The sequence below is a fragment of the Psychrobacter halodurans genome (assembly GCF_017498075.1).
Lineage (GTDB): Bacteria > Pseudomonadota > Gammaproteobacteria > Pseudomonadales > Moraxellaceae > Psychrobacter > Psychrobacter celer.
Genome location: NZ_JAGBKN010000009.1, coordinates 57672 through 111339 on the forward strand (window position 1 = coordinate 57672; position 53668 = coordinate 111339).

At 47.4% G+C, this 53668-nt stretch carries 46 protein-coding genes and 3 tRNA genes (1 of these 49 running past the window's edge); 18 read left to right on the top strand and 31 right to left on the bottom strand.

Going from position 1 to position 53668, the window contains the following annotated elements:
• Window positions 1–233, bottom strand: partial view of a DUF3360 family protein gene (locus J3491_RS05860; protein WP_207969497.1) — the 5' portion only. 1294 nt of this gene lie to the left of the window's left edge; only the first 233 of its 1527 coding nucleotides appear in the window; the start codon lies at window positions 231–233; its stop codon lies beyond the left edge, outside the window.
• A gap of 440 nt (window positions 234–673) precedes the next feature.
• On the opposite strand from J3491_RS05860, the gene J3491_RS05865 reads away from it, so the two are divergent.
• Entirely contained in the window at window positions 674–1234 is a 561-nt protein-coding gene (locus J3491_RS05865; RefSeq protein ID WP_207969498.1) for a DUF4442 domain-containing protein, read from the top strand.
• A gap of 290 nt (window positions 1235–1524) precedes the next feature.
• Here J3491_RS05865 and rplS read toward each other — a convergent pair whose 3' ends face one another.
• The 4 genes from rplS to rpsP form a co-directional block, all read right to left on the bottom strand.
• Entirely contained in the window at window positions 1525–1947 is a 423-nt protein-coding gene (gene rplS, locus J3491_RS05870) for a 50S ribosomal protein L19 (protein ID WP_075101890.1), read from the bottom strand.
• Between the two features lie 204 nt (window positions 1948–2151).
• The gene (gene trmD, locus J3491_RS05875; protein ID WP_207969499.1) at window positions 2152–2916 is read right to left on the bottom strand and encodes a tRNA (guanosine(37)-N1)-methyltransferase TrmD; all 765 of its coding nucleotides are present in this window, start codon (window positions 2914–2916) and stop codon (window positions 2152–2154) included.
• Between the two features lie 129 nt (window positions 2917–3045).
• Window positions 3046–3579 (bottom strand): ribosome maturation factor RimM, encoded by a 534-nt coding sequence (gene rimM, locus J3491_RS05880; protein WP_207969500.1) that lies wholly within the window; start codon window positions 3577–3579, stop codon window positions 3046–3048.
• Between the two features lie 190 nt (window positions 3580–3769).
• Window positions 3770–4039, bottom strand: coding sequence for a 30S ribosomal protein S16 (gene rpsP / locus J3491_RS05885; protein WP_075101887.1), 270 nt, complete (start codon window positions 4037–4039; stop codon window positions 3770–3772).
• 250 nt (window positions 4040–4289) lie between these two features.
• On the opposite strand from rpsP, the gene J3491_RS05890 reads away from it, so the two are divergent.
• The gene (locus J3491_RS05890; RefSeq protein ID WP_207969501.1) at window positions 4290–5780 is read left to right on the top strand and encodes an ATP-binding protein; all 1491 of its coding nucleotides are present in this window, start codon (window positions 4290–4292) and stop codon (window positions 5778–5780) included.
• 52 nt (window positions 5781–5832) lie between these two features.
• Here the strand turns inward: J3491_RS05890 and J3491_RS05895 are convergent, their stop codons facing one another.
• From J3491_RS05895 to J3491_RS05955, 13 genes are all read right to left on the bottom strand, one after another.
• Window positions 5833–6012 (bottom strand): hypothetical protein, encoded by a 180-nt coding sequence (locus J3491_RS05895; protein ID WP_075101885.1) that lies wholly within the window; start codon window positions 6010–6012, stop codon window positions 5833–5835.
• 51 nt (window positions 6013–6063) lie between these two features.
• Window positions 6064–7752 carry an ATP-binding protein gene (locus tag J3491_RS05900; RefSeq protein WP_207969502.1) on the bottom strand — a complete coding sequence of 563 codons (1689 nt, stop codon included), beginning with the start codon at window positions 7750–7752 and terminating at the stop codon, window positions 6064–6066.
• A 198-nt stretch (window positions 7753–7950) separates the two neighbouring features.
• Entirely contained in the window at window positions 7951–8667 is a 717-nt protein-coding gene (locus tag J3491_RS05905) for a response regulator (RefSeq protein WP_071002805.1), read from the bottom strand.
• A 598-nt stretch (window positions 8668–9265) separates the two neighbouring features.
• Window positions 9266–9682, bottom strand: a complete 417-nt coding sequence (locus J3491_RS05910; RefSeq protein WP_207969503.1) for a F0F1 ATP synthase subunit epsilon — start codon at window positions 9680–9682, stop codon at window positions 9266–9268.
• A 104-nt stretch (window positions 9683–9786) separates the two neighbouring features.
• Window positions 9787–11220 carry a F0F1 ATP synthase subunit beta gene (gene atpD / locus J3491_RS05915; protein ID WP_075101882.1) on the bottom strand — a complete coding sequence of 478 codons (1434 nt, stop codon included), beginning with the start codon at window positions 11218–11220 and terminating at the stop codon, window positions 9787–9789.
• A gap of 38 nt (window positions 11221–11258) precedes the next feature.
• Entirely contained in the window at window positions 11259–12140 is an 882-nt protein-coding gene (atpG, locus tag J3491_RS05920; RefSeq protein WP_075101881.1) for a F0F1 ATP synthase subunit gamma, read from the bottom strand.
• 210 nt (window positions 12141–12350) lie between these two features.
• Complete coding sequence (gene atpA / locus J3491_RS05925; protein WP_075101880.1) at window positions 12351–13895, bottom strand: F0F1 ATP synthase subunit alpha; 1545 nt, start codon at window positions 13893–13895, stop codon at window positions 12351–12353.
• A gap of 93 nt (window positions 13896–13988) precedes the next feature.
• Complete coding sequence (locus J3491_RS05930; RefSeq protein ID WP_192993456.1) at window positions 13989–14612, bottom strand: F0F1 ATP synthase subunit delta; 624 nt, start codon at window positions 14610–14612, stop codon at window positions 13989–13991.
• Window positions 14613–14625: 13 nt separating this feature from the next.
• The gene (locus tag J3491_RS05935; protein ID WP_075101878.1) at window positions 14626–15096 is read right to left on the bottom strand and encodes a F0F1 ATP synthase subunit B; all 471 of its coding nucleotides are present in this window, start codon (window positions 15094–15096) and stop codon (window positions 14626–14628) included.
• A gap of 117 nt (window positions 15097–15213) precedes the next feature.
• Window positions 15214–15462 carry a F0F1 ATP synthase subunit C gene (atpE, locus tag J3491_RS05940; RefSeq protein ID WP_010197960.1) on the bottom strand — a complete coding sequence of 83 codons (249 nt, stop codon included), beginning with the start codon at window positions 15460–15462 and terminating at the stop codon, window positions 15214–15216.
• Window positions 15463–15495: 33 nt separating this feature from the next.
• Window positions 15496–16362: a F0F1 ATP synthase subunit A gene (atpB, locus tag J3491_RS05945; protein WP_207969504.1), complete on the bottom strand. Its 867-nt coding sequence runs from the start codon at window positions 16360–16362 to the stop codon at window positions 15496–15498.
• 718 nt (window positions 16363–17080) lie between these two features.
• Window positions 17081–17479, bottom strand: a complete 399-nt coding sequence (locus tag J3491_RS05950; RefSeq protein WP_075101876.1) for an ATP synthase subunit I — start codon at window positions 17477–17479, stop codon at window positions 17081–17083.
• A gap of 412 nt (window positions 17480–17891) precedes the next feature.
• On the bottom strand, window positions 17892–18779 hold the full coding sequence (locus tag J3491_RS05955) for a metal ABC transporter solute-binding protein, Zn/Mn family (protein WP_207969505.1): 888 nt from the start codon (window positions 18777–18779) through the stop codon (window positions 17892–17894).
• A gap of 249 nt (window positions 18780–19028) precedes the next feature.
• Here J3491_RS05955 and J3491_RS05960 point away from each other — a divergent pair, with 249 nt between their 5' ends.
• The 6 genes from J3491_RS05960 to gluQRS all read left to right on the top strand — a co-directional run bounded on the left by J3491_RS05960 (window position 19029) and on the right by gluQRS (window position 24490).
• Window positions 19029–19565: a Fur family transcriptional regulator gene (locus J3491_RS05960; RefSeq protein WP_075101875.1), complete on the top strand. Its 537-nt coding sequence runs from the start codon at window positions 19029–19031 to the stop codon at window positions 19563–19565.
• Window positions 19566–19645: 80 nt separating this feature from the next.
• A complete protein-coding gene (locus J3491_RS05965; RefSeq protein WP_075101874.1) occupies window positions 19646–20419 on the top strand; it encodes a metal ABC transporter ATP-binding protein in 774 nt (257 codons plus the stop codon).
• A gap of 79 nt (window positions 20420–20498) precedes the next feature.
• On the top strand, window positions 20499–21323 hold the full coding sequence (locus tag J3491_RS05970; protein WP_207969506.1) for a metal ABC transporter permease: 825 nt from the start codon (window positions 20499–20501) through the stop codon (window positions 21321–21323).
• Window positions 21324–21518: 195 nt separating this feature from the next.
• Window positions 21519–22358, top strand: coding sequence for a metallophosphoesterase (locus J3491_RS05975; protein WP_207969507.1), 840 nt, complete (start codon window positions 21519–21521; stop codon window positions 22356–22358).
• Window positions 22359–22903: 545 nt separating this feature from the next.
• A complete protein-coding gene (gene dksA, locus J3491_RS05980; protein WP_105244323.1) occupies window positions 22904–23341 on the top strand; it encodes an RNA polymerase-binding protein DksA in 438 nt (145 codons plus the stop codon).
• A 195-nt stretch (window positions 23342–23536) separates the two neighbouring features.
• Entirely contained in the window at window positions 23537–24490 is a 954-nt protein-coding gene (gene gluQRS / locus J3491_RS05985; RefSeq protein WP_207969508.1) for a tRNA glutamyl-Q(34) synthetase GluQRS, read from the top strand.
• A 103-nt stretch (window positions 24491–24593) separates the two neighbouring features.
• Here the strand turns inward: gluQRS and ftsW are convergent, their stop codons facing one another.
• Entirely contained in the window at window positions 24594–25790 is a 1197-nt protein-coding gene (gene ftsW / locus J3491_RS05990; RefSeq protein WP_172953132.1) for a putative lipid II flippase FtsW, read from the bottom strand.
• A gap of 306 nt (window positions 25791–26096) precedes the next feature.
• Window positions 26097–27530: a UDP-N-acetylmuramoyl-L-alanine--D-glutamate ligase gene (gene murD / locus J3491_RS05995; RefSeq protein ID WP_207969509.1), complete on the bottom strand. Its 1434-nt coding sequence runs from the start codon at window positions 27528–27530 to the stop codon at window positions 26097–26099.
• Between the two features lie 764 nt (window positions 27531–28294).
• Between murD and J3491_RS06000 the strand changes: the two genes are divergently transcribed.
• The 4 genes from J3491_RS06000 (at window position 28295) to J3491_RS06015 (ending at window position 32951) form a co-directional block, all read left to right on the top strand.
• A complete protein-coding gene (locus tag J3491_RS06000) occupies window positions 28295–29794 on the top strand; it encodes a SulP family inorganic anion transporter (protein WP_207969510.1) in 1500 nt (499 codons plus the stop codon).
• A 134-nt stretch (window positions 29795–29928) separates the two neighbouring features.
• The gene (locus J3491_RS06005) at window positions 29929–30783 is read left to right on the top strand and encodes a universal stress protein (protein WP_075101867.1); all 855 of its coding nucleotides are present in this window, start codon (window positions 29929–29931) and stop codon (window positions 30781–30783) included.
• A 486-nt stretch (window positions 30784–31269) separates the two neighbouring features.
• Window positions 31270–31608: a P-II family nitrogen regulator gene (locus tag J3491_RS06010; RefSeq protein WP_010197981.1), complete on the top strand. Its 339-nt coding sequence runs from the start codon at window positions 31270–31272 to the stop codon at window positions 31606–31608.
• Between the two features lie 80 nt (window positions 31609–31688).
• Window positions 31689–32951, top strand: coding sequence for an ammonium transporter (locus J3491_RS06015; RefSeq protein ID WP_207969511.1), 1263 nt, complete (start codon window positions 31689–31691; stop codon window positions 32949–32951).
• A 163-nt stretch (window positions 32952–33114) separates the two neighbouring features.
• Here the strand turns inward: J3491_RS06015 and J3491_RS06020 are convergent, their stop codons facing one another.
• The 3 genes from J3491_RS06020 to J3491_RS06030 all read right to left on the bottom strand — a co-directional run bounded on the left by J3491_RS06020 (window position 33115) and on the right by J3491_RS06030 (window position 34995).
• Window positions 33115–33498, bottom strand: a complete 384-nt coding sequence (locus tag J3491_RS06020; RefSeq protein ID WP_075101865.1) for a DUF2147 domain-containing protein — start codon at window positions 33496–33498, stop codon at window positions 33115–33117.
• A 306-nt stretch (window positions 33499–33804) separates the two neighbouring features.
• A complete protein-coding gene (locus J3491_RS06025) occupies window positions 33805–34068 on the bottom strand; it encodes a hypothetical protein (protein WP_207969512.1) in 264 nt (87 codons plus the stop codon).
• Between the two features lie 66 nt (window positions 34069–34134).
• Entirely contained in the window at window positions 34135–34995 is an 861-nt protein-coding gene (locus tag J3491_RS06030; RefSeq protein ID WP_243456168.1) for a DNA/RNA non-specific endonuclease, read from the bottom strand.
• Between the two features lie 187 nt (window positions 34996–35182).
• On the opposite strand from J3491_RS06030, the gene J3491_RS06035 reads away from it, so the two are divergent.
• Together J3491_RS06035 and cls are read left to right on the top strand one after the other, a co-directional pair.
• Window positions 35183–35273: transfer RNA gene (locus tag J3491_RS06035), tRNA-Ser, on the top strand.
• A 692-nt stretch (window positions 35274–35965) separates the two neighbouring features.
• The gene (gene cls / locus J3491_RS06040; protein ID WP_207969514.1) at window positions 35966–37450 is read left to right on the top strand and encodes a cardiolipin synthase; all 1485 of its coding nucleotides are present in this window, start codon (window positions 35966–35968) and stop codon (window positions 37448–37450) included.
• A gap of 106 nt (window positions 37451–37556) precedes the next feature.
• Here the strand turns inward: cls and J3491_RS06045 are convergent, their stop codons facing one another.
• The 7 genes from J3491_RS06045 to rsmH all read right to left on the bottom strand — a co-directional run bounded on the left by J3491_RS06045 (window position 37557) and on the right by rsmH (window position 47062).
• Window positions 37557–38492, bottom strand: coding sequence for a putative RNA methyltransferase (locus tag J3491_RS06045; protein ID WP_341534380.1), 936 nt, complete (start codon window positions 38490–38492; stop codon window positions 37557–37559).
• Between the two features lie 183 nt (window positions 38493–38675).
• Entirely contained in the window at window positions 38676–39794 is a 1119-nt protein-coding gene (gene mraY / locus J3491_RS06050; RefSeq protein WP_075102493.1) for a phospho-N-acetylmuramoyl-pentapeptide-transferase, read from the bottom strand.
• A 3-nt stretch (window positions 39795–39797) separates the two neighbouring features.
• Window positions 39798–41267: a UDP-N-acetylmuramoyl-tripeptide--D-alanyl-D-alanine ligase gene (locus J3491_RS06055; RefSeq protein WP_207969515.1), complete on the bottom strand. Its 1470-nt coding sequence runs from the start codon at window positions 41265–41267 to the stop codon at window positions 39798–39800.
• Window positions 41268–41393: 126 nt separating this feature from the next.
• The gene (locus J3491_RS06060) at window positions 41394–43073 is read right to left on the bottom strand and encodes a UDP-N-acetylmuramoyl-L-alanyl-D-glutamate--2,6-diaminopimelate ligase (RefSeq protein WP_207969516.1); all 1680 of its coding nucleotides are present in this window, start codon (window positions 43071–43073) and stop codon (window positions 41394–41396) included.
• An 86-nt stretch (window positions 43074–43159) separates the two neighbouring features.
• Window positions 43160–45262 (bottom strand): peptidoglycan D,D-transpeptidase FtsI family protein, encoded by a 2103-nt coding sequence (locus J3491_RS06065; RefSeq protein WP_075102490.1) that lies wholly within the window; start codon window positions 45260–45262, stop codon window positions 43160–43162.
• Window positions 45259–45771 (bottom strand): cell division protein FtsL, encoded by a 513-nt coding sequence (gene ftsL / locus J3491_RS06070; protein ID WP_075102489.1) that lies wholly within the window; start codon window positions 45769–45771, stop codon window positions 45259–45261. Before ftsL ends, J3491_RS06065 begins: the two co-directional genes overlap by 4 nt.
• A 277-nt stretch (window positions 45772–46048) precedes the next feature.
• Window positions 46049–47062, bottom strand: coding sequence for a 16S rRNA (cytosine(1402)-N(4))-methyltransferase RsmH (gene rsmH, locus J3491_RS06075; RefSeq protein ID WP_207969521.1), 1014 nt, complete (start codon window positions 47060–47062; stop codon window positions 46049–46051).
• A gap of 445 nt (window positions 47063–47507) precedes the next feature.
• Here rsmH and gltX point away from each other — a divergent pair, with 445 nt between their 5' ends.
• The 4 genes from gltX to J3491_RS06095 all read left to right on the top strand — a co-directional run bounded on the left by gltX (window position 47508) and on the right by J3491_RS06095 (window position 50431).
• Window positions 47508–49046: a glutamate--tRNA ligase gene (gene gltX, locus J3491_RS06080; RefSeq protein WP_075102485.1), complete on the top strand. Its 1539-nt coding sequence runs from the start codon at window positions 47508–47510 to the stop codon at window positions 49044–49046.
• Window positions 49047–49273: 227 nt separating this feature from the next.
• Window positions 49274–49349, top strand: a tRNA-Ala gene (locus tag J3491_RS06085).
• Between the two features lie 129 nt (window positions 49350–49478).
• Window positions 49479–49554: transfer RNA gene (locus tag J3491_RS06090), tRNA-Glu, on the top strand.
• A gap of 223 nt (window positions 49555–49777) precedes the next feature.
• Complete coding sequence (locus J3491_RS06095) at window positions 49778–50431, top strand: LysE family translocator (RefSeq protein ID WP_207969517.1); 654 nt, start codon at window positions 49778–49780, stop codon at window positions 50429–50431.
• Between the two features lie 130 nt (window positions 50432–50561).
• Here J3491_RS06095 and acnA read toward each other — a convergent pair whose 3' ends face one another.
• Window positions 50562–53369, bottom strand: coding sequence for an aconitate hydratase AcnA (gene acnA / locus J3491_RS06100; protein WP_207969518.1), 2808 nt, complete (start codon window positions 53367–53369; stop codon window positions 50562–50564).
• Between the last annotated feature and the right edge of the window lie 299 nt (window positions 53370–53668).

The following is a 53668-nucleotide window of genomic DNA, read 5'->3' on the forward strand; positions in this document are numbered from 1 at the left end:
ATCGCAGGGATGGTGTCTTCATACTCAAAACGATAATCACGAAACGGCAAGTTTACCCGCCAGCGCTTGGGCTGCATGATTTGTAGTTCATGATTTAAATAGGCGTCACGACTCTCAAAGCTTGAGCTGGGCTTGTGTAGATCAAGGTAGCTGCCTTGTGGCTCGCTGTCGTAATTGGATGGATTTGATGGTGGCGGAGTAGACCCTGAGGCAGGGATCTGAGTGTTACTCATCACATTTCCTTATGTCGACTGAGGCTTCGATGGACGGGCATTGCACTGATGTGACTTGATAAAATCACAGGGCAGTACAAATTGCAGGCTATTGTATGTCACAGGACAGTGAAATGCGAGCGCGGAACCATGTAAAGATACTATGCGTCTCGGTTTGATTGATAACTTAAAGTTTTAAGTTATCAATTTTGCAAACTTATCAATCATTTATTTTAGAAAAACAACCCCAAATTGCTTAGCAATGACCATGCTCAAGGCGACGTGCTGCCGCATATATTCATCATTTATCTTATTTATAATGAGGCATACTTACGCTTTAAACCTAGCGGTCAAGACGATTTTTACTTATGATAAATAGCTTTCACGCTAGATACCCTGCAACAGGTGTCAGCCATTTGACTTAATAATTAAAAATCGAAATGAAGTAACAGGATTCCTTTATGAGCTTACTACCCACCAACTTTGAGACCTTAAAGCGTCGAGCCAAACAAAGCATCATGCCATTGTTGACACCGCACTTACTCAAACTGCGTATCAACACCTACGCGCCTTACGTCGGAGCTGGCATCAAAATCGAGCATATCAGCCTCGATCAAGGTTTATGTGTGGTCAGTATGGGTTTGAATAGCTTGAATAAAAACATCGTCGGCACCCAGTTCGGTGGCAGCCTCTACTCTATGGTCGATCCGTTTTATATGCTCATGCTGATGCATCAATTGGGCAGTCATTATGTGGTATGGGACAAAAGCTCACATATCGATTTTGTCGCGCCAGGCCATAGCAAGGTCACCGCAAGGATGAAGATACCGAGCGCTGAAATCATTACCATTCAAGAGCTGGCTAAAGATGGAGGGGCGGTATTTCGCGACTACAGTGTCGATATCGTCGATGAGCAGCAAAAGGTTGTGGCCACTGTCACCAAGACACTGTATATCCGTTTGCGCAAGCACAGTAAATCAAAGGATCAAAGCATACGCATCGACACCGCTGATAGCGCCTAATCTCATGCATCTGCGTTCATAGGCACACATGTATTTGCGACCATGTGCACAATAGACTCAGCAAGCACAGCGGATACAGTTACGCCCATACAAAAACCCCAATCCAGCTATCGCATAGATTGGGGTTTCGTCTTTTTGGTATGGCCCGCTTATTTATAAATAAACCTATGAATAAGGGCTGGTATCTATGCTCGTCCGAGCCTTTGCTGGCGGTGATAATCACAGACTAACAAAGACTCAGAGCACCGCTTAGATACTTATGATCACGTATGTGCTCACGTAACTTGTGCTTAGATACCTGGCGCTGTTTCAACCGCATCAGGAACACCAGCGTCAGTTTTTTTCTGAGCTGCTGGACGAGCACCAAGCTTTTCGCGGATACGTGCTGATTTACCAGAGCGCTCACGTAAGTAGTATAGTTTCGCACGACGAACCGCACCACGGCGTTTCACTTCGATGCTATCGATCAGTGGTGAATGCAACTGGAATGCACGCTCAACACCGACGCCGCTTGAGATTTTACGTACGGTAAATGCTGAGTTTAAACCGCGGTTACGCTTAGCGATGACCACACCTTCAAAAGCCTGTAGACGCTCACGCTCACCTTCACGTACTTTTACTTGTACGACAATGGTATCACCGGGTGCAAAGCTTGGGTGTTCACGCAATTGAGCGTTTTCGATGACCTGAACCAATGGATGCTTGTTGCTCATGAGAGTTATCTCCTCACATTAGATAATAGAGGCTTCACGCATATCACCTGTTTGTAATAATGAATTGCATCTTATTATAAAAAGACGCAACGTAAATGGGTTATAACCAACGGCCACAATGTGATGACTCGTTTTATTATTGCTCAAAATTTTATTTTTTAACTGTTTATCAAATTTAAAAACGATAAAACGAAAGGTTAACCCTTATTTTTTATCTGTTTTTGCCAGTGCCTTTAGCCACTTCGCTTGCTCTGCCGTGGGGGTAAACGCCTGCCATAAGTCTGGCCGACGCGCTTGCGTACGACTGACTTGCTGAGCAAAACGCCACTTAGCAATATTGGCATGATGACCTGAGAGTAATACCTCAGGGACGCTCATACCTGCAAACTCATGCGGCTTGGTATAATGCGGACAATCAAGCAAACCATCGACAAACGAGTCTTGCTCAGCGGACTGATCATCGCCCATGATATCAGGCAAACGGCGTATCACACTATCCATCAATACCATGGCAGGCAGCTCACCGCCTGTCAGCACATAGTCCCCCAATGACACTTCCCTATCGACATACTGTGATAGTAAGCGCTCATCAACACCCTCGTAACGACCGCACAATATAATCATGCCATCGTACTCGGCCATGCTGACCACACTACTCTCACTGAGCGTCTGTCCTTGTGGCGACATATAAATCACCGGACAGTGCTCACTATCGACACGGCAGCCGTGCTGACTCGCTCGCAAGCGCGCATCCTCTATGGCTTTTGATAATGGCTCGGCCATCATCACCATGCCAGGACCGCCACCATACGGGCGCTCATCAATACGGCGGTAGTTATCGGTGGTATAATCACGTGGATTTATGCACTCAATCGTCACGTGCTCTCCAGCGACTGCCCTTCCAGTGATACCAAAATCACGAATCGTGGCAAACATCTCAGGAAAAATACTAATGACGGCAAAATACATCTGATATCTACTTAATTGACGCAATGATCATACTGGCGCTAACGCCAAAAAATTGTCTTACTCATACTATTACTAGTTATTAGCTTAATAGCTACTTGATTAATAGATATTTGACTAATATCTATTTAACTAATAGTCACTTGGCCATGCCACCAGCACCGTTCTTTCAGTCATATCGACCTCAATAACGGTTTGTTTGTGCCATGGAATCAGGCGCTCTTCATCATCCAAGCTGTCTGAGTTTGCTTTCACGCGCATGATGTCATGCGCGCCAGTTTCAAACATTTCAGTGATATCGCCCAGATACTCTTCTTGCTCGTTTATCACGCGCAAGTCGATCAAGTCTGACCAATAATATTCATCCTCAGCCGTTTCTGGCAAGACGTCTTGCTCGACCCAAACGGTCACACCGTTCATCGTCTCCGCAACATTGCGATCAGGTACCTGCTCAAACTGAGCGACGATTCCTGTGCCTTGTTGACGCCATGCTTTCACCGTCAAAGGCTTCATGCCAGTGGCAGTTTTCATCCACCACGGCTGCATGTCAAATATCGCCGTCCGATCCTCTGTATCACTAAACACCCACAGCCAGCCTTTAATACCATAAGGCTTTTTAAGCTGACCGATTTTCATAAGGGTATTAGCGGCTGGAGCAGATGACATAACGGCTAACCTAGTAATGACTAACAAACGGTAAGTAAAACAATCACGATTAAAGCAACAATCATTAAAAACTGCGTTAAAAGCGATAAACAGTTAATGGCGCACCCTGGTCAGACCAGTTACGCTATGTGTTCTCAAGTCTATTGAGATTGCCATAGTCAAACTATAACCACCTCAGCGACCAACAAACTTAAGCAGTGGCTTCAGTTTGAGCGGCAGACTTGCTATAAGCTTTTGCTAATGAAGCAACGCGATCTGAAGGCTGTGCACCTTTGGCGATCCACGCATTGTACGCTTCCATGTTTAGGCGTACTGCTTCTTCAGACTCTTTAGCGAGTGGGTTAAAAAAGCCGATGTTTTCAATATAGCGACCGTCACGCGCGCGGCGTTGATCAGCAACAACTACTTGATAAAATGGGCGTTTCTTGGCACCGCCCCGTGCTAAACGAATAACAACCATGTGAATTCTCTCTTTCGCAGGTATACCAAAAAGGGCATAATTATATCACAGTCTTGATTTATTGAAAACATAAACTGTGCTTATTTAATTATTTATTAACAATAGCTTAAATGGCTATCGATGTAAAATCCTTCTAGGATTTGCGTATGGCAATCCTCTGCTATTGCGCCGTTATTTTTGGTGGATGACATCCTTTCTAGACCAAATAACGCTATACTTTATAACGCCTCATGTAACCTATTGGATTGTTATGACTCCATCAAATCTGCCAACCCGTCGCAAAGGCTGGCTTGCGCGCTCTTACTCCAACACTTGGCTGACGACTTTGATGGTCGCCTTTATTGTGCTGATCAGTGTCAGTTTATCGATTTTGTTTTTTTGGCGCAGTCTGTATTTGCCAGAGCTCAAAAATCATGCCCGTTATTTGACCAGCGAGCTAAAGCTGATGAATAGCGTCAATAAAGATTGGCAAGCGCGTCCTGAGGTGCGCCAGTGGATTTATCGGCACTCGCATGTGGTGGTGGTGGACAATCCAAGCGACTTTCCGGAAGTGGCTGATAAAGCCTTTGTCGGTGTCTTTACCGACGTGTTGCAGCGAGAGATTGGCGCTCAATTAGGGCGACCTGTTGAGGTGTATTTTAAATTTAAGCCCACGCCGCAATTATGGGTACAAGACAGCCGTGACGACAGTTTTTGGATTCGTGAGCCTGTGGTGTATTACTCACAGTATAGCCCAAGTCTGCTGGTGTTATTTTTGATTGGCTTGCCTATCTTGTCCTTGCTCACCATTATTTTACTGGCGCGGCAATTAAACCGTCCGCTGCGCTATCTGCAGCGCGCCGCGACCAATTATATCCGTCTTGGTCACGCCACCACTCTGCCCACCCAAAAAGGCCCAACAGAGATACGTCAGGTCAATATGGCCTTTAATCGACTATTTACCACGCTCAGCCAAGCACAAAAAGAGCGTACCATCATGCTCGCCGGTATCTCACATGATTTGCGGACACCGCTGACCCGAATGCGGTTGACCGCCGAGATGCTGCCGGATGATTTTTTTCGTGAAGGGCTGATTTATGATATTGAAGATATGGATGCTATTTTGGAGCAGTTTATCTCGTTTATGAAAGATGGCTCTGATGAGCCTGTGAGCCTGACCAACCTAGACACCATATTTAATGAAATCATGGTGCAATTTGCGCCAATGGAGTTTATATATCAATCTGAGTGCCATAAAGTGGTACCCGTCAGGCCGCTTTCTATCAAACGTTTGATTATCAACCTTGTAAATAACGCCAATCGCTACGGAAAACCGCCCATTTATCTATCGGCAACCGTCATACCGACCTTTGTCGAAACCGCTGTAGATGAAGAAACCGATGTGGTGACGGAAAACGTGGTAAACCAAGAAGCACAAGAACAATTGGTAATCTGTGTGCGCGATTGCGGCGATGGCGTGGCAGAAGACCAATTAGAGCGAATCATGCAACCATTTGAGCGTGGCGAGACGGCACGTACCACACAAGGCAGTGGTCTAGGCTTAGCCATCGTCAGCCGTATTGCAGGGTTACATCATGGTACGGTTGAGGCCATCAATCACCCTGATGGCGGTTTACAAGTGTGCGTACGTATCCCGCTACTCTCTAAGGTGGCTGGCGATGAAACCTTAGCCGCCGATACGCCCACTACCTCAGAGCCATCTGATGAGAAACACGCCACAGACACGCCGCCTTACCCTTAAAAGTTAGGGTTAGGATTAGGGGCAGACTCAAGCCGGCCCTTGGTCTTAAATCTCAGTCTTTGCTGCCAATCACTGGCGGGATGTACTTAGCACTATTGGTAAAGGCCAGCGGCTGGGTAATCTCAGCTTTGGCCGCCTCTACGGTCTGAGTGCTGCTCGGTTGCTGCACAAATAAATAATACCCCAAGGTAATCGCATTTACTATCACCAACCCGCCAAATAAGTATGGCATCCTTTGCCCTCCTCTACTATTGCTCTGCTGAGCACTGGCTGTCTTTGCTTATCATTGGTTTTCAATATCACGCTCACTTCTTTCTTGCGTCAACTCATCTGCCGCCAATATCTGCGTCAAGGGCTTAATCGGCCAAGTCATGATAAACCTCGCGCCACCAAGCTCACGGCTTTCATCTACCTTCATACTGCCGTTAAACCAAAAGGCGATGCGCGAAACGATAGACAGACCAAGCCCATAGCCACCCGATGCACGGGTGCGACTGTCATCCAAGCGCGAAAATGGGATAAACACCTTTTCGCGGTCTTCTTCTGGGATGCCGTGACCGTCATCTTCGACACTAACAAAGGCATTGCCCTTTTTGACGCCAGCACTAATGATAATAGTGGTTTCTGCATAGCGTAGGGCATTGCCAGCCAAGTTCTGAATGACACGGTGTAAATAGCGCTTATCAGCCACTGCCGTGACCTTCGCACTGGGGAGTTTGGTCACTATCTTGATGGGTTTACCTAGCGCATTGGTTTCGCGCTCGACCTGCTCTAGCAGCTCTCGAAGATTGACAGGCTCTAGATCAAGCTTTGGTGAGCCTTCTTCTAGCTTGGCATACGTCAAAATCTCGTCAATCAAACCATTTAGCGACTCAATATCTTCATCGATATAGTCACGCTGCATAAAGCGCGAGTCCTCATCATCGGTATCGGCCAGCATATCGACGGCAAACCGTATACGGGCAACAGGCGTACGCAGCTCATGCGAGACCGCGCGTGTCAGCTCACGTTGTGACTCAATCAAACGTTTGATATGTGAGGTCATGGCGTTAAATGTCGCTGACAAACGTGCAATCTCATCTTGGCCGATGACCTGTACTTGGATATCTAGGTTGCCTTTACTGACTTCGTTGACGCCCACTTGTATCAGTTGTAGCTTACGCTCAAGCGGAAAAATCAGCGCATACACACCCAAACTAATAAGGAACATACTGATCAAAATCATACTGATGGTCAGATTGAGCGGAAACCAGTTAAACAAAGGAACCGGGCCGATCAAGATAGCCATGTCATTGATTTCGGAGGGCACTATCACTCTGATCGCTGAGTTGCTCTTACTACTGTTGGTATCCTGCAAAGAGATGACCACCTCATCACGGCGCAAACGCGCTATCTGATCAGAATCCAGATCGAGGGTGTTGACCGCCTGAAACGCAAGCGGAAAAGAAAACTTGTCTTCTAGCTCAGCGAGGCGTGCACGCTTATCCGATAAAGTCATGTGATAAGACAAATCATCTAACAAAAACACAGCAATAGCACGCACTTGCTGTTCGGTCACCTGTGACACCCTCGCGGTCAAGACGCTCTGGCTGTCGGGCAGACGATAATAAACATCTGCATATACCGGCTGATTGTTATAGCGAACCACGGTATTGTCATTTTCAAAACGGCGTAGCTCGCTGGCGGTGAAGTCCACTTTATCAATCGGTATGACACTAAACGTCGAGCCAAACAAGCTACTGGCATCTGATAACCAATACGCTCGTTGCTGCTCATTGTCCTGATGCGCAATTCCTTCACTGACCAAATGAAACGCTCCTTTGGCCATGGTTTCTCGATAGGACTGCACCCGCTCTTTATTGATGGTGTCCATCAATAACTGCGCAAACAAGGCCACGCATAAACAAACGATAAGCAGCCCGGCATAAATCCGAACGAAAATACTGTGTTTTAAAGAAGAAACTAATGACATACGTGCCGTGACCAACTTAGTAAATAAAATCCGCTGATAGTACTCAGCATAGTGCTGCTACATTATGATGGCTTAATTAAACCACATAACGCTGTATTTAAGTTTAAAAATTAAAATTTAGCCACAAAAAAACCAGCAAAGGTGCTGGTTTTTTTGTGAGAATGCGAGACAATCTGTTTTCACTCAGATGTGAGCTGATTAGTTGCCTTCTTTAACAAACAGATAACCCTTACTACGGACGGTCTTGATACGTTTAGGGTTTTCTGGATCATCACCGATTTTTGGACGGATACGTGAGATACGCACATCAATGGAGCGGTCTTGACCATCATATTCAATACCGCGCAGGCGCTCAAAGATATCTTCACGTGATAAAATACGACCAGCATTCGACGCAAGCAACCATAATAGGTCATATTCGGCGCTAGTAAAATCTACCAGCTCATCACTAAGCGTGACTGAACGACCACCATTATCGATGACCAACTCACCAAATTCAAGACGCTGTGGCACATCTTCTGATGGCGCGTTTTCTGAGCGACGTAGCAACGCACGAATACGAGCAAGTAGGACGCGTGGCTGCGCCGGTTTGGCAACATAATCGTCAGCACCCATCTCAAGGCCGAGTACTTGATCCATATCTTCAGTACGGGCTGTCAGCATCAAAATTGGATTCTGGTAATGGGGACGTACTTCACGGCACACTGTCAACCCATCGCTACCAGGAAGCATGACATCAAGCACCACCATATCAGGCTGTTCGTTGACGATACGGCGAATCGCACGATTGCCATCGGTTTCGATGGCGACTTCTAGACCGTTTTTGACCAAGTAGTCTTGGGTCAACATGGCCAGACGCTCATCATCTTCAACAATCAAGATTCGGGGGGTGTTGTCTTCTTCAGTCGTTGTCATTGTTATATCCTCTAATACATCTCATTTAAAAGCAGTAAAAGTAAGAGCGGTAAAATTAATAGCACCATATTGTGGCACGATTGATGTTTGTATAGCTGTTACAACTTGGTAGCACAGTATACTATTAAACGTACGGCTTCCTATACTATAGCCTATAGTCAGTAACAAAACCTATAAACTATAATGATTAAAACTTTAGTTTACGTCCAAAGATTCTACCTTTTTCATGCAAATTAACGGTTTAAAGACTTTTTTAGCGCTTTAATACTGGCATAGACATTGACGCATCACTGTTTACGCATCGCTCAGCACCTATGACAATAGCAATCATGTTTTCAACGCTCACGCAGCATTTACATACTATCGTCTCTAATATAACCAGATATGCTCATTGTCGCCAGTGTCTTTTTATCTCTGTTAATAAAGTCAGCAGCAAACCACGATATTGATTACTTTTGTCATATGGTTTTAGCTGATACCGAATATATGATAGACAAACCTATATAACAGACATAAAAAAACAGCCCATGATGGACTGTTTTTTATGACTACCAACCATACCAAATAAGAGAGGCTACTTAGTATGATAGAAAATACATTAAGCGCGGTTTTTATATTTACGAATCGTTTGTAGCTGTGCCACAGACTCCGCTAAAGAAGCCAAAGCGGCATTGGTCTGAACCGTATCAGACTGATTGACCAGCATTTGCTCCGCTTTTCTACGAGCTTCGATGATTTTACTTTCATCAAGATTGTGTGCACGCATGGCAGTATCCGCCAGTACGGTGACCATCTTTGGCTGAACTTCTAAAACGCCACCTGAAACATAAATCACTTCTTCTTCACCGTTTGGTGTTTGCACGCGCATCGCACCCGGTTTTAGCAAAGTAATAAGCGGTGTGTGACCTGGCAATACACCAATCTCGCCTTCGGTACCCGTAGCTATTAGCATGCTGATCTCGCCCGAATACAACTCTTCACGAGCACTTACGACGCGACATTGTAACGTTGCCATATTTAACTCCTTACGATCAAAACTCAATCAAAACTGCGATGCGTTATCTACTGGCAAGTAGACAGACAGTAGCCCACTTGCCTTTTAGCAATTGCTAACGCAACTTACGCTGCAGTAGATTTCATTTTTTCTGCTTTGGCCACTACTTCTTCGATGCTACCAGCCATGTAGAACGCTTGCTCTGGTAGGTCATCGTATTCACCAGCGATGATTGCTTTAAAGCTGGCAATGGTATCGCGTAGTGGTACATATTTACCAGGCGCACCAGTAAAGACTTCGGCAACGTGGAATGGCTGAGATAAGAAGCGCTGGATCTTACGAGCGCGATAAACAACCAGTTTGTCTTCTTCTGACAACTCGTCCATACCTAGGATGGCGATGATGTCTTTTAGCTCTTTATAGCGTTGCAACACTTCTTGCACACCGCGAGCGACGTTATAGTGCTCTTCACCAATGACTTGTGGATCTAGCTGACGTGAGGTTGAATCTAGTGGATCAACCGCAGGATAGATACCTTGTGAGGCGATGTCACGGCTTAGTACGACTGTCGCATCCAAGTGAGCAAACGTCGTTGCTGGTGATGGATCCGTCAAGTCATCCGCTGGTACATAGACGGCTTGCACTGAAGTGATAGAGCCTGATTGCGTTGAGGTAATACGCTCTTGCAGCAGACCCATCTCTTCAGCGAGTGTTGGCTGATAACCAACCGCTGATGGCATACGACCAAGTAGTGCTGATACTTCAGTACCGGCTAGTGTATAACGGTAGATGTTATCAACAAATAGCAGTACGTCACGACCTTTACCAGTGGCAGGATCTTTGGTGTCACGGAAGTACTCCGCCATGGTCAGACCCGATAGGGCAACACGTAGACGGTTACCTGGTGGCTCATTCATCTGGCCATATACCATCGCAACTTTAGACTTACTGAAGTCTTCAGTGTTAACAACGCCAGCTTCTTGCATTTCGTGATAGAAATCGTTACCTTCACGAGTACGCTCACCCACACCAGCAAACACGGATAGACCTTCGTGTTTTAGAGCTATGTTGTTGATCAGCTCCATCATGTTGACGGTTTTACCAACACCGGCACCACCGAACAGACCAACTTTACCACCTTTAGCAAATGGGCAAAGTAGATCAATAACCTTGATACCCGTCTCTAGCAGCTCAGTGCTGTTTGACTGCTCAGCATAGCTTGGTGCATCACGGTGAATCGACCATTTCTCGTCAGCGACAACTGGACCTTCTTCATCAATAGGACGACCAAGAACATCCATGATACGACCTAGCGTACCTGTACCAACTGGTACAGAAATAGCCGCGCCAGTGTTAGTCACAGGCAAGTTACGCTTTAAGCCTTCAGTTGATCCCATCGCAATAGTACGTACAATACCATCACCTAGCTGTTGCTGTACTTCTAGGGTGGTTTCGGTACCATCTACTTGCAAGGCATCAAAAATTTGAGGAACTTCATTACGGTCAAACTCAACGTCAAGAACCGCGCCAATAATCTGTACAATACGACCGCTACTCATTGCGTTCTCCTTGAACTTCTATATATAGGTGTAGTCAATTATGAAACAGCAGCAGCACCGCCAACGATTTCCGAGATTTCTCGGGTAATCGCCGCTTGACGCAGCTTGTTATAAACCAACTGTAAATCGTTAATAAGGTCACCAGCATTATCTGTCGCCGCTTTCATCGCAACCATACGAGAGGACTGCTCAGAGGCAATGTTTTCCATTACCGCTTGATAGACAATCGATTCGATATAGCGACCAAGCAATTCATCAATCAATGTCTTGATGTCAGGCTCGTAGATATAATCCCAGCTAAGCTCTGTCTGTAAGCCGCTCTCTTCGTCACCAAATGAACCCTCTGGTAGCGGTACTAATTGATTGACTATAGGCTTTTGAGTCATGGCATTTACAAACTGGTTGTATACCACATAGATACGGTCGATATTACCGTTACTATAATCTTCAAGCATGGCCTGAACTGGTGCGTTTAACTGTTCAAACGTTGGTTTGTCGCCGTAGTCAGTCACCGCTGACGTCACTTTACCACCAAAGTTTTTGAAAAAACTCACCCCTTTAGCGCCAATGACTGCAAACTCAGTTTGTACAGACTGGTCTTGATAATCTTGGATACTTTTAGATAAGGCTTTGAATAAGTTAATATTCAAACCACCCGCCAGACCGCGATCAGAGGTAATGACAATATAGCCAACCTTATTGACCGGACGCGATTCCATATACGGATGTTTGTAATCTGATGAGGCATGCACCAAATGTGAAATAACCCGGCGCATACTATCAGCATACGGGCGACCCACTTCCATGCGCTCTTGCGCACGGCGCATCTTACTCGCTGCTACCATTTGCATAGCGCGAGTGATTTTTTGGGTGCTTTTAATACTGGTGACTTTGGCACGTATCTCTTTTAAGCTTGCCATAATGATTCCAATATAAGAGGGTTAAAAAGCATTGGCGCATGCAGCATTTGATAAACACTCACCTTTAAAAAAGGCAATATTTTGTGCATAACGCGATCTAATACCGACGGTGGTTAAGACAGTGGCGCTTTTGTCTTAGCAAAAAGCGTATCAGACAACGCGCCACTTTTTAAACGATCAGTCATCACCAGATCGGCTTAACCCATTAAATTAATAACTGTGATTTTGTTTAAAAGTCTGTACTGCTGACTTTAAACGACCTGCGATATCATCGTTGTAGTTCGCAGTGTCATCAATCTCGCGCATCAATTCACTTTGCTCATCATGCATATAGCGTAAGTAGGCTTCTTCAAAAGCACCAATCTTTTCAACCGGTACATCAGCTAAGAACCCTTCGTTTGACGCATAGATAACGGCCGCTTGTTCAGAGATTGACATTGGCTGATACTGTTTTTGTTTCATCAGTTCAGTCACGCGCTCACCATGATCAAGCTGTTCACGAGTCGCATCATCAAGATCAGAGGCAAACTGAGCAAAAGCTGCCAATTCACGATACTGAGCCAGAGCGGTACGAATACCACCAGAGAGCTTTTTGATGATCTTAGTCTGCGCAGAACCACCAACACGAGATACCGAGATACCAGCGTTTACTGCAGGACGAATACCTGAGTTAAACAAGCTAGACTCTAAGAAAATCTGACCATCAGTGATTGAGATCACGTTGGTTGGTACGAATGCTGATACGTCACCTGCTTGGGTTTCGATGATAGGCAGAGCGGTCAAAGAACCGGTTTTACCTTTCACTTCGCCATTGGTGAATTTTTCTACATAATCAGCGTTGACGCGTGATGCACGCTCAAGTAGGCGTGAGTGTAAGTAGAATACGTCACCAGGGTATGCTTCACGACCTGGCGGACGACGTAGCAAGAGTGAAATCTGACGATACGCAACCGCTTGCTTTGATAAGTCATCAAAAACAATTAGGGCATCTTCACCGCGATCACGGAAGTATTCACCCATCGTACAGCCTGAGTATGGTGCAAGGTACTGTAGTGCTGCTGGCTCTGATGCCGAAGCGACTACAACGGTGGTATATTCTAGCGCACCGGTTTGCTCAAGCTTACGTACGACGTTGGCAATAGTAGATCGTTTCTGACCGACTGCGACGTATACACACTTAATACCAGAAGCTTTCTGGGCGATGATCGCATCGATGGCCATGGCGGTTTTACCAGTCTGACGGTCACCAATGATAAGCTCACGCTGGCCACGACCGATTGGAATCATGGTATCAACGGCTTTATAACCTGTCATCACTGGCTGATCGACTGATTGACGGTCGATAACGCCTGGAGCGATTTTTTCGACTTTATCTGTCAATTTGGCATCGATAGGGCCTTTGCCATCGATAGGATTACCCAAGGCATCTACAACACGGCCTAGCAGCTCAGGACCTACTGGTACTTCAAGAATACGACCAGTACAATAGGCTTTTTGACCTTCTTGCAGCTGTAGGTAATCACCAAGTACTACCGCGCCGACAGAATCACGCTCTAAGTTAAGCGCCATTCCATAGATTTCGCCTTCAAACTCAATCATTTCGCCGTACATGGCATCTTCAAGACCATGAATCTGCACGATACCGTCAGATACTTTGACAATCGTGCCTTCATTCTTTGCAGTTGCACCCGCATCAAGGTCTTGAATACGCTGCTTAATCAGGTTACTGATTTCCGCTGGATTCAATTGTTGCATTGCCTTGTTTCCTTTAATTTATGATAACCCGCCCACTGACTTAAATGCTCTTACGCTCACGCAGATTTTATTTGGCTGCGCTACTGAGTGGCATTAGGCAGTTAGCTGTGTTTTTAACTGTTGTAACTTGCCGCGCATCGAATCATCAATGATTTTGTCACCGACTTTGATCGTAGCGCCTGCCAATAGACTTGGATCGACCGACTCGTGAATCACCACACTCGCATTTAACGAGGCAGCAAGACGTGTTTGAATCGTTTCACGCTGGGCGTCGGTCAATGGATAGGCAGAGGTCACATATGCGTCAAGCTGCTTTAAGCTTATTGCCTTGTGACGGCGATAATGCTCATAAACTTCAGGAAGCAGCGCCAGACGCTCTTGTTCTGATAACTGTTTAACGAAGTTACTAAGTGCTACTGATACTTTAGGATAGCTGGTGTCAGCGCTTGGTTGAGCACCTTGGTTCTTATCTAATAGCTGCTTAAAAGCAGAGTCATTAGAACCCGCTACTTGTGTATCATAAAGATCGACCAAAGCAGCTGACTTATGCTCAGCAGAAACAGCTGGATTGTCCAGCCAAGTACTGAACGACTTGTCATTGACAACGCGGCTGGCAATAAATAAGAAGTTTTCCCACTCATTTACCACACCATTTTCGTTGGCATAGTCAAACGCGGCTTTAGCGTACGGTCGTGCTAAGGTTGATAAGTCAGCCATGATATCCTCACAATTACAGCTTCGCCGCCAGTTGGTCTAACATACTGGCATGTTTTTGCTCATCGACTTTGTCTTGCAAAATCTTCTCAGCACCAAGTACAGCCAGTTCAGCAACTTGCGCACGTAATGATTCACGCGCTTGATTGATTTCTTGGTCGATAGATGCTTGTGCTTGTTGGCGAATGCGCTCACCTTCTGCTTGCGCTTGCGCTTTTGCATCTTCGACAAGCTGGTTGGCACTCTTGTTGGCTTGCTCGATTAAAGCCGCGGCTTTAGTCTTCGCAAGATCAAGCTCCTGCTGGACATCTTGCTCTGCGGTCGCCAAGTCTGCTTTTGCTTTTTCTGCGGCATTCAAGCCTTCAGCGATTTTACGCTGACGCTCATTAATGGCCCCGATAAGTGGTGGCCACACGAATTTCATGCAAAAAATCACAAATATTGCAAAAGCAATGGCTTGACCGACGAGGGTAAAATTGATATTCACGTGATCACCTCTTTGTTAATGAAAAATCAGTTTCATTGATCATGTTTGGCAGTCAAATCTTGACTATATTGGATAATAAATCTTTGAATACCAAACATTTACAACTGAGCTTTCGGATTAACCTGCTAGAGGGTTAGCGAACAACAACAGCATAGCAATACCAACACCGATCATCGGAATAGCATCAAGAAGACCTGCTACGATGAACATACGAGTTTGCAACTGAGAGCCAAGCTCTGGCTGGCGTGCAACACCTTCTAAGAACTTGCCACCTAGAATAGCAAAGCCAATACCTGTACCAAGTGCGCCAAGACCGATAAGTAGCGCTACTGCGATAACTGTGTAACCACCTAATACTGGATCCATTGATGTATCCTCATTTACCTATTGAATGTCTAATTAATGTTCAATTGATGATGCAAGCGACAAGTAAACTATCGTGAGCATCATAAATACGAACGCTTGAAGTGTAATAATCAAAATGTGGAAGATAGCCCACGGTACCGATAACGCCCATTGAATCCAAAACGGCATTAGAGCAATCAGTATGAAAATCAATTCCCCAGCATACATGTTACCGAATAAACGCAAACCTAATGAGACAGGCTTTGCAATTAAGGTAACGGCTTCTAAGATGAAGTTGATGGGGATTAAAATAATTTGTAAGATAGGATTCTTGGCACTAAATGGATGCAGCGTTAGCTCACCAATAAAGCCGCCCACGCCTTTCTCTTTGATGCTATAAAAAAGAATTAACAAAAAGACAGAGAATGACATGCCAAGCGTGATATTAGGATCAGTCGTTGGAACAATCTTGAAGAACACATGATGTGGATCATGGCCCATCATAGCGCCGATCTGCCCTGCCAGACTTGGAATAAAGTCGATAGGCAATAGATCCATCAAGTTCATCAAGAAGATCCAGACAAAAATAGTCAACGCCAAAGGCGCAATTAGTTTTGACGTACCACTGTATGAATCGCGCACGTTGTTATCAACAAACTCAACGATCATCTCAACCGCAGCTTGCGTCTTGCTTGGCACGCCTGAGGTGACTTTTTTGGCAACCATCCAAAAGATGGCACAAAATAAAATACCCAGACCAATTGACCATAGCATAGAATCAAGATGGATAGCGTTAAAGCCCATTTGCCCTGCTTCTTCAGCAGTATAAGCAACTTTCCAGCCCTCGCCCGGCAGGTAACCGTACGTCCAATTCGTTAAGTGGTGAGAGATATATTCTGATGATGTTTGCTCGGATGCCATAATGTAAGCTTCTTATTAATCAACGATTTAATCAACTACCAAAAATATGGTTGTCATCTGATGAGGTGTGGTCTTTCTATGTATGTTGCGATTAAGCAAATATATAGAACAAACCAAAGCACTCATGTAACCAATAACATCCAACCCATAGTTCTATTACGATGCGATGTTTGATGGCGTAAGTTAAATTTTAGCTATCAAAAAAGGGCTTATGATAATTCAGTAATAGCCCTTGCATGTATACGCAAAATTATTATATATGTGCTTGCTTACTGCCACATTTTTGTAGCTATCGCTCAATTCGGCGCTTATAAGCAAAATATTTAGCTGCCTATATTAATGCAGCGTTGTATTCGTGTAAAGTCAATTATGACTTTTTTATCCGCCGTATGAATAAGTTAGCGGCCACTGACCTTTAGTCGTATAGGTTTGCTTCATTTGCTGGGTAGAAATATTTAATACTAAACCCAAAGCTTATTGAGACGTTGTGTTGTTTTAATCGTCATTTTGCGCTTATCAATGAATCTTCGTCGCCTATATCGCTATCTTTATATTCCTATCGATAAAAATCATATCAATAGAAATAAAGCACATGTCATTTTTTGACTTTATAGAATCAGTCATAGAGAAATTGGACGGCAGGGTGACTTGCCTAGTACTATTTAATCAGTAACCATCGCAGATAGATCATCATCGATACCATCATGAGCTACCAGCACTAGCGTATGTGCCACAACATCCAACTGTGACTAATTTGCATTACCATAAAACCGATAAACAGCGCTGGCGCAGATAGGGGTTGTACGGTAATAAAAATTAGTGCAAAACCAAACACAGTCAATAGCCATTTGGCCATCTGACCTCGATATAGCTGGCTGACAATGTGTCTGCGCGCGCGATATCCGGTGTACCAAAAAACAAAAAAAGCAAATACAGCTTGTGTAATAAAGCTCAGTAGTGCACCGATTGCGGTGCTCTTTGCGATGATGAGCTGACTATGTAGCCAGCTTATATCTATCATCCAAGCGGCAATGATCAAGATAAATAACAGCCAGGCTTGGCGTTTGATATAAATACCAATCTTGTCTTTTTGGGTGCGTTTGGCAGGTTTGGTCATGGTACGCCTATAGCCTTATAGCATTGGGATAAGGCAGCAAAAATACTTGCGACCTTTTTATCCGTGAATGACTCACTCTACAGGTGTTACCTTTTAACCAAAATAAAACGCCACTTATTATAAGGAGGCTGCAGCCGTTAAGCAAGCAAAATCTACCTTTTATCCCTCCCCTACCCCAATCACTGCTCATGACTACCATCAAGAGCGGCAAGCCTGTGCCCGTTATCATTCATCCTAAATAAAGGGAGCGGCGCTATACCAGCGTGCTCCTATGCTTATCTTATCGTCGAGCGACTATTTTTCAGATAGCTTAAATACAGATGCCTTAAAACATACTGTGGCATTTGTATAATAGCCGTCAATCATACAAACCAATGGTATAAGTCTGTCAGATATTTGAGCGTTATTGCGTTTATTTATCGATACACTGATGGATTTGCTGCGCCATCGTTTGCCAGCCCCTGATAAAGTCTGTGCTGTTACTCATGTCTTCTGCTTGTACTGTGGTACTGACGGGCTGTAATTTGGCCAGCAAGCCTTTGGCAGGTGCATTTGGACTGACCAAGCACATTCGCTTGGTTGGGCGCTGCTCATTTAACCGGCGTAATTGACTGACTTTTGGTGCTAAGTGATGATCGACACTCAAGCTACCAATGAGCTGTAAATTGATGCTGTCTTCGATATATTGATACGCATCATGATAAGCCCAGTAGGGTGAGGGAGTTTTTGTGCTATCAAAGCTGGCGGCGGCCACCGCACTGTCTAAACGCTGGGCGAATTTTTGTGCATTGGCATGATAAAGGTTTTTATATTGCGGATTGGCATGGCTATGGATAACAGCCAAGGCACGAGTGATGGCTTTGGCATTATCAGGATCGAGCCAGATATGAGGGTCTAGCGTGCCGGCGATGGGTTTGCCTTGAACATCACGTAGCGGATGACGATTAAAGGCATCAAACTCAAATAAGGCAATGGCATTAGGCGCTGTCTTTAAGCTTGAGGCCAAGTTGTTTTCTAGCGGCTCACCAAACCAAACCACAAACTTACTGTCGCGTATTGCCTTGATATCACCAGGGCTGATACTGCCATGATGCCCGACTTCGCCGGCTTGTAGCAGCCGCTTGGCAGACGGCGCGCCTTCGGTCACCGCCTCACTCAATAAAAACAGCGGATAGTTGCTGACGCTGACGGTGGCTGCATGCGCGCTCACACAGGCCAGCCCCAACCATAGCAGTAGCGATGCTAGCAGACGCTGCAAAATCGGATAGACACGCAAATAATCATAAAACATTGGATTCATAGTCAGCTCTTTGGTATATAGTTGGTAAAAAGTTAAGCAAATATAGATGCTGGGCATCGGACATATCGTTTTGTGGTTGCTATCACCCCAGCTCGATCATCCCCATCAGATCACCCTTTGACAGTGGCAGGTCAATTTACTTGCTTATTCAATATTTTGGTTGCTCGGTAATTTTATTTTATTATGTTATACTATAACAATAGAAAACGCCATTGCTAAAATGCTACGTAATTTTTAGGAGTTTTCCTCATGTCTACGAGTTTGTCAGTCTGCGATCACTTGCATGATGTGCAAGACTTTACGCCGCATGATGTGACTGAGCGCCTGCGCGCAGCAAAGGAGCAGTGCCGACTCAGTGGTGCGCGTTTTACGCCGTTACGGCAGCAGATATACCAGCTGGTACTCGAAGCCAACCAACCCGTCGGCGCGTATGATCTGATCACCCAGTTGCAGCAAATGCGACTAGTCGGACCTGATGAAGCTGATGACGTGTCGGCGCAAAAAACGACAAAAAATGTGGCACCACCCACGGTATATCGCAGCTTGGAGTTTTTACTCGGTGAGGGCTTGATTCACCAGCTTACCTCTATCAACGCCTACGTGCCCTGCTGTCATCCTCGCGCTCAGCATACGGCGGCGTTTTTGATCTGTGCCCAGTGTCAGCGGGTACAAGAATGCAGTAGCGTACCGGTACAAGAGATGATGAGCTTTGCTGAAAAAGATGTGGGGTTTGTGGTGGAGCGTAGTGTCATTGAGCTGAGTGGTCGCTGCCAAGCCTGTCAGTAATACCGACGGTTTATTATTTGCTCGTTGATTTATCATCCATCGTTTATCTTACCTTGAGTCCTTGCCCTATGAGCGCGCTTATGTCACCGTTTACATCTACCACTACGACTGATACAACACTTGATCGTAAAAAGCTACTGAGCTTGAGTGACATCAGTTTTCATATTGGTCAGCAGCGTCTACTGTCGAATATCGATATCGATATTGCTGTCGATGAAACACTTAGCCTCATTGGGCCCAATGGCGCGGGCAAGTCGACTTTGGTCAAGCTTATTTTAGGCTTGCTTGAGCCGACCAAAGGGCAAATCACCGCTCACCAGCCTCTACAGCTGGGTTATGTCCCGCAGCGCTTTGCCGTGCCGCCGATACTGCCATTACGCGTCTGTGATTTGTTGGCACAAGCGGACAAAAAACGCCTAACGGCCAAGCAGCGACAATTTATTTTTGACAACTTGTCTTTGACGCATCTGCTGTCACGGCAGATGCTGCATTTGTCAGGTGGTGAGACGCAGCGCGTGTTGTTGGCGCGGGCACTGCTGGACAAACCCAACTTGTTGATTTTAGATGAGCCGATGCAAGGGCTTGATCCTGATACTGAGGTTTGGCTGTATCAGTTTATTGATGAGCTACCAGCGTTTTTGCGCTGCGCCATGCTCGTGGTGTCACATGATTTACATTGGGTGATGAAAGGCAGCCGGCGGGTGATTTGTCTCAACAAGCATATCTGCTGTGAAGGTCAGCCAAGCGAGCTTGCGATTAGTAGTGAGTTTCAAAAGCTGTTTGGTCACCACTATGAGCAACCGTATGTGCATCAGCCGCATGCTTGCGAGCATCATGCTCCCAGCGAATTATAATACATGCACTCAAACACGTTGATGACTGCCTTAAAAACACAGCGTTAATGCAAACTAAAAACTGTTACGGATATCTTTTATGAGCGCTTGGTTAGCCATCATTGCCCCGGCTTGGATTGCAGGTAGTATTTTAGCGTTGCTCTCAGCGCCTCTGGGGTGTCTGGTATTGTGGCGACGCATGGCTTTTTTTGCCGATGCACTGGCGCATGGTACGCTGCTTGGCGTTGCTTTGGCAGTGTGGTGGCAATTACCGATGGGCGTTGGGATTGCTATCATTAGTATCGCGGTGGTCTTAGGACTGGTCCTTATCGATGATGAACGCTTGCCTGTCGATGCAGTACTGGCCGTCGTCGCGGTGTCGCTGCTGTGCTTGGGACTACTGACATTGACTCAGCTGACCGACCAGCAAGCCAATGTACTGGGGTTTTTGTTCGGTAATTTACTTGAGCTGGATTGGGCTGATCTGCCGCTGCTTGCCACCAGTGTACTGGTGGGTTTAGGACTGCTTATCTATATATGGCCTGCGCAAATCAAGCTTGCCACTCATGAGGCCTTGGCACGGATTCAAGGTATCAATCCTGCGCGCCAGCGGTTATTTTTTATGGGGGTATTGGCAGGGTTTTGTGCCATTGCCTTGCAGGCGGTGGGTAGCCTACTGATCAGTGGCCTTTTGGTACTACCAGCCTTGAGTGCACGCTTATGGGTATCTTCGCCCAAGCAAATGGTCCTCATGTCTTTACTGATCGCTCAGGTTGGCGTCACGCTGGGCGTGTGGGGCAGTATTTGGCTGGACATTCAGACCGGTCTTGCTATTGTTTTGATATTAGCGATTTTGTTTTTTATTGCATTGTTTTTTAGCAAATTAAAAACGCTTAGGTTTTGGTCAGCAGAGCGCCGGCACTAGGTAACCACTGGGTTATAAACAAGTTTTACCTTGATGTTATCCAACTTTATTTCATCAATATTGCTAGAGCTTTCATTCACTTTATGTTATAAACTTGCTTTAATAGGGCTGGCATCAGCCATGCCAAATCACCATTGTTTATCCATAGTCATTCTGGCAACTTTGATTGTTTTGAGTCGATGAGGGAGCGCCCCAATGCCAAGCTATCCTGTCAACACGCTTTGCCCACCTGATGAACAGCTCAATATTTTACAAATCACGGATTTGCACCTATCAACGCCTGTCAACAAGAGCACAGACGATCGTAGAGGTGACGCTGTTTTGTGTCAGCACAGCTTTGAGACGGTACTGGCGCAAGCATTAAACGATGATATTCGCTGCGATTTGATTGTGGTGACGGGCGATTTGGTCAACCGAGTAAAACCTGATATCTACGATCATATTTTTGCCGTCCTACAAGCGACTGGCATTCCTTTTGCTTGTATCGCCGGCAACCATGATGTGACCGATGAGCTTGGCTATGATTTGCCGTTTTTTCAGCGTGAGCTGGTGGCCAAACCAGCTGACCCGCGTTTGCTCAGTCGGCATGTGATTGAGTCTGCTCATTGGCAGTTGTTGTTTTTGGACTCATCCATCGCAGGCAAGGTCTCAGGTGAGATCGCGCCAAGCGATATCGATTGGCTATGTCAGCAGCTCAGCCACTGTAGCAAGCCTGCGCTCATTGCCGTCCATCACCATCTGATTCCTGTCGATTCTGACTGGATCGATACCCATATGGCAAAAAACAGCGAGGATTTTTGGCAGCAGATGAGTGCGTTTACGCACTTAAAAGTAATCATCAGCGGTCATACTCATCAGGAGCAAGTACGCCATTATCAAGGGGTCACGGTATATAGCACCCCTTCTACCTGCTATCAGTTCAAACCTTTTGCAGATGAATTTGCCTATGATAAACGTGCCCAGCCGGGTTACCGTTGGTTGCAATTAGCCAACAATGGAGAGGTTGCAAGCTGGGTAGAAAGACTGGATACTTGACGCCCAGATTTATCGCGGCGAGCGTGATGTCGCCCTAATATATCAGACCTCTTGCCGATATTGCTGGCTTAGATTGGTGGTGTCTGACTGCATTAAAACACCAACAATGATAAAAACTGCTTCATTATTATGAAAAACAGTGATACAACTTATAAAACCAGATGATGATTAAAATATAAAGATAACCTATAGCCGAGATTAGACAAAATTATAATAGCTAGGATGGCTAACCTGACCACACGCTAAGTATTCATAGTCCGTGTTTTGTTATATTGTTTAGCAACCCGTAGGCCAATTACCCTATTTACACTAAGGTATTTGCATCAAGGTATTTAAATAAAAATATACACAACCATATACTGGGGTACTGATATGTCGCTGTCGTCATATCGAGACAACTTTATTATTAGATCAGCTGTGTTACTTGTATTACCAAGTGGTAAAACGTTTTATAAAGGGACAACTTATAGCGTTTATAAATTGATAACGTCTTGTCTTTTAATGCGTCGTTTTATTGAATTAATTTGAAAAAGTAGGATACCCATATGAGCACCCTGACCACGAATCCGAGTGAAGTGAAGTTTACTCCTTATGTGCCAGCCGAAGGCGAAGAGTATATGTCTGATGCGCAATTGGCGCACTTTAAGGCGATTTTATTGGACTGGAAAAACCAATTGATTGGTGAGGCAGACCGTACCAAGACTTATATTCAAGATGAGTCAAGCGCCATGCCAGATATCAATGATCGCGCCACTCAAGAAGAAGAGTTTGCTTTGGCGCTGCGTACGCGTGACCGTGAGCGTAAGCTCATTCGCAAAATCGACAAATCCATAGCAGAAATCGAAAATGACGACTATGGCTTTTGTGAAACCTGCGGCGTAGAGATTGGCTTGCGTCGTCTCGAAGCGCGTCCAACCGCGACCCAGTGCATCGACTGTAAAACTCTCTCAGAAATCAAAGAGCGCCAAAACCAAGGTGCGTAGGCGCATAGGCATATAAATCCGAGAGATAACAAATCAATAGCGTTATCTCAGCACAAGCGACCATCATGTGGTCGCTTGTTGCGTTTTATAAACATCTTTTGGCCAGCAGATACAGTATTCTATATGACCTAGTCCGTGATAACGGTGTCCCTTATTAACCCGTCATCGTTTATTTTAACTATCCCATAAACGCCTATGCCCACGACCTCCATACCCACGCCGCCTATCGGCCGCTTTGCCCCCTCCCCAACCGGCGAGCTACATCTTGGCTCACTGACCACCGCCCTTGCCAGCTACTGCCATATAAAATCACTTGGCGGTAAGTGGTTATTGCGTATCGAAGACACAGATACAGAGCGCTGCGATCGGCAGTTTACTGAGCAGATCTTGATCGATCTAGAAGTGCTGGGGTTACACTGGGATGATGATGTGGTGTATCAATCTGAGCGCATCGATATCTATAATGAGTATCTGGCCTCGACCCTACGGCCGCTGACCTATGGCTGTCAGTGCTCACGTAAAGACCTAGAGCAATATTGGGCGCAGCAAGATCAAATCCCTGCCCATACAGATACTGCGACACAGCTGACTGTGCTGCCAAACAGAAAACGCTATCCGCGGCGCTGTGTCACCAAAGCATTAGATAGACTACGGCACAAGCTACGCATACAGCTGCCCGATTATCTCATTGGGTTTCATGATGGTATTCAGGGACAACAGTGGGGCAATCCGCAGCAGACCTTGGGCGATATGGTGGTGCGTCGACAAGACGGCATGATTAATTATATTTTGGCCGCCAGTCTCGATGATGGCTTGCAGGGGGTTACGCACATCATGCGCGGCTTGGATATTCTACCCATGACCACCGCCCAAATCAGCATCATGCAAGCAGCACGCCTGCCCGCGATTGACCGCTGGTATCATCTGCCGCTGATCTGCAGCCCAAACGGGCAAAAGCTGTCTAAACAAAACCTAGCGCAGCCAATAGACACCCGCGACCCAAGTCAGCTAATCGCGACCGCATTACAGCTTTTGCAGCAGCCGAGTGTCGAGATAGACACACCTGCGCGAATGCTCAAGCAGGCGACTGCACAGTGGGACAATGCGCCGCTACAAGGCCAGCAGCAGTTAAGTTTGGTAAATAAATAATAGACCAACAGCAAAAAGCGCCACTCATAATAGCGACGCTTTTTCATCATCTTGCAAAGACACTCAAGCCCTAGGAATATAGTAACGGTGTTTGGTTTAGGGCTTAATAGTAACGGCACTGACTCTTTTCAATCTCAGGGCTTTCTTTGTAGATTTTTAGCAGCAGCGCTACCATCACAAGGCTGATCAGCATAGATGAACCACCATAACTAAAAAACGGCATGGTCAAGCCTTTGGTCGGAATCGCTCCCATATTCATCGCCGCATTGATGATGGTTTGCGCAATAAACACCACACCGATACCAAAAGCGGTATAGCTCATGCGCATCTGCCGACGTTTTAGCGCGTTGTAACTGATGCGCATCGCACTACCGATGATCAGCGCCTCAAGCACCAAGACCATCGTCACCCCGACAAAACCCAACTCCTCACCTGTGATTGCCAATAAAAAATCGGTATGCGCTTCAGGCAAATGCGAGAGTTTTTGTACACTCTCACCATAGCCCACGCCAGTAAACTGCCCACGGCCAAAGGCAATTAAACTGCGCGCCAACTGATAGTCGGTATCTTGCACATCATCGAACGGATCCATAAACGACATCACTCGTACCAAGCGATACTGCGCCGTTGTCACCATCAACACCGCCCCACCGATGGCAGCGGCAGTCAGTGCGACAAAGTGCTTGTAAGGCGCACCTGCGATATAAAAAATCGCAAAAATCGTGCCTAAAATAACGACAAACGAGCCAAAGTCTGGCTGTGAGAGTAGGAGCATGGTAATCAGCACCACCACCAACATAATGCGCAAAAAGCCATCTAAACCATTGCGCACTTCAAACGAGCGGCGCACCACAAAGTCAGAGACAAAGACAATCATTACAAGCTTGGCCAGCTCGGCCACCTGAAAGTTAAAGACACCCAAATTTAACCAGCGTTTTGAGCCGTTAATCGGAGTACTAAACAAGGTAGCAACGAGCAGCAAGCCGGTAACCCCCAGCAATATGAACTGGGTCTCTGTCTTATAAAGTCGCCGCAAAGATACCCCATAATAAGGGATGGCGGCGATGATAAGTCCAATGGTCATGTAAAGCAGCTGGTTTTTAAAAAAGTACAGCTCGCTCATACCACGGCTCAGGGCGAATGGGATAGAAGCAGAGGCGACCATCAACAAGCTGAGCACCAGCATACAGCCAACGCTCGCTATCAAAACAGCACGCGCTGACGGCATCGATAAAATACCATCAGCGCCAGTGGCTGTCTTTGGTTGGGACGAAGAACGAAAAAGAGAAGAGAGCGCCATAATTTTATATACACTAACGAACGAAAAACACGGCGTCTATACAACGCCACCGTTTAAAAAAACACATACCAACAAACAAACCTGAGGCTAAGGCTAAGACAAACAACGACTGACCATCATCGACCATCGGCGCGATTAACCATTACTCAAGCAATGACACAGTCATCTCTACGCTTGATTAGTAGGCTGGCTATAAAAGACAGTAGCAGCAATCTATAAGCAAAACAATCATTTATCAAAAAACACCTGTGCGCCTTGCCCATCCACCAGCTGCCGGCATAGAATGCCAGATAGCCACTCATACCACTAAGGGGTCGCTGTCTCTGCCGACTCGCTTGCTAACTGATGGACCAATTGACTAAAATGCTCACCGCGCGCGGCATAGCCGCTGTATTGATCAAAGCTGGCACACGCAGGCGACAACAGCACAGCCTGTACTTGCGAGAGACTGCTTGAGGTCACTTGCAAGATGGTGGCAAAGGCGTTTTCTAGCGTTTGGCACTGATGTAGCGTTACGTCATGACTGATCTTAGCCGCGCGCAAATGCTGCTCTATCAGCGGTGCATCTTCGCCAATAAACAAAACCTGGCTGACGTACTGATTGATAAAAGGCGTCAGCTCACCAAACGCCTGCCCCTTGCCCTGCCCGCCTAATACCAGCAGCAGCTTGCCATCTTTTGGCGCATAGACAGCGCCAAGCCCTTCGATGGCTGCTATGGTCGAGCCGATATTGGTGCCTTTTGAGTCATTAAAATAATCGATACCAGCCACGCTTGCCACATATTCACAGCGATGCTCAAGACCTGTGAACTGCTGCAAAGTCGTCAGCATACTCGCCAGCGGCAACCCCGCCAGCTCGCCTAACGCCAGCGCCGCTTGCGCGTTGAGCAAATTATGCCGACCTTTAATCAACAGTTTGTCTGCCGACAGTAGTTTTTGTGTACCACGCGCCAAATAAATCTGCCCATCGGAATCGACAATCAGCCCATATTGGTCTTTGTCAGGCGCATGAATGCCTGTACTGATTCTGGGTAAGTTATCAGCCACCAATGGTCGCGTCAACGCATCTTCGCGGTTGATGACCACTGACTTAGCGCCTTGAAAAATACGATGTTTGGCTTGATGGTAGCCGAGCATATCGCCATGACGATCGAGATGATCAGGCGACATATTGAGCACAATCGCCACTTGCGCACCCAGATTGCTGACCGTCTCTAACTGAAAGCTCGACAATTCAAGCACAGCCAGCGCCATTTCACTATTTTCTAGTAGCGTCAGCGCCGGTACGCCGATATTGCCACCGACACCGACATTGACGCCCGCATCTGCCGCCATCTGACCAACCAAAGTGGTTACCGTGCTTTTGGCATTAGAGCCAGTAATTGCGACGATAGGGACACGGCAAGCGTCACAAAACAATTGAATGTCGCTGACCACTGGGATATGGGCTTGACGCGCCGCCGCCACCGCAGGCGTGCTAAGGGCGATGCCTGGGCTGATAATGATACGCGCCGCCTGCTGCAATAGCTCGGCGTCAATCGCGCCAAACTGACGCGTCGTCACGGCCTCTGTCAGCTTCGCTGCCAACGCTGGCGCCGCTTGCGCATCGGTGACAGCGACCTGATAGCCTTGCTTGACCAAATAATGCGCCACCGACAGCCCCGACTGCCCCAAACCGACCACGACTTGTAACCCACTGCCTTTATGAAGTAAGGCTTCTGTTGTAGTGCTGGTGGTCATATCTATTCCTTCTATTAAAATTAAACAAGCAAACGATGGGTAATATGGCTAAGATACAGGATAAGACGAATAAAAGAGGCTGTATATAGTGGCTGAAACGGCTGGCATGGCATTAGCGATGCTGCTGTACCAAGCGTTAAGCGCTACCGTCAAGACAACAATCATGATAACGGTATCGTTCAGATTTCGGTACTGATTTTTTATGACTTTATGCTATTATGCGCCTGTTTTTATATTCAGGGTCTAATGCTATAATAGCCGCCCTGATCTATCAGCACAGGGTTTTTGCTAAGTCCTACTCTAAGTCTTGGGCTTGGCATTTTAGTGTAGCATGTTGTTAGTGTTTGCGTGCGATTTGCCCCTCAGTCACTTTTGATTTGCGGCGACTGTAGGCTACCTTGCTATCAAAATCAAACTACTGTGCTTGTTGGACAGCGTTTTATCACCTTCTATTGCAGCATCTCATTGCTGACTCTATACGTTATTGTAGGTGCTATTTTATATACACTACTTTAAGCACCCATTTTAAATACTATTTTTTAGGCAATCTGATAGGATTTATCATCATAGTTATTATTGATGAGTGTATTTGTGATACCCATCAATAAATCCATCGATGTGTTGATGATTGACCTCTGATAATTCAATGCCACAACATGACAAGGCGCATGTTGTGGTAAAAAAAGATGAACCGCTATTTTATAGCGACGCGATCATTTTATGGATGATTACTTTTTTTGCCTCTAACCCTATGCAGTTTACTTATGACATCTTTTATTGATAACTTACGTGACGAGTGGTTTTCCAATGTTCGTGGTGATGTGTTATCAGGTCTGGTCGTTGCCCTCGCCTTAATTCCTGAAGCCATTGCCTTTTCTATCATCGCTGGGGTCGATCCAAAGGTCGGCTTGTATGCCTCGTTTTGTATCGCGGTGGTGATCAGTTTTGTCGGTGGTCGTCCAGGTATGATTTCGGCGGCGACAGGCGCGATGGCACTGGTGATGGTCGACTTGGTCGCTGAGCATGGTTTACAGTATCTACTGGCCGCGACTTTACTGTGCGGCGGCATTCAGATTGTGATGGGTATTTTAAAGCTGGGTAATTTGATGCGCTTTGTCTCGCGCTCGGTGGTGATTGGCTTTGTCAACGCCTTGGCGATACTCATCTTTGCCGCCCAGCTCCCTGAGCTAAATCCAATGACTGAGCGCGTCGGGATGACGGTCTACCTCATGACCGCAGCGGGCCTTGCAATTATTTACTTGTTTCCGCTGATTCCGAAAATCGGACGGGTGATCCCATCGCCGCTTATCTGTATCGTGGGTCTGACGGCGGTGGCGATGTATATGAACCTTGATATTCGTAACGTCGGCAGCATGGGTGATCTGCCAGATTCGCTGCCGATGTTTTTGTTGCCAGACATCCCTCTAAACCTCAATACTTTACTGATCATCGCGCCTTACTCTATCGCGCTTGCCATCGTAGGTCTGCTAGAGTCTATGATGACGGCGACCATCGTAGATGAGCTGACAGATACGCCAAGTGATAAAAACAAAGAATGCCGTGGTCAAGGAATGGCCAACGTGGTGTCAGGTTTCTTTGGCGGTATGGCCGGCTGTGCGATGATTGGTCAGTCGATGATCAACGTCAAATCTGGCGGTCGGACGCGCTTGTCGACCTTGATTGCCGGTGTGGTGCTGCTCATCTTAGTGGTGTTTTTGAGCGACTGGGTCAGTCAAATCCCGATGGCCGCACTGGTGGCGGTGATGATTATGGTGTCGATTGGCACCTTTAATTGGCAGTCTATTCGTGAGTTTAAAACGCATCCGATGTCATTTAACATCGTCATGCTAGCCACGGTCGTGACCACAGTCTTTACGCACAATCTGGCGTACGGTGTCGGTGTCGGTGTCCTGCTCTCTGCCTTGGCCTTTGCCAATAAGATTGGTCAATTCTTAACCATCTTTAGTGAGTACGATGAGCGTAGCAACACGCGTTATTACTATGTGCAAGGGCAAGTGTTTTTTGCCTCGACCACGCAGTTTTTGCACAGCTTTGATACCAAAGAAGCCCTAGATAGTATCGAGATTGACGTCAGCCAAGCACACTTTTGGGACGTCAGCGCCGTGGACACTTTGGACAAGCTGGTCATGCGCTTGCAACGAGAAGGCATTGATGTCAAAGTGGTGGGACTCAATAATGCAAGCCGGACCCTGATTGACCGTTTTTCTATCCACGATCGCCGAGACATTGGCTTGCTGGATTAATGCATTACCAGTAAATAATTGAATATATAGTTTAATAAACAGCTGCATTGGTTGAGAGAGTTGGGCATCAGTCACATTGCCCAGCTTTTCGCCAAGCAGCTGTCTTTTTATTGTCGGAATGATGTGGTGGTCTTATGAGTAATTTAAAACCAGATAGTGTGATTGCCTGCTTGGACTGTCCTGATCACGTGCAAGCCGTGTTGGAAGCCAGTATGTGGGCAGCGACTCGTCTGCAGGCGCCTATCGGCCTCTTGCACTCGGTGCCAAGCTTGCAACAAAAAGCCGCGGTAAACTACTCTGGCTGCCTAAATATCGACGACGAAAACACCTTGCTTGAGCAATTTACCAATAAAGAACACCTAAGCAACTGTGAATTAAAAGCCCAAGGCAAGCTGCTGTTGCATCAAGCCACCACCTACTGCGAGCAGCAAAGACAAAAACTCAAAACCTATACGTTGCATCGGCACGAAAACCTCAGTGAAAGTATCGATTATGTCGATGACAAGGCGCAATTGATCGTCATCGGTCATCATGTCACTTGCAAATCAACTTTGAGCCGACTCATCAGAGTCAGTCTTTGCCCCATTTTGGTGACTCATGCACCATTTTTGCCCCCTACGACGGCGCTATTTGCCTTCGACAACAGTCCCACTTGTCATAAAATGCTCAATTGGCTCTGTAAAACGCCACTTATTCGCGCCTTAACCGTCCACATCGTGATGGTGGGCAAAGAAAACTCTGAAAACTGCGATGCGCTGCGCGAAGCTTACGCGCGCCTCAAGCAAGCGGGCATCAAGTCGAAAAAGGCGTTACTCGATTGCCGCGACGTGACAGCGGCACTCAATTATTATCAAACCGAAAATGACATTGGCCTGTTGATGTCAGGGGCGTTTGGGCAGTCGCGCTTACGTGAGCTATTGCAAGGCAGCGATACGGAAAAATTACTGGTCAGCACCCAAACCCCTTATCTGCTTTTTCCTAAAGCATAAGAGCTATCCCAAAGACTATACGCCACACCGTCTGCCGCCTGATTCTCTTATCTTACCAGCGCTGAGTAATGTGTTTATGCTCGGCGCGTTTTTTGACCTCATCCCCTATACCTCATCCCTTATATAGTGATGATAGGTATCCCTTTTCGTTTTTATTATTTATAAAAACCGCTTAGCAAATCGTCACATGAAATAAATCGATAGCCTCCCCAAGCACCTAGAAAGTTGGTTATAATAAAGTTTTCATAGGCTTAACGCCAAAGGTTGATTGACGCGGTATAACGCATGACGATGAGTATGATCGCGGCGTTATAGTGCGTGATGTGTGTCATGATACTGGTGATTTTTGTACCAATAAGCCCACTCCTACCTACCCCCTTGAGTAGGTTTGGCACAGTTCTTGAATGACCTATATCAAGCATGACCACGATGAGACGCACCACAACTTCTCTCAACCTGCGGCATCACACAAATAAGGAATTTTTTATGAAGCTAATCACTGCGATCTTAAAACCGTTTAAGCTCGATGATGTGCGTGAAGCGCTTTCTGACATCGGTGTCAAAGGCGTCACAGTCACTGAAGTTAAAGGGTTCGGTCGCCAAAAAGGCCACACAGAGCTCTATCGCGGCGCAGAATACGTGGTGGACTTTTTACCTAAAGTAAAAGTCGAAGTGGCTGTTATTGACGAAATGGTCGAGCCTGCTATCGAAGCCATCACCCGCATCGCGAGCACAGGTAAGATCGGTGACGGCAAAATCTTTGTCACAGCACTCGAACAAGTCATTCGTATTCGTACGGGCGAGACAGGTCCTGACGCTATCTAAAGCGCACGACCTACTTACAAACGCTGATTTGTAAGTCCTACCTAACGCTCTATATTGCATCAATTCAAGGGGGAATTAACATGCAAAACCAAATCTTTGAGCTTCAGTACGCACTTGATACGTTCTATTTTTTAATGTGTGGCGCGCTCGTCATGTGGATGGCAGCGGGTTTTACCATGCTAGAAGCAGGGCTGGTCCGCTCCAAAAACACCGTTGAGATTTTAACCAAAAACATCGCTCTATTCGCCACCGCCTGTACCATGTATATGATTTGCGGTTATGCCATTATGTATGGCGGCGAGTGGTTTTTGAGCGGTATCGCAGGTGGCGACGCCTTGGTCGCCGATGCGCTAGCTGCCTCTAACGAAAACGGATTTGGCGGTGACTCTGTCTACTCTGCAGCCTCTGACTTTTTCTTTCAAGTGGTGTTTGTGGCGACCTGTATGTCTATCGTCTCAGGCGCGGTGGCTGAGCGCATGAAGCTATGGTCGTTTTTGTTGTTTGCAGTGGTCATGACAGGGCTGATTTATCCATTAGAAGGCAGCTGGACATGGGGCGGCAACGATGTGTTTGGTTTATATAATCTTGGCGACTTGGGGTTCTCTGATTTTGCTGGCTCAGGTATTGTGCATATGGCAGGAGCGGCGGCGGCCTTGGCAGGCGTACTACTATTAGGTGCGCGTAAAGGCAAGTACGGACCAAAAGGTGAAATACGGGCGATACCGGGGGCCAACCTGCCATTGGCCGCCCTTGGGACTTTGATATTATGGATGGGCTGGTTTGGGTTTAATGGCGGCTCCGTCCTCAAGCTGGGCGATATCGCCAGTGCCAACTCTGTGGCCATGGTGTTTTTGAACACCAACGCCGCAGCCGCAGGCGGCGCTATCGGAGCATTGCTGCTGGCACGTTTGATCTTTGGTAAAGCGGATTTGACCATGCTCTTAAACGGCGCACTCGCTGGGCTGGTCGCCATCACTGCCGAACCATCGACCCCTTCTGCCTTACAAGCCACGCTCTTTGGGCTGATCGCTGGGGTTATCGTGGTCTTGTCTATCTTGGCACTCGATAAACTAAAAATAGATGACCCAGTGGGTGCAATATCGGTACACGGCGTCGTGGGTCTGTTTGGTTTACTTCTCGTGCCTATTACCAATCCTGCAGCGACTTTTTTGGGTCAAATTGCAGGCGCGGCGACGATCTTTGTCTGGGTGTTTGTCGCAAGCCTAATCGTTTGGGCACTGATCAAGCTGATCATAGGTCTACGCATCTCTGAAGAGGATGAATACGAAGGCGCAGATATCGCAGAGTGTGGCATGGAAGCGTATCCTGAGTTTGTGATATAAGGCACAACCTAGCGTTTCTTAATTAAGTGCCTCTTAATCCAGTGCCTCTTCATCTAGCGTACTTTCACCGACTGTATTAAAGAGATGCCCCATCAAAAATCCCGCCAGACCTCTCGGTTTGGCGGGATTTTTGTGGTCTAACGCTTAATATAATGCGTGTGGTTTATTTCTTTTTCCACTCTTGGCTACGTGAGAATGGACCGATATAGCCTTTTAGCTTTAGAGTGTTGCCATTTAAACTGGCTGTCATGCGATAGTCTTTACCCTTTTCTGGGTCAGTGATTGTACCACCGCTATATTTACCACCACCGTCAGCTTTTAGGCCTTTGATGACAGTCATGCCGACGTGTTTTTTGCCTTTGGCGGAGTTCGTTGCAATGAGCTTACCGGTCAGCACCCCGTTAGATTCGGTGATTTTTACCGTGCCTTTTGGCTTACCGTCGTCATACGTCTGCCATGTTGTATTGTGTAATGGATCAGCGGCAAACGCCATAGTCGCCATACTGATACCGGCAGCTGCTAAAGCGGTTTTTGTAAATAGTTTCATAGAGTGACTCCTTTCATACAATGATTAATCAAACAATGATTACTCGAAACGTGATGTTTCTGCTGTTCTATGCTCATCCTTTGCTAGAATCTTTTATATAAGCGCTGCGATTTTACTCATCAACGCCGCACATCGTAAGTTAGCATGTGCCGTTTGATGGTCATTATCGCGACTGCTCACAAGCTTTTGTTCAAAGATTTGAGCGACATAAGCGATGTCTTGACCCATTATAAGCAATTTTATCTGTTTGCCTAGTAATTTTTTTGTACTTTATTATTTCTGTAAAACTAAAACCATATCAAAGAGTTACAGGAAAGGGTTGTCGATATTTTTGTCCGATTGGTCATCATTTTCTTTTGACTTTGCCTCGTTATTACTATAAAGCAAACCATTATCAAAAGCTTGCATAATTTTGGTTGTCAGCTCGTGTAGCTGCTGAGCCTGATGATGCCCTGCCGCATCGAAGGTCACATCGATATCGCCATAAATCGTGATTTTGTCCTGCTGATTTTCGATGACCAGCTCTCCAATTTGCATGCTTTGGTGGTTATTGGCAAAGGGTTCAATCATTTTGTCATCCTTTTTATAGTAATTCAATCATGCATATCAGCACATTGAGATGTCACTAAAAGCGCGTTAAGCCTGTAATTGAGTCAGTAACCACTCAATAATGGCCAAAACAAACAGCAGCCATGTCGGTTCCTCTACTGGCTGATCAGGCAAGTCGGCGCTCTCACCTGCCTTTAGTGGCAGTGCAAACGCTTGCGCTTTGGTCTGGCGATCGAGCACCGGCAAAACATCAATACCGACTTTAGCCGTTAGCTCATCTACACTAATGACCTCTATGCGCTCTGACTCATCATTGGGCGCGTAATACACCCCTGCTTGATTGGTCGCTGGAATATAGACGGCCTTAAAAAAATGACTGGGTACCAATACGCGCTTGGCAAGTTGTTTGGTCTTTTTGCCTGTAAAAGCCACGCCCGTGATGGTATAGACTTCGCCATACTGCTGGGTTAAGTAGCGGGTAGCAGACTCGATATTACGCCAGATATAGCGATTGTTGCGCGGTGACTGCGGGGCAATATTCGCCAGACTAAAACTGTCGTATTGCTGGCTGCGATTGGCCATATTGGCATTGGGCGCTAGATGCCCACGATCATAGCCTGAGCCTGAATAATCAGACAACGAGGCACGCATGGACTTAGGTAGACGGCTCTCCTCATGAAAGCTGTCTTCGCGGTCGATGGTTTTTGCTTGCTGCAAGCGGCGGCGGTCTAGATGCTCAGCTGACCACAATGGTGTCCGTGACACGCCCGAGTACATAACGGCAAACCCGTCCATACACAAGGCTTGAGTATTCTTATCAAGCTTGGTATTGGTAAACTCTGGATAAACCCCGCCATAAAAAGATTGACTACACTGAGTAAGATCATCTGCCTGCGCTGATGATAGCCCTACTACAATAGCAAATACCGCCATTATGCTGTTGTTCAAAACACCTTGATACCCACCAACTCTTATCATGCAACTCTCAATCGTCAATACTTATTGTTTCGTATGTGTATCCTAGCAGGCGTCCATCAATAAAGAAAGATAAGGCGTAAGTGGTGACATTTTAAATGGTATCCGCTATACTTAGCCAGTCAAAAATCAGTATCGTGCAAATGCGGTCTGTCTAAACGGTGAAGTGGGTGAGTGGCTGAAACCGCACGCCTGGAAAGTGTGTATACGTTCATAGCGTATCGAGGGTTCGAATCCCTCCTTCACCGCCAATCTTATAAAAAGCTAGTTTTCCTACCTTGTCCTAAACACTCCCATATACCTCTGTAATCCTTTATAAATAACGCGTCTAGCGTTATTTTTATACCTACTATTTCCCCAATCCCACCCAACGTGACCCACCTATCACGTCGCTTGTGTTGGTCTATAGTGAATTCAGTATAGTAAAAGACACAGTGGGACGGGGATAAATTTTTCGCAGCCTCTGTCTGCGTAGGCACAGCACGTAAGGAAAATTTAGACCAGTTCCACCTTGATATATAATGTATCTGTTTTATTTAGGATCGATTATATAACTTCATTCGTCTGCAAATTGAAAATACACTTACCGCAATACGCAATATATACTCTAAATACTACCTTCTTATTTTCACCACTACGTAACAACCTTTCATGACTTTGCTAAAGCTCACTTTTTTAAAAAAATTCTGAACATACATAATTTAACCTGCTATATCTAACATTAAGTCAAATTAAGACATAGTCAAATAGCGGGTTTATATCCCGATATTAACAGCGCTAATTCCTTTGTTCGACTGCAATTTGTCTCATTTTTATCACCGTTTTTGACATGCAGACACGTCCTAATGACTTTACCAATCAATACGGTCAAAGTTTTACAGTACGCTATAATTAGTCAGTACTGTGCGATACATCAATAAAAACAATAACACTGGATTGCCTTATGCTGTTAGACATCCTGCTCACCATCCACTTTATCTTACTGGTGCTCATCTCTTTACGAGTATTGTCGCGCCATGATCTGAGCGCCCCTGCTCGGCTGGCTTGGATTGTCATTCTATTTATCTTGCCTTATCTGGGGGTGGTGGTTTACTGGATGTTTGGTGAGGTACATCTGGGCCGCAACTTTGCCCGCGAGCGTGAGCAAGTCATCGATAGATTGAGCGCATATCGCCCCGATGTGCTGGGCAGTGAGGCGGCCTTGACACAGGCTGTCAAACCAGGGTACCACGCAGCCTTTGCCTACTCTGCCAATGCCACAGGCTTTCGTACGACGGTGGGCAACCGTGCCGAGCTGATGGCCGATGCCAATGAGACGCGTAGACGCATGATTGCTGATTTTGATGCGGCGACCGATCATATTCATGTGCTGTATTATATTTGGCTGATTGATGGCATGGGTATCGACACTGCCCAAGCATTGATACGAGCGGCAAAGCGCGGGGTGACATGCCGCGCGATGGTCGATGGCATGGGCTCACGTAAGATGGTGCGCTCACAGATATGGCAAGAAATGAAAGACGCTGGCGTACACGTTAGCGTGGCATTACCGATTAACAACTTCTTAAAGGTAATGATGTTTAGTCGGATCGACTTGCGCAATCACCGCAAAATCACGGTGATTGATGGCAAGATTGGCTACTCTGGCAGTCGCAACTGCGCCGACCCTGAGTTTCGGGTAAAGCCCAAGTTTGCGCCGTGGGTAGATATCATGATGCGTGTTGAGGGGCCAGTTGTGGCACAAAACCAGATGCTATTTGCCAGTGACTGGCTCAGCGAAAACCCTTCTACCCCGCTTGAGAGCTTTCCTTTTTTTACCCAGCCTGCGACCGCCTTGGATGACGGTGCTGAGACAACGTCTGAGATACAAGCAACCAACACCTTTGCCGCGCAAGTCTTCTCCGATGGGCCGACCCAACGTCACGGCACCACGCCGCAGTTTTTGGGCGCGTTAATCAGCCAAGCCCAGCATACTCTTATCATCTCGACGCCCTACTTTGTACCGGACTACTCGTTGGTCAATGTGTTGTGTGCCACCGCCTACCGCGGTGTAGACGTGACGATGATTTTCCCAAAGCACAACGACTCTATCGTGGTGGCAGCCACCAGCCACAGCTACTACTGGCAATTGCTCGAATCTGGGGTAAAGATATATGAGTACAAACCCGGCCTACTACACGCCAAGACCCTAACCGTCGATGGCGAAATCAGCCTGATTGGCTCAACCAATTTGGACTTACGTAGTTTTGATTTAAACTATGAAAACAACATCGTTTTTAGTGATAGAGCGCTCACCGCTGATATCGTCGCACGCCAACACCAGTATATCGCGGACTCAGATGAGGTGACCCGTGAGCAGGTGGAAAACTGGCCACTGCCTTATAGAATTTGGAACAATATCGTCGCGACCATGGGGCCTATTTTATAAATGGTCAGTTATATGGCTAAATGGCTCTCGATTGAATTGAGGACACGCCCTAATACCGATTCTGTTAATAAGGATGCAGGCAGGCTCAATTCATCTACAGATTGCACTATGTACCCGCATGCTTTTGCAAAACATACACCACAAACCTGGCCTCTGTATTAAATGGCGCATGCTCGCTAAGCTCCAGTAACGCTTGGCGTTTTTCTGCGCGGGCGCGATAAGCATACGGGGTCATGGTCATCAAATCTGCCAAATCATTTGCCGCTAATGACAGCTCGGTACTGACGTGATGCGTCGCAAGCAGGGTAAAGTGCGGGGCTAATTCGTGCAAAAACTTATCAGAATCATGCTCGCGCACACTATCAAACAACGCCTCACGCATCGATGCAAGATGCTGACTATCGGGTTTGGCAATGATGAGATAGCCTGTGTCACACAACACTTTGGCAAAAGCCTCGGGCAAGATAGGACTAAAGATGCTACTGATACCCGTCACACTACGGGCGCGTAGCGGCAGATGGGCGGCGCTGGTCACTAGTGGATATACCGCCGTCTGAGTCGCGTCCTCTTTGGGCTGCTGATACCACAGCTGCCCTGCCGCTTTGCTTGCTTTGGCGAGAGTAGAAACGGCAGGCTTACTGATGTCAGCCGCTATCAGCGATGCTATACCGTCTATCTGCGCCATTGCTTGGGTATAATAGCCTTCACCGCAACCGACATCCAGCCAATTTGCGGCAGTATCACTCTGCCCGAGTAGCGGCCTCATTTGCTGCTCAAGCAAAGCCTGTAATGGCTGGTAATGTCCTGCGGCCAAAAACCGCTGCCGCGCTTCGATAGAGGCTTGGCTATCTCCTGGCGCTTTGGATTTTTTTTGTTGTACTGGTAATAAATTGACATAGCCTTGACGCGCCACATCAAAAGGGTGCTTGGTCTGCTTTGGATGCAAGCTGCCATCACAGCGCCACGTATCGGCGGCAGGCTGCATGGGTGACTGGCAAAGGGGACAAATAAATAACGACACAGGTTTCTCAAAATCAGTCAAATATGGCCGTCATTTTAGCAAAGTTTGCTTCAGCTGCGGCATAAAACCCCTCACTTAACAATAAGAGACAGAACCAAAAAAGCCACCTCAAACACGATGAGATGGCTTTTGCAGAGCGCTGAACCAAAAGACTCAGTTTGCTAAAACACCAACTTGTTAAAGCACCAGTTTGTTAGAAAATAGTTAGCGCAGTTTTAGCGTCATTAGCCCTAAGATTACAAGGATAATGGCAATAATCCAAAAGCGTGCTACCACTTGTGTTTCTTTCCAGCCAATCTCTTCAAAATGATGATGCAGCGGCGCCATACGAAAGACGCGTTTTTTGCGTAGCTTGTACGAGCCAACCTGTAGCATCACCGACAGCGCTTCTGCGACAAACAAGCCACCCATAATGGCAAAGGCAATCTCTTGACGAGTCATGACCGCGATGGTACCGAGCATCGCGCCCAGTGCCAGTGCTCCGACATCACCCATAAATACTTGGGCTGGATGGGCGTTAAACCACAAAAAGCCCAAGCCTGCCCCAATCATCGAACCACAGACAATGATGACCTCAGAGTTATAAGCGATATAAGGCACATGCAAGTAGTCAGCAAAACGCACATCACCTGAGACATAAGCCATCGCGCCCAAACCTGCCGCCACCAGTACCACCGGCAAGATGGCCAAACCATCCAAACCATCGGTTAAGTTGACGGCATTAGAAGCGCCATTAATCACAAAATAGGTAAAGATAATAAACCCAATACCAAAAGGTAGCGCGGAGAAAGGAACGATCCAGTTTTTAAAGACAGGCAGTAGTAAATCCTGCATCTCGCGGGTGGTCGCCATATCTGGCTGCAGCGTGGCGATATAGTACAGTGACACCCCAACAAATAACGCGCCCATCGACAGCCAAAAGTACTTTTTGCGAGCGATTAGGCCTTTGGGGTCTTTATACTTAATCTTTAGCCAGTCATCAGCCCAGCCAACCGCACCAAACACCACCATCACCACCAGCAAAATCCACACATAAGGATTGTCTAAGCGCGCCCATAGCAAGGTCGACACCCCGATAGCACTGAGTATCAAGACGCCGCCCATGGTCGGGGTGCCCGTCTTGGCCAAATGCGACTGCGGTCCATCATTACGGATGGCCTGCCCATATTTGAGCGCACGCAAGTGGCGAATGACGCGGCCACCAAACATCATGCTAAAGACTAAAGCGGTAATGACCGCCAATAACGCGCGTAGCGTCAATGAAGAAACCGCAGAAAACGGTGTATAATACTGGCCAAGCCAGCCAAACAACCAAACTAACACCGCCTACTCCTCGACTAGCGCATTGATAAGGGTTTCCATTTGCATGGCACGTGAGCCTTTGAACAGCACAGTACAAGGCTTAGCCTGCTGCGCTTGCAAATACGGCTGTAAATACGCCAAAAGACTGTCTTTATCCGCAAACGCATGCGCACTGATATCAGAGATTTCTTGCGCACCTGCTACGGTATACGGCGCATACTCACCGACGCACAGCAGCACGTTGATACCAGTGGTGGCAATGGTACGACCCAAGCTTTGATGCTCGCTCACTGCCGCGTCACCCAGCTCAGCGATATCGCCCAACACCATCACTTGCGTGCCTGTTTGCGCCGCCAGCACCTTGGCCGCTGCACGCACGGAATGCGGATTGGCATTATACGTGTCATCGATCAGGCGATGCATCCCCAGTATCTGGCTATTGAGACGACCTTTGGCGGGGCGGGCGTTTTCAAGCCCGACGACGATATCACTGATGTCTATATTTAGCGCATGGGCACAAGCAGCAGCCGCCAACGCATTATTGACATTATGCTCGCCTGCTAAAGGCAAATTAATATCATGGACTTGATTACCAATATGCAGCTTGAACTCACTACGCTCAGGCTCGACATCCAAGTGACTGGCACTGACATCGGTATTGCCAAAACCAATCACATGTGAGGTATGTTTTTCGGCGATACGGCGCAGTTGATTGGTAAAGTCGTCTTTGTCAGGAACAATAGCAAACTGAGTATCGGTTAATGTATGGTAAATCTCCGACTTGGTTTGACAGATGCCTTCACGGCTACCGAATTCACCCAAATGCGCGGTACCAATATTGAGGATACAAGCCACATCCGGTTGGACGATTTCTGCCGTGTAAGCAATCTCGCCGATATGGTTGGCGCCCAGCTCTAAGATGGCATAGCGATGATGGTCGGACAACTCGAGCATCATCATCGGTACGCCCAAATCGTTGTTTAGGTTGCCACGGGTGATCAGGGTTGGTGCTAAACGACCAAAGATACTACCAAGCATCTCTTTGCAGGTGGTTTTACCGCTTGAGCCGGTGATAGCAATCACAGTCAAGTCTTGATGCTGCTGACGACGATAAGCGGCCAGCTGCCCCAAAGCCAGACGCGTATCACTCACGACCAACTGCGGGATGCTCGTCGAGATGGGACGTGAGACGATAGCAGCGACAGCACCTTGGGCAGCGGCTTGATTGATATAGTCATGACCATCAAAATTGGCACCGCTTAGCGCCAAAAAGATATCGCCGCTCTTTATCGTGCGGGTATCGGTGGCGATACGGTTGCTGGTGACCGCGTTGTTGGCAAGCTCAGTTTGTCCTGCATTGCTTTGCTCTGCATTATTCTGTTCTGCTGCTAGCTGCCAATGCCCATCCAGCGAGGCTGTCGCAGCGAGCAGATTATCTACCTGCCAGACATAGAGACCTTGCGACTGAATGGTATTGTCGTTGTCGGCTGTCATAATGATTACCTTGTATGATGACTACTTAATTTTTATAAATACTGTTTGTTACGCTTAACATGATTTGATGAGCGCGCTTAAATAATGACGCAAACCTCAACTATCACGATACTGCAAACCCATCGCCTATCTGCGCCCAGCCTTTTGTAAGGCTTGTTGCAAGACCACACTGTCATCAAAATCATAACGGACATGATTGATCTCTTGATAGGTCTCATGACCTTTGCCAGCGATGACGACGATATCATTGGGCGCTGCTTGCATGACAGCATACTCAATCGCCGCTTGCCGTGCAGGCTCGATATGGGTGCGCTGATACTGCGCGGTGCTCATGCCCGCTTGCATATCTTGCAAGATGGCCTCTGGGTCTTCGGTGCGCGGATTATCCGCGGTCAATATAACCCTGTCCGCGCCCGCCAGTCCTGCCTGCGCCATCAGCGGACGCTTGCCCGCGTCACGGTCTCCGCCGCAGCCAAACACCGCCCACAGCTGCCCCTCACAGTGGGTGCGCAAACTGGCCAGCACCTGACTGAGCGCATCAGGGGTATGCGCATAATCAACGATAAAGCAGCCATCACGCGATGCGACGCGCTGCATACGTCCTACCGCGCCTTGTAACTGCGGGACGAGCTTAGCGATACGCTCAAGACTCATGCCCAACGCGGCGGCAGCGGCAATGGCAGCCAGCAAATTGGCGACATTAAAACGCCCGAGCAAAGGACTAACGATATTTATGCGATGGCCCTCTTTATGGCCAGGGTCTGTATCACCAGTTCCTTTATCGGCGGTATCTCCACCGGCGAAGTCTGTCTGCAGTGTAATTTCCACCCCTTCTAAGCTTGGGGTAATATCGGTGGCAACAAAAGTCGCAGGCTTTGAGGCATCTAGACTATACGTCCATACCGTCAAACCACTGGCATGCGCCATATCTAGCATGACTTGCGCGTACTCATCATCGATATTAATGATAGCGTGCGTCAAGGAAGGAAAATGCGTTTTGTCAAAGAGCCTAGCTTTTGCCGCGGCATACGCTGCCATATCGGCATGGTAATCTAAATGATCGCGGCTTAAGTTGGTATAAATCGCAACAGATATCGGTACGCCTTGTAGACGCTGCTGATCAAGACCGTGCGAGCTGGCTTCTAACGCCAATATTTCTGCCTTCTCAAGCGCCATTTGATACACAAACTGCTGCACGTCAAGAGCGTCGCCCGTGGTATGGCTAGCCTGTACCAAAGCGCCCAGTCGACCGTTACCCGCGGTCCCCATCACAGCGCTGCTCATGCCAGTCAGCTGCGTCAACTGCGCTACTAGCTGGCTGATGGTAGTTTTGCCATTGGTGCCTGTCACTGCAACCACCGTGGGTAACCGGCTAGGCTGCTGGTACTGCAAACGCGCCTGAATGAGACTGCCCAAAAAATCACGAATATGCGGCGTGTATATCAAAGGACAAGACAACATATCTTCTGGCAACTGTCCATCATCAAACAAGTCGCTTGGGTCAATCTCCGAGAGAATAAAAGCCGCCTGTGATGCGGCTTGTAGCAGATAGTCGCGGCTTTTTTGACAGTGGCCTGCCTGGCTTTTTAGCAGGACAAACACATCGTGTGCCGCAACGTGGCGGCTATCCAACCGAATCTGTGCAAATGGTATATGCGCGACTGAGATGCCCTCACTGGTATTGTCTGCAGCAGCGAGCAGCGCGGTGAGCGATGGCTGTAGCAAAGAATGCTGACGATCGCCGCGCGCTAAAAGCTGCTGCAAGGTAACCGCAGCGGTGCTGGGCGATGAGGTAAGCGTGGTCATGGGCAAATCCTAAACGGTGAACACAAATCAGCGGCTGGCGCTGGATACTGACCGACATCAGTCGTCGTGTTTGTGTGGCAAGATACTTATGGCTCTTCGGTTTTTAGCGGTTTATCTAAAGGCACATTATACAAACGCAGCGCCTCTTTCATGACATTATGAAAGACAGGAGCGACAGTCAGACCCGCATAAATCTGCGCGCGTGGGTCTTCGATGAGCATCACGCCCACCAGCCTTGGGTTTGATGCTGGTGCCATACCCGCAAAGACGTTGCGATACTGGTCAGTATAGTAGCCACCTTTGGGGTTGATACGGCGCGACGTTCCTGTTTTACCCGCCACACGGTAGCCGTCAATGGCCGCGCCTTTCGCGGTACCACCCGGCTCGGTGACGCTCTCCATCATCTGCACGATAGACATCGCCTGCTCGTGCGCCATAATGCGTTTGCTTGGCTGCGGTTTGTCGTCTTTGATCAATGTCAGCGGATGCATGACACCGCCTGCGGCCAGCGCCGAATAGGCCTGTGCGACCTGCGCAAGTGTCACCTGCAGACCATAACCATAACTGACGGTGGCGCGGCGCGAGGTTTCTTTTTCTTTTGGCGTGACCACCAGACCACTACCCTCACCAGGGAACTGTAATGGGGTTTTTTTACCAAAGCCAAACTGCTTTTGCATATTGGTAATGGCATCAGGCGGCAGGGACAATGCAATCTTGGTCGAGGCGACGTTACTCGATTTTTGTAGTAGCGTGCCCATGTTGATCATGCCGAGATTACGGTGATCGCGAATGGTATAACCACGGACACGGATAGAGCCTGGATTGGTATCAATCAATGATGTCGCGGTATATTTACCCGAGTCTAACGCCGCAGCCACAGTAAATGGCTTCATCACTGAGCCTGGCTCAAAGACGTCTAACAGCGCACGGTTTCGCTGGTTTTCACCGGTCATCTCATTGAGGTTATTGGAATTAAATGACGGCCAGGTCGAGAGGGCGAGCACCTCGCCTGTCTGTACATCGACGACCATACCTGTCGACCAGCGCGCCCGCTGTAGGCGTCCTGCTTTTTCTAACTCTTTATAAAGCAGATACTGCAGACGCGAGTCAATCGTCAGCGCCACATCTTTGCCCGGTATCTCAGGCTCGACTTGCTTGATTTCTTTTAGGCTGTTTTGTTTGGCATCTTTTAGCACCAGTACCTTGCCATCTTTGCCCGCCAGCTCCTTTTCGTACTGACGTTCGATACCCGCACGCCCTTCATAGCCGCCCTCAGGATCATTGGCGTTTTGTCCCATAAAGCCGAGCAATTGCGAGTTGGGCTGAGGCTGCGGGTAATAACGCTGAAAGAAGTTTTTTTCATACACCCCAGGGAAATCTAAAGAGCTGACACTTTGGGCAATCTCTGGCGTGACTTTATTAAGAAGCGGTAAGTAGTGCGAGCCTGCGCCTGATGGCAACGCTGCTTTTACTGCTTCCTCGTCGGTGACATCGATGCTGTCATCGATCGCGGTGACTCGTTTTAGCTCACTGACTGAGATATTGGCGGCAGCGGCCAAGGTCGTCAAATCCATAGCATCCAAGCGTTTTTGCATGCGCGCTCGTAGCTGCGGACTGTCAGGGTTGGTCAAAATGATGCGTTTTAGCTCATAGTATTCACGCGCATAGTCATGCGGACTAAAGGACACTGTCGCCAGCGGCGCACTCACTGCCAGTGGCAGTTTGTTGCGATCGGTAATCATACCGCGATAAGATGTTTGTGTGCGTACGCTGGTGATCAGCTCATTGCCCTTATCTTGATAAAACTGGGCATTGGCGACTTGAATGTAGTAAGCACGGCCTATCAGTGCGACCAATATGGCAAGCGCCAATCCCCAAACCGTCCAAAATCGCGCTTTGTCTTGCTCAAAACCGCCCCGTGAGGACGCCCCTGATGCTTTATTTAAAAACGCGGTTTTACGGTTTTTGACACTGGTATAAGCACCTTGATTGTCATTCTTTTTTAGTCGCCCAAACAGCTTGGCCTTACGGCTATCTGCCGCACTACTATCAGTTTTTTTATTTTTTTGTCCTGAATTGGCCGCACTGACACGGCGCAGCGGCTTGGTGACTTTGCCACTGGTGGGTTTTTTGCTGTTGTTTTTTGCTGTTGACTTACCGGTCTTGGCTTTGGATTTTTTTTCACTCATCGCCCAGCCTCCGCCGCATTGGTATTAATTGATGTAGCTCTAGGCGGCGCGTCAATCGACAAATCGGTACTGACAACCTCTTGTATGACATCACTGTCATTGGCGGTGATATCTGCCTCGCTAGAGGCGGCTGGCGCCAGTGCCGTAGGAGCGCCTGGCTGAATAATCAACTTGTCTTTGAGGGTTGGAGAATACATGCCAAGCTCGGCCACAGCGCGGCTGGCAATTTGCGGCGTGGCGCTAAAGGTTTGCTGCTCGATAAGCAACCGCTGATGCTCTACTTGTAGCTTGCGCTGTTGTTTTTTCATGTCTTGCAAGGTTTTATAGTCCTGATGGTATTGCTGGACGCCTTCAGCGGTCTTGATACCGCTCCAGATGATTGCCGCCGCCAGCAATAATAAAATCGCCACATAAATGCTGACCACATTAAACCGGCGCACAAACAGCTCGCCGATATCGACATTAGGAGGGGTGCCGGCGCGGCGAGTAGGTTTGTCAGATATTGCCATGACGCTCTCAAAAAGTGGACTTCAAATATAAAATCGGCGACGGTTTTAAATGGTTTTTATGCGCAAATGTCTCTATCAGACACTCAGGCCGCATCGGTGACATAAAACCAAATATCACTGTCATGCGCGCTACAAACAAAAAACCAACTGCTGAGCCTAGCAGGTAATATTTACAGCTTTTTAACACTAGCGTAGCCATTCGCACATTTTTATCTTATTTAGACAAACAACAGCAAAGCGATATGACTACTCTTAAACCGCTTCACTGACAATGTAGCTAATCTTGGCTTGCCGCCTGTTGATACTCAACATCGCTGCGCGTGGCCAGTCGCAACCAAGCACTGCGCGCGCGCGGGTTGCCGCTGATCTCGCTCTTGCTAGGCCCCACCCGTTTTGGCTTACCAAAATAGCGCGGACGTTTGGGTGGCATCGGCAGATTATCATCCTCTGGATATTGCCCTTTGCTATGGCGCTGCAAAAACTGCTTGATTCGGCGGTCCTCTAAGGAGTGAAAGCTAATCACTGCCAGCTGACCACCTGCTTTTAAAATCGGAATGCTTTGCGCCAAAAAGTCATCGACATCGCCAAGCTCGTTATTGATAAAAATACGCATGGCCTGAAAGCTTTGGGTCGCTGGATGCTTGCCGCGCTGCCAGTTGGGGTGCGCCGTTTTGATCACCTCTGCCAGCTCAAGCGTGGACTCATAGCTGTCCATCTGCTTGATGGCGCGCGCGATACGGCGACTGTGGCGCTCTTCGCCGAACTCGTAAAGCACATTGGCCAAGGTTTCGTCATCGACCTGCTCGAGCCATTCGGCCACCGACTGGCCACGACTGGTATCCATACGCATATCGACCGCCCCATCACGCATAAAACTAAAACCGCGGCTACCATCATCAATCTGCGGCGATGAGATGCCCAAATCTGCCATCAAGCCATCCACCTGATCGATACCCAGCGCCGCTAGGCTGTCCGTCAATGTCGCAAAACTATCATGCACCACTTTGACACGGCTGTCACTAGCGGCCAGCTCTTGCGCCACAGCAATTGCTGTCGGGTCTTTATCAAACACCACCAGCGTCGCGTCGTCGCTCAGATGACTCAATAATAAACGGCTATGACCGCCACGCCCAAAGGTAGCATCGACGTAGATACCGCTCATTTGCAAGCTGGGTTGTGGGGCGTCATCTGTGCATTTGGGAAGAGATTTGACGCCCAGTACCGCCGCCACCGTCTCTTGCAATAGCACGGCATCATGGACAAAGCGCTGCTCGCTGGACGCCGCGCACACAGACGCTCCCTCACGGATGGGCTGCGCAGTATCAGAGGTTACAGCAGATAAATCAGCCGCCGACTTGGCAGGGTCAGTGGCCAAAGAAGGGCTTTGTTTGCAAGTGGACGTACTGTTTTGCTTATTATTTGGCTTATCATTCAATGTGGACACAAACGACTCAGTAGATGATGGCCATATCGGCCGGTAATAGTAAAAAATCAGATGAAAATAAACAAGTTATGTCTTGCTTGACCTTATTATCGCAAGGATACACGGTGAGTCAAGCACTAGACAGGCTTTTCATTAAAAATATCGCAGCTGTCTGTTATACTAGCGCTATATTTTACGCTATTTTTTGCTATTGACGGCCACTCTTTCATTGCTATTTTAGTCATATTTTTTCTTCAGCTATTTTGTGGCTATTGTTGCTACTTATCGCCCACGACATTTTGAGATTTTTATTATGCAAACATCGACCCATGCTCCCTCCGACACGAGCAACGCCCGCCCTATTCGCACGCGTATTGCGCCCTCGCCGACTGGTTTTCCGCATGTCGGTACCGCTTATATTGCGCTCTTTAATTTAGCCTTTGCCAAAGCCCACGGTGGTGAGTTTATTTTGCGTATTGAGGACACCGATCAAACGCGCTCAACTGCCCAATCTGAGCAGATGATTTTGGACGCGCTACGCTGGGTCGGACTTGACTGGAGCGAGGGGCCAGACGTTGGTGGCCCGCATGCGCCTTATCGTCAGAGCGAGCGTAGCGATATTTATAAAAAACACGCCGAGCAGCTGATAGCAAGCGACCATGCGTTTCGCTGTTTTTGTACTACAGAAGAGCTAGACGCCATGCGCGCTGAACAAATGGCCAATGGCGAGACCCCGCGCTATGACGGCCGCTGTGCCCACCTACCTCCAGAAAAAACTGCGCAATTGGTAAGCGAGGGCACCCCGCATGTGATCCGTATGCGTGTACCCACCGACGGCGTTTGCCAAGTACATGACATGCTGCGCGGCACCGTCGAGATTCCTTGGGCGCAAGTCGATATGCAAGTATTGCTAAAAACCGACGGTATGCCAACTTACCATCTTGCCAACGTCGTTGACGATCACTTGATGGAGATCACTCACGTTATGCGCGGCGAAGAGTGGCTCAACTCCGCCCCCAAGCATCAGCTGCTTTATGATTACTTTGGTTGGGAGATGCCAACACTCTGCCATATGCCGCTACTGCGTAACCCCGACAAATCAAAGCTGTCGAAACGTAAAAACCCAACCTCAATTACTTACTACCGTGATGCCGGCGTACTACCTGAGGCGCTGCTCAACTACCTAGGCCGTATGGGCTACTCAATGCCTGACGATACCGAAAAATTCACCTTGGATGAAATGATTGCCAGCTTTGATATCCAGCGCGTGTCTCTTGGCGGCCCTATCTTCGATACCGAAAAACTCAATTGGCTAAACAGCGAATGGCTACGCGCGCTTACACCTGAAGAGCTTAAAAACAAAATCCTTGAGTGGGCCAGTGACAGCGATAAACTCACCGCGATCGCCGCTGCGATTCAGCCACGCATCGAGCTGTTGTCTGACGCGGTCAACTGGGGCGGCTTTTATTTCCAAAACCTGCCAGACATCACCGCTGAGAGCTTTACGCATAAATCGCTTGAGCCTGAGCAAATCATCGAGCTGCTACAACTGGCGCTTTGGCAGCTTGAGACCCTGCCGACGTGGTCGGAGGAAAACATCTATACCACGCTAAAAGGCCTCGCCGCCCACCTCGATATCAAGATGCGCGACTTTATGGCGCCATTCTTTATCGCGATTGCGGGTAGCACCTCATCGACGCCCGTTATGAACTCGATGGCGATTATCGGTGCGGATATGACCTTGACGCGCTTGCGTCATGCGGTTGATGTCTTAGGCGGCCTCGGTAAAAAGAAACTGAAAAAGCTTGAGAAAAAAGCGGCGGATCTGCCTAATTTTTTGGCTGATGCATAGTTTGGCAGCAGGGTATCCTTGTACTTGCCGATGAAGAGTAGAATGGATAAATAATAACAAAGAGTCAGCTCGATACTGGCTCTTTTTTATGTAACACCCATACTCAAACGCCCATAATTAGCCATTTAAATACTTTTAATGACTTTTTTTGCATTATTTTGCATTATTTTAAAAATAGCGGTTGACAAGACTGCTGGTCTTACCTAAAATACGCACACTCTTAGCGAGGGGCTATAGCTCAGTTGGTAGAGCACTTGCATGGCATGCAAGGGGTCAACGGTTCGACTCCGTTTAGCTCCACCATACTATTTATCGCTCAACGGATAAATATTGCTTTGAGAACAATGTCAGCACCTAGGCAAGGCTTATTAATAAATAAGCGCTCTGATATTGTGAAGTACCGTTATAACCATAGGTTATGACACTCTATGCGTCCCCATCGTCTAGAGGCCTAGGACACCGCCCTTTCACGGCGGTAACGGGGGTTCGAATCCCCCTGGGGACGCCACTATTCGGCGTCACTTATTAGCACTTTTGCTTAGCATCAGGTTAGACTAATAAGCGAACACTAAAAAATCCCAGTCATCATCCGGTGACTGGGATTTTTTTCATTTGGCGTTTATAAAAACCATCGATATGAGCTGCTCATGATGACCGATACCATGTAAACTACGAAATAAACGATAAATAAAACACTCCCTTATTATTGCTATCACAAGGAAGTATGAGCCATGTTCGGTATCGAAAACTATCTGGGCTTTGTCTCGGCGGCGATTTTGCTAAACCTCACTCCAGGCACCGATACGATGTATATCATCACCCGTAGCGTCTCACATGGCAGCGCAGCAGGGTTTTATTCTGTCCTCGGTATCATCTCAGGCATCTTGGTGCACACGGTATTCGCCGCATTGGGTCTATCGATCATTTTGATCAACTCGCCTCTGGCCTTTACGATTGTAAAATATATCGGTGCCAGCTACTTATGCTATCTGGGTATAAAAATGCTGATGAGCAAGCAGCCTTCTTTACTGGCCAATCATTTGCCAAAAAGTCGCCCATCGGCACCTGCCAACTCTATAGCGCACTGGCAAATATACAAACAAGGCGTATTAACCAATGTCTTTAACCCAAAAGTCGCGCTATTCTTCCTTGCATTTTTTCCGCAGTTTATCGATCCTAGCTATACTCATAGCGCCTTGTCATTTCTGATTTTGGGATTGAGTTTTGCGCTGACGGGCTTTGTATGGTGTTCGTGCCTTGCTTTATTGGCCTCAAAATTTAGTGCCAACTTAAGAAAAAACCCAGCTATCGAAGTGATTTTAAATAAAATAAGCGGCGTAGTGTTTGTTGGTTTGGGAGTTAAGCTATTGACTGAAAAGGGTTAAAAAAACTGCAAACAATGATCAAATAAGCTGATTTGTATAAAATCTAACCTACCCATAAAAAAGCCCAGTCCCCTACATTAAGGGAACTGGGCTTTTCCAATGTTAATGCTAAGTTAAATCTAACAACTTACTACGCAGCGTCTTTGTGATCGCTTGCAAGCTGTCGCAGTACATAGTGCAATACGCCGCCATGACGCACGTATTCGCGCTCTTTTGGTGTCTGCAAGCCGACATTGACCTCAAAGGTTTCGGTCGAGCCATCAGCACGGGTGGCACTGACTTGAGCGGTTTTGCTCTCGCCATTGTTTAGACCAGTGATGCTCAGCACTTCAGAGCCATCGAGCTTGTAGGTTTGTGCATCTTCGCCATCTTTGAAAGTCAGCGGCAATACACCCATACCGACAAGGTTTGAGCGGTGAATACGTTCAAATGACGTGGTCAATACCGCTTTTACACCAAGCAAAATCGTACCTTTTGCTGCCCAGTCACGGCTTGAGCCTGAGCCATACTCTGCCCCGCCGAGGACGACGAGCGGACGCTTATCTTCTTTATACTTCATCGCCGCATCATAGATAGCCATTTCTTCGCCATCTTGTAACGTCGACTTGTCATCTTTGAAGTAATAGGTGTAGCCGCCTTCTTTGCCGCCCATCATTTGGTTTTTGATACGGATATTGGCAAAGGTACCACGGGTCATGACTGCATCATTACCACGGCGTGAGCCATAGCTATTGAAGTCCGCTTCCATGACGCCGCGCTCTTGCAGATACTTACCTGCTGGCGAGTTTGGATCGATATTACCCGCAGGCGAGATATGGTCAGTGGTAATTGAGTCACCAAATAAACCTAAGATACGCGCACCTTCGATATCAGGGATACCTTCTGGCTCCATGGTCATACCATCAAAGAACGGTGGATTTTTGATGTACGTTGAGCCTTCATCCCATGGATATAGCTGGCTATCGGCTGAGCTAATCGCGTTCCATTCTTTACTACCGTCGAACACTTCACCATAGTTTTTACGGAACATATCAGCATCGATATTATTGGCAATCAGCTCGTTGATTTCATCTGACGTTGGCCAAATGTCTTTTAGATAGACATCGTTGCCGTCTTGGTCTTGACCGAGCGGATGGGTGGTTAAGTCGATATCCACCGTACCTGCCAGCGCATAAGCGACGACTAATGGTGGCGACGCCAAATAGCTTGCCTTGACATGCGAGTGAATGCGACCTTCAAAGTTGCGGTTACCAGAAAGTACCGCTGCCGCCACTAAATCATTTTCTTCGATACCTTGCTCGATACTTTCAAGCAGTGGTCCTGAGTTACCGATACAAGTAGTACAACCATAACCAACTAAGTAAAAACCTGTTTTTTCTAGCTCATCCATCAGTTTGGTTTTTTCTAAGTAATCCGTCACCACTTTTGAGCCAGGTGCCAATGAGGTCTTAACCCAAGGCTTGGCTTTGAGGCCTTTGGCAGCGGCCTTTTTGGCGACCAGTCCAGCACCGAGCATGACGGCTGGGTTTGAGGTGTTGGTACAAGAGGTAATCGCGGCAATCACCACCGCGCCGTCACGTAATTTATACTTCTCATCATTAATGTCAACGATACTACAGAAGTTACCGTCTTCATCACAGTTTTTCGGCTTAGCTGCTAGGTTTTTGGCTTGCTCTTGCTCACCGCCTTCTTGATCAAAGCGTACCTTGCCTTCAACTTCTGCCTTGCGGTCTTTGGTCATCTTCTCAAGCGTTTCGCCGAATTTTTCGTGCATATCAGATAAGTTGATACGCTGCTGCGGTAAGTTAGGGCCTGCCAGTGCTGGCTGGACAGAGGACAGATCAAGCTCTAGCTTACTTGAGTAAGTTGCCGCTGGCGTATCGGCATCATGCCATAAGCCCTGTGCCTTGGCATATTTTTCGACCAGCTCAATTTGCGCTTCGTCACGGCCTGATAGACGCAGATAGTCAATCGCCATTTGGTCAATCGGGAAAATACCACAAGTCGCGCCATATTCTGGCGACATATTGGCAATCGTCGCCCGATCTGCTAATGGCATTTGATGCAAGCCTTCACCGTAGAATTCGACAAACTTACCAACCACGCCATGTGCCCGTAGCATCTCGACCACGCGCAATACCAAATCCGTCGCGGTGACGCCTTCTCTGAGTTTGCCTGTCAGCTCAAAGCCAACCACTTGCGGAATCAGCATCGAAGACGGCTGACCGAGCATCGCCGCTTCGGCTTCGATACCGCCAACACCCCAACCAAGCACACCGATACCATTAATCATCGTCGTATGACTGTCGGTACCAAACACTGTGTCAGGATAGGCGGTCAGCTCGCCATCGATATCTGCTGCCATGACCACGCGCGCAAGATACTCAAGGTTGACTTGGTGCACGATACCGGTCGCTGGTGGAACAACGACAAAGTTTTCAAAGGCATTTCGGCCCCAATGGAGAAACTCATAACGCTCATTATTACGCTTAAATTCAATCTTTTCGTTGAGATCCAGCGCATCTTCGCGGCCATAAGCATCCACTTGTACCGAGTGGTCGACGACCAACTCACTGGGGATAAAGGGATTAATTTGCTCAGCACGACCACCCAGCTCTACTACTGCATCACGCATCGCTGCCAGATCAACGACTGATGGCACGCCGGTGAAATCTTGCAGCACCACGCGTGCTGGCATGAAGGCAATCTCTTTGGACGCCTCAGCGCCAGCGTCCCAGTTGGCCACTGCTTCGATGTGGTTTTTGCCGACAGACTGACCATCATCTTCGTTACGCAATAGGTTCTCTAGTACGACCTTCATACAGTATGGTAGCGTATTGATATTGTCGTAAGTCTCGGCAAGTTTGGGCAAGCTATAATAGGCATGCTCCTTGCCATCGACCGAAATGGTGTCTTTTACATTAAAGATATCACTCATGGTAGCTTCCTTATCGTTGTTATAAATCCTAAACATAAATGGCCAATTACAAGTTAGCATTTATGTTGATATTGGTGGCTCAATAAATAAATGTTGGTTTATTAAAGAAATACTGTGTCAAAGTAGGCACTAAAAACATTCATTATTACAAAACCATGTAAGACAAAATCCTAAGACATATGTTTTCACCAACTCAAGCTATAAAGATGCTTGTAAGACCTGACATCAGCTTGTTTTTACCATAACAAATATATAGTGCTTTGTTAACGTCTAGACGTAGTCAAATCGTGGCACAATCG

Excerpts from the sequence above, each read along its gene's own strand:
- rpsP (WP_075101887.1), bottom strand. The coding sequence starts at position 4,039 with ATGGTTGTTATTCGTTTAGCACGGGGCGGTGCCAAGAAACGCCCATTT.
- J3491_RS05975 (WP_207969507.1), top strand. The coding sequence starts at position 21,519 with ATGCCAAGCTATCCTGTCAACACGCTTTGCCCACCTGATGAACAGCTC.
- rplS (WP_075101890.1), bottom strand. The coding sequence starts at position 1,947 with ATGAGCAACAAGCATCCATTGGTTCAGGTCATCGAAAACGCTCAATTG.
- J3491_RS05970 (WP_207969506.1), top strand. The coding sequence starts at position 20,499 with ATGAGCGCTTGGTTAGCCATCATTGCCCCGGCTTGGATTGCAGGTAGT.
- ftsL (WP_075102489.1), bottom strand. The coding sequence starts at position 45,771 with ATGGCAATATCTGACAAACCTACTCGCCGCGCCGGCACCCCTCCTAAT.
- atpA (WP_075101880.1), bottom strand. The coding sequence starts at position 13,895 with ATGCAACAATTGAATCCAGCGGAAATCAGTAACCTGATTAAGCAGCGT.
- J3491_RS05895 (WP_075101885.1), bottom strand. The coding sequence starts at position 6,012 with ATGCCATACTTATTTGGCGGGTTGGTGATAGTAAATGCGATTACCTTG.
- J3491_RS05965 (WP_075101874.1), top strand. The coding sequence starts at position 19,646 with ATGTCACCGTTTACATCTACCACTACGACTGATACAACACTTGATCGT.
- J3491_RS06060 (WP_207969516.1), bottom strand. The coding sequence starts at position 43,073 with ATGACCACGCTTACCTCATCGCCCAGCACCGCTGCGGTTACCTTGCAG.
- J3491_RS05960 (WP_075101875.1), top strand. The coding sequence starts at position 19,029 with ATGTCTACGAGTTTGTCAGTCTGCGATCACTTGCATGATGTGCAAGAC.
- murD (WP_207969509.1), bottom strand. The coding sequence starts at position 27,530 with ATGACCACCAGCACTACAACAGAAGCCTTACTTCATAAAGGCAGTGGG.
- J3491_RS06000 (WP_207969510.1), top strand. The coding sequence starts at position 28,295 with ATGACATCTTTTATTGATAACTTACGTGACGAGTGGTTTTCCAATGTT.
- J3491_RS06010 (WP_010197981.1), top strand. The coding sequence starts at position 31,270 with ATGAAGCTAATCACTGCGATCTTAAAACCGTTTAAGCTCGATGATGTG.
- J3491_RS06015 (WP_207969511.1), top strand. The coding sequence starts at position 31,689 with ATGCAAAACCAAATCTTTGAGCTTCAGTACGCACTTGATACGTTCTAT.
- J3491_RS05930 (WP_192993456.1), bottom strand. The coding sequence starts at position 14,612 with ATGGCTGACTTATCAACCTTAGCACGACCGTACGCTAAAGCCGCGTTT.
- rimM (WP_207969500.1), bottom strand. The coding sequence starts at position 3,579 with ATGTCATCTGCTCCAGCCGCTAATACCCTTATGAAAATCGGTCAGCTT.
- J3491_RS05900 (WP_207969502.1), bottom strand. The coding sequence starts at position 7,752 with ATGTCATTAGTTTCTTCTTTAAAACACAGTATTTTCGTTCGGATTTAT.
- J3491_RS05905 (WP_071002805.1), bottom strand. The coding sequence starts at position 8,667 with ATGACAACGACTGAAGAAGACAACACCCCCCGAATCTTGATTGTTGAA.
- J3491_RS05910 (WP_207969503.1), bottom strand. The coding sequence starts at position 9,682 with ATGGCAACGTTACAATGTCGCGTCGTAAGTGCTCGTGAAGAGTTGTAT.
- J3491_RS05950 (WP_075101876.1), bottom strand. The coding sequence starts at position 17,479 with ATGACCAAACCTGCCAAACGCACCCAAAAAGACAAGATTGGTATTTAT.
- cls (WP_207969514.1), top strand. The coding sequence starts at position 35,966 with ATGCTGTTAGACATCCTGCTCACCATCCACTTTATCTTACTGGTGCTC.
- J3491_RS06005 (WP_075101867.1), top strand. The coding sequence starts at position 29,929 with ATGAGTAATTTAAAACCAGATAGTGTGATTGCCTGCTTGGACTGTCCT.
- atpB (WP_207969504.1), bottom strand. The coding sequence starts at position 16,362 with ATGGCATCCGAGCAAACATCATCAGAATATATCTCTCACCACTTAACG.
- ftsW (WP_172953132.1), bottom strand. The coding sequence starts at position 25,790 with ATGGCGCTCTCTTCTCTTTTTCGTTCTTCGTCCCAACCAAAGACAGCC.
- trmD (WP_207969499.1), bottom strand. The coding sequence starts at position 2,916 with ATGTATTTTGCCGTCATTAGTATTTTTCCTGAGATGTTTGCCACGATT.
- J3491_RS06095 (WP_207969517.1), top strand. The coding sequence starts at position 49,778 with ATGTTCGGTATCGAAAACTATCTGGGCTTTGTCTCGGCGGCGATTTTG.
- J3491_RS05955 (WP_207969505.1), bottom strand. The coding sequence starts at position 18,779 with ATGAATCCAATGTTTTATGATTATTTGCGTGTCTATCCGATTTTGCAG.
- atpG (WP_075101881.1), bottom strand. The coding sequence starts at position 12,140 with ATGGCAAGCTTAAAAGAGATACGTGCCAAAGTCACCAGTATTAAAAGC.
- acnA (WP_207969518.1), bottom strand. The coding sequence starts at position 53,369 with ATGAGTGATATCTTTAATGTAAAAGACACCATTTCGGTCGATGGCAAG.
- J3491_RS05890 (WP_207969501.1), top strand. The coding sequence starts at position 4,290 with ATGACTCCATCAAATCTGCCAACCCGTCGCAAAGGCTGGCTTGCGCGC.
- J3491_RS06025 (WP_207969512.1), bottom strand. The coding sequence starts at position 34,068 with ATGATTGAACCCTTTGCCAATAACCACCAAAGCATGCAAATTGGAGAG.
- J3491_RS05865 (WP_207969498.1), top strand. The coding sequence starts at position 674 with ATGAGCTTACTACCCACCAACTTTGAGACCTTAAAGCGTCGAGCCAAA.
- J3491_RS06055 (WP_207969515.1), bottom strand. The coding sequence starts at position 41,267 with ATGACAGCCGACAACGACAATACCATTCAGTCGCAAGGTCTCTATGTC.
- J3491_RS06020 (WP_075101865.1), bottom strand. The coding sequence starts at position 33,498 with ATGAAACTATTTACAAAAACCGCTTTAGCAGCTGCCGGTATCAGTATG.
- gltX (WP_075102485.1), top strand. The coding sequence starts at position 47,508 with ATGCAAACATCGACCCATGCTCCCTCCGACACGAGCAACGCCCGCCCT.
- J3491_RS06065 (WP_075102490.1), bottom strand. The coding sequence starts at position 45,262 with ATGAGTGAAAAAAAATCCAAAGCCAAGACCGGTAAGTCAACAGCAAAA.
- atpD (WP_075101882.1), bottom strand. The coding sequence starts at position 11,220 with ATGAGTAGCGGTCGTATTGTACAGATTATTGGCGCGGTTCTTGACGTT.
- dksA (WP_105244323.1), top strand. The coding sequence starts at position 22,904 with ATGAGCACCCTGACCACGAATCCGAGTGAAGTGAAGTTTACTCCTTAT.
- gluQRS (WP_207969508.1), top strand. The coding sequence starts at position 23,537 with ATGCCCACGACCTCCATACCCACGCCGCCTATCGGCCGCTTTGCCCCC.
- atpE (WP_010197960.1), bottom strand. The coding sequence starts at position 15,462 with ATGGATCCAGTATTAGGTGGTTACACAGTTATCGCAGTAGCGCTACTT.